We start from the raw sequence: 50,454 nt of genomic DNA, 5'->3' as shown, positions 1-50,454 counted from the left end.
GGACTTCGGCAATGTCAGCCATGCCCATCGGGGCGCCCGGGTGACCGGATTTGGCGCGTTGCACCGCGTCGATACTGAGAAAACGAATGGCATTCGCCAGGGTTTTTCTGGAAGGCATAAAGAACTCCGTTGCTAAATCTTGAGAAAAAAATCGGCCCCGCGCCCGGCCACGATGGCAAGGCCCCGGTAATGGCTGAGCGTGGCGCGTGTGTCGATGTTGTGTGCCACCGACTGCGCAGTGAGCACATCGATCACGGCGCAGCCCGCGTCCCGGGCCGACACCAGGCCCGCGTAAGAATCTTCAAAAGCGATGCAGTCGGACGCAGGCAATTTCAGTTTTTGCGCGCCCAGTAAAAAGGGTTCGGGATGGGGTTTGCCGTGCCGGATATCCTCGCTGGTGACCAGCGCGGTGGGAAACGGCAGCCCGGCATGGCGAATGCGGGCAGAAGCCACTTTCAGCGAGCCCGAGGTGACAATTCCCCAGGGCACTGCCTGCGCATTGAGCTGGTTAAGAAAGTCCACCGCTCCGGTAACGGGGGTCATTCCCACCGCATGGCGGGCTTCGTAGGCTTCCAGCATCAGGAATTCATCGTGTACCGCCGCGTCGCTGGCGTCGGGCATAAAATGGCGTAGCGTGCTGACCGCCGGTTTACCGTGCAGATAATCACAAACCGCCTGCGCATCCAGCCCGTGGTTATTGGCCCATGTGCGCCAGGATTGTTCGACAAAATCCAGCGAGTTAACCAGGGTTCCGTCTAAATCAAATAGCAATCCGCGAAACTGCATAATGTTCACCACCAGGATACAAAAATAGCGTTATTTATTTTGTATCCCAGGCGTGGCCGGATAATAAATATCAATAAAGCAGCATTAATAGTAATTTCGTCATCCAGCGCCATAGCAAAACAATTACATGATAGCGATCACAAATTAATGGCGCGGCGCGTTTTTTCAAGCAAAGGTCACTTTTTTTCTATTCAAACAATCACGAGAACGATAAAGGATATAAACATGAAATGCAGGACAGCCTGCCTGCTCAATAAAATTAACTCGCCTTCGATTAAAGATTTTGGGAGTGGTTATGTCAGAGATAATAACGTATCAGTGTGAACTCAGGGATGGCATTCACGCCCGGCCAGCAGGACATATCGAGCGCCTGTGTAATTCTTTTCAGGCCAACGTGCGCTGGAAAAATAATCGTACCGGGCTGGAAGGCAGCGCAAAAAGCGCGCTTTCGATTGTCGCCACCGATACGTTATTAAATGATGTGTGCGAAATAACCGTTGATGGCGAAGATGCACGTGAGGCGGTCATTCAGCTCACGGCATTATTCAAAAAACTGCCCGCTTTTGAAGCTGCGCCAGAGCCAGAAACCGGCGCGCCCACCGGCTACCTGCCGCGCTCTCTGCGGGAAACAACGCTGAGTTTTATTCAGGGTACACGCATCAGCGGCGGCGTAGCCATCGCCAAACCGGTGGCGATCCACAGCCTGACATTTGAAGAGTTACTGGCACGCAACCCAGGAAAAATCACGGATGCTGCGCAAGAAAAAATTGCCGTTATTGATGGGCTGGAAGTGCTGAAGGGTGAAAAGCAGACGGCGCTGGAATTAAAACAGGGCGTTGAGCACGATATTATCCAGGCGCATCTTTCCATCATTACCGATGCGGCGTATCAAAGCGCAATTATCGGATATATTGAAAAACAGCATAATGCCTGGTCAGCTATTATTCTGGCAGCGATGGATTTCTGCACCGTGCTCAACCGCTCCTCCAGTAAATATATTAAAGAGCGCACGCTTGATGTGCTGGATATTACCAGCCAACTGTTATCCACAATTTATGGTGTGGAGGCGTTAGCGCAGAATAACCTCGACCTGAATGGGCCGTCGATAATTCTGGCCGACAGCCTGACGCCGAGTCAATTCCTCGGTATTAATAAACAGTGGCTGGCGGGCATGGTGCTCTCCTCCACCGGGAAAACCTCCCATACGGCGATCCTCGCCCGTTCTCTGGGCATCCCCACCCTGACGGATATCGATTTTTTAAACCTGGCGCTGGATCCGCAGCAGGAGATGATTATCGACGGCAATCCGGGAATTTTAATCACCGCCCCGGATGAGCAGGTGCTGCGCTATTACCGCAATGAAATCGCAGTGCAGGAAAACATGCGCCAGCAAATGTTGGCTAATGTGAATGAACCCGCCGCCACCTGTGACGGGCACCGCGTTGAGATTGCCGCCAATATCGCCAGCCTGGCGGAAGCCGAAGCGGCGTTTCGCAACGGTGCGGAAGGCATCGGGCTGTTCCGCACCGAGATGTCGTTTATGGACCGGGAAACGCCGCCGGATTATCAGGAGCTGGCGGAGCTGTATACCCGCGTCATGGAATGCGCCGACGGCAAACCGGTTATCTTCCGCACCTTTGATATCGGCGGCGACAAGCCGGTTGACTATCTGAGTATCGGTGAAGAAGAGAACCCGTTTTTGGGCTTTCGCGCGGTGCGTACCTATCCGCACTATCGCGATCTGTTTGCCATGCAGTTAAAAGCGATTCTGACCGCATCCGCCGCCGGGAATGCCAAAATCATGATTCCGATGATTGCTAACGCGGATGAAGTGATCTGGTGTCGCGGGGTGCTGGAAAGCGTTAAACAGGCGATGCGCGCTGATGGGATCGCCTTTGACGACGCTATCGCGCTCGGCGTAATGCTGGAGGTTCCGTCGGTGCTCTTCGCCGTCCCGGAAATCGCCGAACACGCTGACTTTTTCAGCGTCGGCAGCAACGACCTGACCCAGTACTTCTTTGCCGCCGACCGGGGGAATTCTCAGGTTGCGGCGGTGTACGACAACTACGCGCCATCATTTTTACGCGCGATGCGTTTTGCCGCCGATGAGGTGCACCGCGCCGGAAAATGGATCGGTATCTGCGGCGAACTGGGTGCCAGCAAAGACTTTCTGCCGCTGTTTACCGGCATGGGCTTTGACGAACTCAGCATGAGCGGCACCGCTATCCCCGGCGTGAAACATGTGCTGCGGGAACTGGACTTTACCCAATGCCAGCAACTGGCCCAGGACGCGGTGGCGCTGAAAACCTCAGCCCAGGTGAAAGCCGCGCTGCAAACGCCTGACGTGAAGCAGGCAGGCAAGAAACCGATCCTGGCCCCGGAGTTTATTCTCTACGGTCTCGACGCCAGCGATAAAAACGAGGTGATTAAGCGGATGACCGATAATCTCTGGCTACATCACCGGACCGATAATCGCGATCGGCTGTGTGACGATATCTGGGCCAGGGAAGATTCATTTTCTACCGCCGTGGGATATGGCTTCGCCATCCCGCATACCAAATCCGACCATATTGATTATTCCACCATCAGTATGGCGACGCTCGCCAAACCTATTACCTGGGGTGACCAGCAGGTGGAGACGGTATTTATGCTGACGGTGAGTAAATCCGCCGATCCCAATGCGCATATGAAATATTTCTCCACCCTGGCCAGGAAGTTAATGAAAGAGGATTTCCGCAATGAAATAAAAAATGCCGAAAACGTCACGGTACTCTACAACCTGATGACTCAAACATTAAATGTTTAAAAAACGATTATCAGCCAAATAAAATTCAGGAGTTAATTATGAAAATTGTCGGCGTTGCAGCCTGCATTACCGGTGTTGCCCATACGTATATGGCGCAGGAAGCTATCGAGCAGGAATGCAAAAAGCGTGGCTATGAAGTCAAAGTTGAAACCCAGGGCGGTATGGGGATTGAAAACGAATTAAGCGAGGACGAGATCGCTGAAGCCGATGTGGTTATTCTGGCGGTTGCGATTGGTATCGAAGGCGTGGAGCGCTTTGAAGAAATGGAAGACGCCGGTCGGGTGATTTCGTTAAATCCGGCTGAAGTGATCCGCGATCCGGCGGCGATTATTAATAAAGCAGAACAGCTTGCACAATAATTACCGGGAATAAACCGCGTTTATTTCCTGCAAAAAATCGTGCAGCACAACGTTCAATAGATTTCTGTGAACCCGTTATTTTCGCATTCAGGCGCGAGGCCTGCGTACGGCCTCGCCTGCGCGAAAATAACCGGGAACCGAGGAATAAATCATGTCGAATAATATGAAAGCCATAAAAGACGAATTAGTGAAGGCATTCAGTACCGGCGTCTCTTATATGATGCCGGTGGTGGTGGTTGGCGGGATCTGTTTATCGCTGTCACTGGTGGGCGGTGAAGCCGTGCCGGGTAAAGGGATTGTCGTCACCAATCCGTTCTTACTGAATCTCGGCGCCATCGGTAGTGCGGGTTTAGCGATGATGATCCCGGTGCTCGCCGCCTATATCGCCTACTCCATTGCCGGTAAACCGGGCCTGACGCCGGGTCTGATTACCGGGTTTATGGCCAGCACCCCGCTGGGCGACGATCGCGTAGTGACCGGGTTCCTCGGCACCATGCTGCTCGGTATCCTGAGCGGTTATGTCGCCAAATGGATCAAAACCTGGAAAGTCGGCAAATCGCTGATGCCGGTGATGCCGATCCTGATTATCCCTATCGTCTCTACCTGCCTGGTCGGCATGCTGTATTTATACGTGCTGATTGGCCCAATCGGCGTGGCCATGAAATGGCTGGTGGCGATGCTCTCCAATATGCAGGGCGGCAGCGGGCTGGTGCTGGGGCTGATCCTTGGCGCGATGGCGGCCTTTGATATGGGTGGCCCGGTGAATAAAACCGCCACCGCGTTTACCCTGGCGTTAATGGCTGAAGGAATTTATGGCCCGAACGGCGCATACCGTATCGCCTGTGCTATTCCGCCGCTGGGTATTGCGCTCTCTACGTATATTTCGCACCGCAAATGGGCGGAAGACGAAAAAAGAATGGGCTCCTCCGCCGCCTTTATGGGTTTTATCGGCATAACCGAAGGCGCGATCCCGTTTGCCGTTAAGAACCTTAAAACCGTTCTCCCTTCAATCATCATCGGCAGCGCTGTGGGTGCCGGTCTGGCGATGCTGCACGGCGTGGAATGCATGGTTCCCCACGGCGGGCTCATTGTGCTGGCGGGCGTGAATAAAGCCCCAATGTGGTACGTCATCGATATGGCTATCGGCGTAATTGTCACGGCGATTTGCCTGCACGTGCTGCGTCCAAATGTTAACGATGCGGTGAAAAAAGAGGCCGTTAAAAAGCCTGTCACTTCAGATATCAAAAACGTCTAAGGAGTTATCATGAAAAATACAATGAAGCAGTACGTGGATTATATTGTGAAGGGGGGTAAATCCACGATGTTAGGCATTGGCCCGATGTCGCCTGCGCTTATTCAGGCCTGTTTTGAATTAGGCAAAGAAAAAGACCTGCCGCTGATGTTTATTGCCAGCCGCAACCAGGTGGACGCCGACGAATTCGGCGCGGGTTACGTCAATAATTGGGATCAGTTCCGTTTTGCCGCCGATTTGAAAGCCATGGCGGAAAAAGTCGGCTTCGACGGCGATTATTTCCTGTGCCGCGACCACGGCGGCCCGTGGCAGCGTGATAAAGAGCGTAAAGACCACATTCCGGAAGCGCAGGCGATGGAACTGGCGCGCCGCTCTTACCAGGTGGATATGGATGCCGGATTCGACCTGTTGCACATCGACCCGACCAAAGACCCGTACGTTGTCGGCAAAGTGATTGATATCGAACTGGTACTGAGCCGCACCGTCGAGCTGATCCGCTTCTGCGAAGAATACCGTAAGGCCAACAACCTGAAAGAGTTCTTCTATGAGGTGGGTACGGAAGAAACCAACGGCGGCCTGACCGATGTCAGCGCCTACGAAGGGTTTATCGTTGAGCTGAACAAACGCCTGGCTGCCGAAGGCCTGCCGCAGCCGCTGTTTATCGTCGGTCAGACCGGTACCCTGACCCGCCTGACCAAAAACGTCGGCCATTTTAACGACACGCAGTCTGCGGAACTCTCTGCTATCAGTACCCGCCACGGCGTGGGCCTGAAAGAACATAACGGCGATTACCTGCCGGATGAAATTCTGCTGAAGCACCCGGGCCTGGGCATTACCGCCATGAACGTCGCCCCGGCTTACGGCACCATCGAAACCCGCGCCTATCTCAAGCTGGCGGAAGTGGAAAAAGATCTGGCGGCAAAAGGCTTTATTAAATCGGCGTCTAATTTAAAAACCGTTTTAACCCGCGAGTGCGTGCTCAGCCACAAATGGGAAAAATGGATGACCGACGAACATAAAAATAAAACGGAAGAACAAATCTTTAGTGAGCCGGAATTGCTGAAAGAAATCCTCGAACTCAGCGGCCATTATAATTATGAAAAACCCGATGTGGTAAAAGAGATGCAAACGATGTTTGCCAACCTCAAATCCTTCGGTATCGAACCAGAGCGTTATGTGGTCAATAAAATTAAAGACATGATTCAGAATGAAGCCGAGTGCTTTAATATGCCGGGGCTAACCTCGCGGGTGGCTCAGGCGAAATAAACGTATTGTTTTAAAATAAGGAGCGGGCCCCTCCTTATTTATAAATGTGATTAACAGGAACCATTATGAATCAGCTTGAGCAATTAAAGCAGCGGACGGTTATTGTTGCTGACAGCGGGGATATCGATAGCATTACCCGTTATCAACCGCAGGACGCCACGACCAATCCGTCGCTGATCTATAAAGCGGCGCAGCTTCCGCAATATCAAAAGCTGGTGGAAGATGCGGTGGCAACGGTGAAATCACGCGCCAGCGGCAGCGATGTTCCACCCTCCGCTATTGCCGATTATCTGGCAGTCAGCATCGGGGCGCTGATTTTAAAAAGCATCCCCGGGCGCATCTCAACCGAGGTAGACGCCCGCCTCTCTTATGATACCGAGGCCAGCATTAACAAAGCGCGCCAGCTTATCGCGTTATATGAAGAAAAAGGCGTCGGCAAAGATCGCGTGTTGATCAAACTGGCCGCCACCTGGCAGGGCATCCGCGCCGCCGGGGTGCTGGAAAAAGAGGGCATTCACTGTAACCTGACGCTGCTGTTCTCTTTCGCCCAGGCCCGAGCCTGCGCCGATGCCGGGGTGTTTTTGATTTCGCCGTTTGTTGGCCGCATCTACGACTGGTACAAGAAAAACCAGCCGGACACGGTGTTTACCCCGGATAACGATCCCGGCGTAGAGTCAGTACGCAATATCTATCAGTTTTATAAACAGCACGGCTACCAGACGGTAGTGATGGGTGCCAGCTTCCGTACCCCGGAGCAAGTGCTGGCGCTCAATGGATGCGATCGGTTGACCGTGTCACCGTCATTGCTGGCGAAGCTAGGGGAAAGCGACGCGGCTGTACCTGCCCCGCTGGCTTATCACGGCGAGATTCAGCCGAAACCGGCAGCAATGAGCGAAGCGGAGTTTTTCTGGCAGCATAATCAGGATGCAATGGCGGTTGAAAAACTCGCTGAAGGTATCCGGTTATTTGCTGCCGATCAGAATAGCCTTGAGGCGTTGCTGAAACAGGTTTTGTAATAGCCAACGCTCCGGCATGAACAGTCATTATGCCGGAGCGTCTGGTAATAAATTGTGCAAAATAAAATCCAGAATTTCCTCAGATACCCACATCTGAGAATATATCTTCTTTTTATCTGTCATCTCAGCGATAAAATAAACACCCACCCGCCTGTTTTTCCGATGCTCATTATTTAATCCAGTCTGCGGTCTTCTGCTTATAATAATGCTTCCTGTAGCCGTACATCGTGTAACAAAAATAAATCTGCTGCTTTGAATATTCTCTACTACGCTTATAGCTGGCCACGACGCTGTAGAATAAATAACCAATAAGGAATGCCAACATTGAAGGTTTAATCGTAATCGATTGATTTGCAAATAATAATTAATATGGGCACGTGTTGTAGCAGGAAAAGAATATGAGAGTAAAACTGACTGCCGGAAAAATGGCAAAATTTCATCTTACGCTGGCGCTGGTATGGGCAGCATTAACGATACCCACACTGATATGGTGGAAAGACAGTATTCTCTGGGTTTCACTGATGAGTATTTATGCCATTGTGATTGGTCATTTGGCAGCCTATAGCGCAGCGCATGCTGAAAAAGCAGCCAGCAAAGCGCTGAATGAAAGCGGTGAAGCGAATAAAAGGATCGACCAGCAAAATACCGAAATGTCGGGTTAAGCGCAAATAAGCGGGTTGGCTATTTAACAAACTACCGCGTTATTATTAGGCCGCCATGATGTGTGACAGAGGATATCCCGGCCGTATCCGTGGCCGGGGTCAGGTTTCAACACTGCTATTTCTTCGGCCACAAATCCTTGCGCTTATAAGGTTCAATCTCCCCTTCTTTACGCGTTTTCAGCAGCTTCAAAATCCAGGTGTACTGCTCGGGATGCGGGCGAACAAAAATTTCCACTTCCTCGTTCATGCGTCGTGCGATGGTACGATCGTCCGCATCGTTTAAATCATCCATCGGCGGGCGGATATACACGTCGAGACAGTGGGTTTTGGCGTTATAGACCGGGAACAGCGGCACCACGCGCGCGCGGCACACTTTCATCATGCGCCCGATGGCGGGCAACGTCGCTTTATACGTCGCGAAGAAATCGACAAATTCGCTGTGCTCCGCGCCGTGGTCCTGGTCGGGCAGATAATAACCCCAGTATCCTTTACGGATGGAAGTAATAAAGGGCTTGATGCCGTCATTACGGGCATGGATACGGCTACCGTCAAAACGACGGCGCGCGCGGTTCCAGAAGTAATCGATCAGTTGGTTTTTCTGATTGTGGAACATGGCTGACATCTTCTGCCCCTGGGAGGCCAGCAGCATGGCCGGAATATCAACTCCCCAGCCATGCGGCACCAGGAAAATCACGTTTTCATTGTTTTCGCGAAACGTCTCAAGGATTTCCGCACCGTGCCAGTTGACGCGCGACAGCACTTTTTTAGGATCGCGTAACGCCAGTTCGGCCATCATCACCATCGCCTGCGGCGCGGTTTCAAACATCCCATTGACGATGGCTTCACGTTTTTCTTCAGAATATTCAGGGAAGCAATAAAGCAGATTGATGCGTGCGCGACGGCGAGCGCTTTTGCCAAAACGCCCACCAATACGGCCCAGCTTCGCCAGTAAGGGATCGCGAATCGACGGCGGTGTTAGCGCCATCGCGGAAATCGCGGCGACACCCAGCCATGCACCCCAATAGCGGGGAAGCAAAAATTCGTTCTTAAACTCGGGGATAAATTCGTTAACAGATTTTTTTTCCATGCCCTTTTCCGTCTGGCGCCCAACAGAATGGGCAAAATAATCCGTTATTTTAGCGTCTGATGGCGCGTGAGACAAAAGAAAAGCCGACGCCCGTAAGGGATGTCGGCTTTGTCTTAAACGGCGGGATTAATCAAAACGCAGCTGAGGCACCACTTCTTTGACCTGCGCGAGGTAATCCGAACGGTCTTTACCGGTCAGGCCCTCAGAGCGCGGCAGTTTAGCCGTCAACGGGTTCACCGCCTGCTGGTTGATCCACATTTCAAAATGCAGATGCGGACCGGTGGAACGGCCAGTATTGCCCGACAGCGCGATACGATCGCCGCGTTTCACTTTCTGGCCCGGTTTCACCAGCAGCTTTTTGAGGTGCATATAGCGCGTGGTGTAAGTACGACCATGACGCACGGCAACGTAATACCCTGCCGCGCCGCTGCGTTTAGCCACCACGACTTCGCCGTCACCGACTGCCAGTACTGGCGTACCCTGCGGCATCGCAAAGTCGACGCCTTTATGCGGCGCAACGCGGCCGGTAACCGGGTTGAGGCGGCGCGGATTGAAGTTTGAAGAAACGCGGAACTGTTTCACCGTCGGGAAACGCATAAAGCCTTTCGCCAGCCCGGAGCCGTTGCGGTCGTAGAACTTACCGTCTTCCGCGCGCACCGCGTAGTAATCTTTACCGCTGGAGCGCAAACGCACGCCTAATAGCTGGCTCTGCTCGCGTTTGCCGTCGAGCATTTCGCGCGACATCAGCACTGAGAACTCGTCGCCTTTTTTCAGCTTGCGGAAGTCCATCTGCCACTGCATGGCTTTGATCACGGCGCTGATTTCGCTGCTGGTTAAACCGGCGTCTTTGGCGCTGGCGACAAAGCTGCCGCCCACGGTGCCTTTCAGCACATTGTTGACCCAGTCACCTTCGGCGATTTCGCTGCTCATTTTGAACCCGCCGTCGACGCGGTCGTAAGTGCGGGTTTCACGGCGCGACATTTCCCAGGTCAGGCGTTGCAGTTCGCCTTCCGGGGTTAAGGTCCAGGAAATTTGCTGACCGATTTTCAAATTACGCAGGTCTTTATCGACGTTCGCCAGGGTGCTGATATCACCCATTTCAATGCCGTACTGGTTCAGTACGCTGCTGAGCGTATCGCCAGTCGACACCACATATTCGTGTACGCCGGTTTCGCCTGCGGTTTTGTCATCCAGCTCATCTTGCGGGATGGCGTCGTCTTCTTCCGGTGCGGCCTGATCGATAGGCTCACTCGCTTCCGGCAATAATGAACGCACTTCGCTTTTTTCAAGCTCAATGGTTTTAACAATCGGGGCGGCTTCGGGGTGATAGATGTACGGTCGCCAGACGGCGACCGCAAGTGTAAGAAAAGTTAGTGACCCCAACATCACGCGATGGGGGCGTGGCAAGTTGTTAAATGCCAGGGCGACAGAGCGGGCTATCTGTTGCACGTATTCACTTCCTCGTTAATCTCCTTTCAGGCAGCTCGCATACTGGTTTGCCAATTGGGCCAGGAAGCCGCTATAGCTATCCTTGCCCAATTTCACATCGGTTCCCAACGGGTCGAGTGTTCCCATACGAACAGACGTCCCCCTGGCAACGGCTTCGATTACCGCTGGCCTGAATTGTGGCTCAGCAAAAACGCAGGTCGCTTTTTGCTCAACCAACTGTGTTCTGATTTCATGTAAACGCTGCGCACCAGGCTGGATTTCAGGGTTAACGGTAAAGTGACCGAGGGGCGTAAGACCGTAGTGTTTTTCATAGTAGCCGTAGGCGTCATGAAAAACGAAATACCCCTTCCCTTTCAACGGTGCCAGCTCATCGCGAACCTGCTTATCGGTTTGGGCTAATTGTGCCTCAAAGTGCTGCAGATTGGCGTCTAGTTTGGCCTTACTTTGCGGCATAAGTTCCACTAATTTTCCATGGATTGCAACCGCTGAAGCCCGCGCGATCTCAGGTGAGAGCCAGATATGCATGTTGTATTCACCGTGATGGTGATCGTGGTCACTGTTTTCAGCACCGTGATCGTGCCCGTGCGCCTCATCGTGGTCGTGATCTTCACCCTTCATGAGCAGCGGTTTCACGTCAGATAATTCAGCCATAGTGACCTTTTTCTGCTCAGGAAACTGGCTAACCTGTTTTTGCATGAAGGCTTCCATATCGGGGCCAACCCAGACCACTAAGTCCGCGTTTTGTAAGCGTTTTACATCGGACGGGCGCAGTGCGTAATCGTGTTCGGATGCGCCATCAGGAAGTAATACTTCTGTATCAGTTACGCCATCGGCGATAGCTGAGGCAATAAATCCGAGGGGTTTAAGCGAAGCGACCACCGCCGCCTGCGCATTTGCCACAACTCCACCCCATACGGCCGCAGAAAGTGCAGCGCAAAGAAACGTTTTTTTATGTAACATTATTTAACTATCCGTCGTTTATCGGCTCGGGAATGTGATATTATAACATTCGATAACTTCTGCAACGCTTAATTTCTCATGACGAATTTAGTAACACTGGAAAATATCTCCGTCTCGTTTGGGCAGCGCCGCGTGCTGTCTGACGTGTCGCTCGGCCTGAAGCCGGGCCGCATCCTGACGCTGCTCGGCCCGAATGGCGCAGGAAAATCCACGCTGGTACGCGTGGTGCTGGGGCTGGTAGCACCTGACGAAGGCGTCATCAAGCGCGACCGTAACCTGCGCATCGGCTATGTGCCGCAAAAGCTGCACCTTGATGCCACCCTGCCGCTGACGGTAAGCCGCTTTATGCGGCTGCGCCCCGGCGCGCGTAAGCAGGATATTCTACCGGCGCTGAAACGCGTACAGGCCGGGCACCTGATCGACGCGCCGATGCAAAAACTGTCCGGTGGCGAAAACCAGCGTGTCCTGCTGGCGCGCGCGCTGCTCAATCAGCCGCAACTGCTGGTGCTGGATGAACCCACCCAGGGCGTGGACGTTAACGGCCAGGTTGCGCTGTACGATTTAATCGACAAACTGCGCTGCGAACTGGACTGCGCGGTGCTGATGGTCTCCCACGATTTACATCTGGTGATGGCGAAAACCGACGATGTGTTGTGCCTGAATCACCATATCTGCTGCTCCGGCACGCCGGAAGTGGTGTCGATGCACCCGGAGTTTATTTCGATGTTCGGCCCGCGCGGCGCGGAACAACTGGGCATCTATCGCCACCACCATAATCATCGCCACGACCTCCAGGGTCGGATTGTCCTGCGTCGGGGAAACGGTCACTCATGATTGAATTATTATTGCCCGGCTGGTTTGCCGGGATGCTGCTGGCGTGCGCCGCTGGCCCGCTCGGCTCGTTTGTGGTCTGGCGTCGTATGTCTTATTTCGGCGATACCCTCGCCCACGCCTCGCTGTTAGGCGTCGCTTTTGGCCTGCTATTGAACGTCAATCCGTTTTACGCCGTGATTGCCGTAACGCTGCTGCTGGCGGTGGGTCTGGTGATTCTGGAAAAACGTCCGCACCTGGCGATCGATACGTTGCTCGGGATTATGGCCCACAGCGCCCTGTCGCTGGGCCTGGTGGTGGTCAGCCTGATGTCCAATATCCGCGTGGATTTGATGGCCTATCTGTTTGGCGATCTGCTGTCAGTGACTCCGGCGGATATCCTGTCTATCGCTATCGGCGTGGCGATTGTGATTGCGGTGCTGGCGTGGCAGTGGCGTAGCCTGCTGGCGATGACCATCAGCCCGGATCTGGCTTTTGTCGATGGCGTTAAGCTCCAGCGCGTAAAAATGCTGCTCATGCTGGTGACAGCGTTAACGATTGGCGTGGCGATGAAGTTTGTCGGCGCGCTGATTATTACGTCGCTGCTGATTATTCCGGCGGCTACAGCGCGGCGTTTTGCCCGTACCCCGGAGCAGATGGCGGGTATTGCCGTGGTTATCGGCATGATCGCCGTAACTGGCGGGCTGACCTTCTCGGCGTTTTACGACACGCCCGCAGGCCCGTCGGTGGTGTTAGCAGCGGCGCTAATGTTTATTCTCACCATGATGAAGAAAAGCGCGGCGTAATAAAAAGGGCGGAGATTTCCGCCCTTTTTACTTACCTCACGGCATCGCCGGAGGGGTGATCCCGAAATGCTGCCAGGCGCGCACCGTCGCCATACGGCCTCGCGGTGTGCGCTGTAAAAAGCCCTGCTGGATCAGGAACGGCTCCAGCACGTCCTCAATGGTTTCACGCTCTTCGCCGATGGCTGCCGCCAGGTTATCCAGCCCCACCGGCCCGCCGAAAAACTTATCGATAATCGCCAGCAGCAGCTTGCGGTCCATATAGTCAAAGCCTTCGGCATCAACGTTAAGCATATCCAGCGCCTGGGATGCCACATCCTGGGAAATGACCCCGTTGTGACGCACTTCAGCAAAATCCCGCACCCGGCGCAACAGACGGTTGGCGATACGCGGCGTACCGCGCGCGCGTTTAGCCACTTCCAGCGCGCCTTCAGTACTCATATCGAGTCCCATATGCTGAGCGCTGCGATTGACGATGTGCTGCAAATCCGCCACCTGATAAAACTCCAGGCGCTGAACAATGCCAAAACGGTCGCGCAGCGGCGAGGTCAACGACCCGGCGCGCGTGGTCGCGCCAATCAGGGTAAAGGGCGGCAGATCGATTTTGATTGAGCGCGCCGCGGGACCTTCGCCAATCATGATATCCAGCTGGTAATCTTCCATTGCCGGATACAGCACCTCTTCCACTACTGGCGACAGGCGATGGATCTCGTCAATAAACAGCACGTCGTGCGGTTCGAGGTTGGTCAACATGGCGGCGAGATCGCCCGCCCTTTCCAGCACCGGCCCGGAGGTGGTACGCAGATTCACGCCCAGCTCATTGGCGACGATACCGGCCAGGGTGGTTTTACCTAACCCCGGCGGGCCAAAAATCAGCAGATGGTCCAGCGCATCGCCGCGCAGCCTGGCCGCCTGGATGAAGATCTCCATCTGCGAACGTACCTGCGGCTGGCCGATATACTCTTCCAGCAGCTTCGGGCGGATGGCCCGGTCTATGATCTCTTCCTGGGTTATGTTCGCAGCGGAAACCAGGCGGTCTGCTTCTATCATCCGTTACCTCACAATGCCGCGCGTAATGCTTCGCGGATAAGGGTTTCGCTGTCCGCATCAGGACGCGCCAGTTTGCTTACCATACGGCTCGCTTCCTGCGGTTTATAACCCAACGCCACCAGCGCGGCAACGGCTTCGGCTTCGGCGTCATCTTTCGCCGGGCTGGCAGGCGACGTGAGCACCAGATCGGCAGCCGGGGTAAACAGGTCGCCATGCAGGCCTTTAAAGCGATCTTTCATTTCCACCACCAGACGCTCGGCGGTTTTCTTGCCGATACCCGGCAGTTTCACCAGCGCGGCGGGCTCTTCACGTTCGACGGCATTCACAAACTGCTGTGCCGACATGCCGGAGAGGATTGCCAGCGCCAGTTTCGGGCCAACGCCGTTCACCTTGATTAATTCGCGGAACAGCGTGCGCTCCTGCTTATTATTAAAGCCGAACAGCAGCTGCGCGTCTTCACGCACCACAAAATGGGTGAAGACAACCGCTTCCTGGCCCGTTTCCGGGAGCTCATAAAAGCAGGTCATCGGCATATGCACTTCATAACCGACACCGCCCGCCTCCAGTAACACCAGCGGGGGTTGTTTTTCCAGAACGATGCCTCTGAGTCTGCCTATCACAATACGCTCCTGCGGTTAGCGGCTAACAATGTTTCCTGAGATTCACGCGAGGGGCGCGTGAGGAAGATAAGGCTATCATATAAAAAAGGCTGGATAGATATCCAGCCTGATTTATCTTAACCGCCCTCTTGCCAGATTAAGCCGCGACTCGCTCATCTGGGTCGCGTTCTGGCTGATGTGGCAATGGGTGATGGCGATGGCCAGCGCATCCGCCGCATCCGCCTGCGGGTTAGCAGGCAGTTTCAGCAGGGTGCGCACCATATGCTGCACCTGGCTTTTCTCGGCGCTACCGATGCCGACTACCGTCTGTTTAACCTGACGGGCCGCGTATTCAAAGACCGGCAAATCGTGGTTAACCGCCGCGACAATCGCCACGCCGCGCGCCTGGCCGAGCTTCAGCGCTGAGTCGGCGTTTTTCGCCATAAAGACCTGCTCGATAGCGAAATAGTCCGGCTGGAACTGGGTGATGATTTCGCATACCCCCGCGTAGATAAGTTTCAGACGCGAGGGTAAATCGTCCACTTTGGTGCGGATGCAGCCGCTGCCTAAATAGCTTAGCTGCCTGCCGACCTGGCGGATCACCCCATAGCCGGTAACGCGTGACCCCGGATCAATCCCGAGAATAATCGCCATCACGCGCCTCCGGTTATAAACATTTGATACTCTAAATATCTCAGTTCGCAGGACAAAGCCCGTAGGGGTTTGAACAGCACTTGCGCTGACCCCGAAGGGGCGAAGCCGAAGGCTGAGTCACGCGGCCACGCAGCGAATCCCCACGAGCGTAGATTAACTACGCGACTGGGGTGAGCGAGGAGAGCCAACGCACCTGCGGACTGAAAGATGACGGGTATCACAGAGTGGCAGCGACTTCGTCGGAGATCTCACCATTGTGGTAAACCTCCTGCACATCGTCGCAGTCTTCCAGCATGTCGATCAGACGCAGCAGTTTCGGCGCGGTTTCCGCATCCATATCGGCTTTGGTTGACGGGATCATGGAGACTTCGGCGTTGTCGGCTTTGAGGCCAGCAGCTTCCAGCGCATCACGCACCGCGCCCATCTCTTCCCACGCGGTATACACGTCAATCGCGCCGTCGTCGAAGGTCACCACGTCTTCCGCACCCGCTTCCAGCGCCGCTTCCATGATGGCGTCTTCATCGCCCGCTTCGAAAGAGATCACCCCTTTCTTGCTGAACAGATAGGCCACGGAACCATCGGTACCCAGGTTGCCGCCGCATTTACTGAAGGCATGACGCACTTCCGCCACGGTGCGGTTGCGGTTATCGGACAGGCATTCCACCATCACCGCCGTGCCGCCAGGACCGTAACCTTCATAAATGATGGTTTCCATGTTCGCGTCGTCATCGCCGCCCACGCCACGTGCGATGGCACGGTTCAGGGTGTCACGGGTCATGTTGTTCGCCAGCGCTTTATCGATCGCCGCACGCAGACGCGGGTTGGAGCCTGCATCGCCGCCGCCTAAGCGCGCAGCGGTGACCAACTCACGAATAATTTTGGTGAAAATCTTACCGCGTTTGGCATCCTGTGCCGCTTTGCGGTGTTTGGTGTTGGCCCATTTACTGTGACCTGCCATAAATTTTTCCTCAAAGAGCGCGCCTTGTCAGGCCGCGTTAATAATAAATTCTTCAATCGCTTGCCGGTTGCTCCACGATTTGGTGAGCGCGGCGGCTTGCGCCGCATCTACCCAGCGGTAGGTTAAGTGTTCAGTAAACACAATCTCCCGCTCGCCCGGAAGCGCCAGGCAAAACCAGGATTCAGTATTCCGCATGATTCCCGGCGCGTAGCGATGACGTAAATGACTAAAAATTTCAAACTCCACCGTGCGTTGACAGTCCATCAAGGTCAGTTGCTCAGCGGCAACGTCAATCGAGACCTCTTCCTTTACTTCACGCGCGGCGGCTTGCGGCGCGGTTTCCCCTTCTTCTACGCTGCCGGTAACCGACTGCCAAAAATCCGGGTCATCGCGCCGCTGCAACATCAGCACCCGCTTCGTATCTCTCGCAAAAATCACCACCAGGACAGAAACGGGACGCTTATAGGCCATATTAGTTTTTCTCTTCCTTCTTCACGACTGCGATACCCAGCTCTTCCAGCGCCGCCTGGTTGGCGAAGCTTGGCGCTTCAGTCATCAGGCATGCCGCAGCGGTGGTTTTCGGGAAGGCAATCACGTCGCGAATGTTGTCGGTGCCGGTCAGCAGCATGGTCAGACGATCCAGACCAAACGCCAGGCCCGCGTGCGGCGGCGTACCGAATTTCAGGGCGTCGAGCAGGAAGCCGAATTTCTCGCGCTGTTCCTGTTCGTTAATGCCCAGAATGCCGAACACGGTCTGCTGCATTTCGCCGCTGTAAATACGGACGGAACCGCCGCCCACTTCGTAACCGTTAATCACCATATCGTAGGCGTTGGCCACGGCATTTTCCGGCGCGGCTTTCAGCTCGGCGGCGGTCATGTCTTTCGGAGAGGTGAACGGGTGGTGCATCGCGGTCAGGCCGCCTTCGCCGTCTTCTTCAAACATCGGGAAGTCGATCACCCACAGCGGCGCCCAGGCGCTTTCGTCGGTGATTTTCAGATCTTTGCCGAGTTTGAGACGCAGTGCGCCCAGCGCATCGGCAACGATTTTTTTGTTATCCGCGCCGAAGAAAATCATGTCGCCGTCCTGTGCGCCGGTGCGCTCAAGGATCGCGTTAATGATGTCGGCATTGAGGAATTTGGCGATCGGGCTGTTAATGCCGTCGATACCGGCGCTGCGCTGGTTAACTTTGATGTACGCCAGGCCTTTCGCGCCATAGATGGTGACGAATTTGCTGTACTCGTCGATCTGCTTACGGGTCAGCTCAGCGCCGCCCGGTACGCGCAGGGCCGCCACGCGGCCTTTGGCATCGTTCGCCGGGCCAGCAAATACGCTGAATTCCACGTCTTTCACCAGATCGGCGACGTCCACCAGCTCCATCGGGTTACGCAGATCCGGTTTATCGGAACCGTAACGACGCTCGGCTTCGGCAAAGGTCATGACCGGGAATGCGCCCAGATCAACGCCTTTCACGTCGAGCCACAGATCGTGAACCAGTTGTTCCATCACTTCACGCACCTGCGGCGCGGTCATGAACGAGGTTTCCACATCAATCTGGGTAAATTCAGGCTGACGGTCTGCACGCAAATCTTCGTCGCGGAAGCACTTCACAATCTGATAGTAGCGGTCAAAGCCGGACATCATCAGCAACTGTTTGAACAGCTGAGGCGACTGCGGCAGCGCGTAGAATTTGCCTTTATGAACGCGAGACGGCACCAGATAGTCGCGCGCGCCTTCCGGCGTGGCTTTGGTGAGCATCGGGGTTTCGATGTCGAGGAAACCGTGGTCATCCATAAAACGGCGCACGAAGCTGGTAATTTTCGCGCGGGTTTTCAGGCGCTGGGCCATCTCCGGGCGACGCAGATCCAGGTAGCGGTATTTGAGACGCGCTTCTTCGGTGTTGATCTGGTTGGAGTCCAGCGGTAGCGGCTCGGCGCGGTTGATGATGTTCAGTTCGGTCGCGAACACTTCCACTTCGCCGGTCGCCATGTCGCGGTTAATATTTCGTTCTTCGCGCGCGCGCACCAGGCCTTTAATTTGAATGCAGAACTCATTACGCAACTCGGAAGCCAGCTTGAACGCCGCATCGCGGTCGGGATCAAAGAACACCTGAACAATGCCTTCACGGTCACGCATATCGATAAAAATAAGGCTCCCGAGATCGCGACGACGATTAACCCAACCACACAGCGTCACTTCTTGTCCCACATGGGACTTATTGAGCTGCCCGCAATATTCTGTACGCATGAGATATCCCTTAATTTTGCCGCAGGCCGTTTGTCACCTGCCCCGCAGGCACCACTGTCGCAGCTTTACACTGGATGAAAAAAGGCGGCTATTATACTGGAATTTCCGCAGTTCGATAAGCCCGAACCCGCATGGTCGCGCGATTGCTATGCGCCAAATGGCCGATTCTCACAAAAATTAACAAAAATTGAGGCCGGATCGCCTGCCAGGTGCAGGTAAGGTAACGAAAATTTCCCATAATGAAGAGATGACTATGTTGACGTTAAACACCGCCTCCACCGCTTTAGTGATTATCGATTTGCAGGAAGGCATTCTGCCGTTCGCAGGCGGCCCGCACAGTGCCGACGAGGTGGTCGCCCGCAGCGCACGGCTGGCAGAGCACTTTCGCGCCAAAGGCGCGCCGGTGGTGATGGTGCGCGTCGGCTGGTCGGCGGATTTCGCCGAGGCGCTAAAACAGCCGGTAGATGCCGCCGCGCCCGCCCAGGCGCTGCCGCAGGAATGGTGGCACTATCCGCTGGCATTAGGTAAACGTGACAGCGACATCGAAGTCACCAAACGCCAGTGGGGCGCGTTTTACGGTACGGATTTGGAATTACAGCTGCGCCGCCGCGGCATTGACACGATCGTGCTGTGCGGGATTGCCACCAACATCGGCGTGGAGTCCACCGCGCGCAACGCCTGGGAGCTCGGCTTCGCGCTGGTGCTGGCGGAAGACGCCTGTAGCGCCGCCAGCGCCGGGCAGCATCAGAACAGTTTTACCCATATTTTCCCCCGCATCGCCCGCGTGCGTTCGGTGGAGGAGATTATCGCCGCCTTATGATGTATATCGGCCTGCCGCAGTGGTCGCACCCCAAATGGGGGCGGCTCGGTATCAGTACGCTGGAGGATTACGCCCGCCACTTTAACTGCGTGGAGGGCAATACTACGCTGTACGCGCTGCCTAAAGCGGAGATTGTCGACCGCTGGTATGCACAGACCACCGATGATTTCCGCTTCTGTTTTAAATTCCCGGCGACCATTTCCCACCAGGCCGCGCTGCGCCAGTGCGAGGATTTGAAGCAGGAATTTTTCACCCGTTTAGCGCCGCTTGCCGGGCGCATCGGGCAGTACTGGCTACAGCTTCCGGCGGCGTTTGGCCCGCAGGATCTCCCGGCGCTGTGGGCGTTTCTCGACGGGCTGCCCGGTGAATTCACTTACGGCGTGGAAGTGCGCCACCCGGCATTTTTCGCCAAAGGCGACGCGGAGCAGGCGCTGAATCGCGGGCTGCATCAGCGCGGTGTCAACCGGGTCATGCTGGACAGCCGCCCGGTGCATTCGGCGATCCCTGGCACCCAGGAAATCATCGACGCCCAGCGTAAAAAGCCAAAGGTGCCGGTACATGCGCTGGTGACGGCGGTGCACCCGATGGTGCGGTTTATCGGCAGCGACGATATGGCCCGTAACGCCGAGTTTTTTGAGGTATGGCTGGGCAAACTCGCCGACTGGCAGCAAACCACCACGCCGTACCTGTTTTTGCATACCCCGGATATCGCCCAGGCCCCGGAACTGGTGCACACGCTGTGGCCGAAAATGCAACGCGCGTTTAGCGGGCTGGGCAGCGAACCCGCCATCCCCCATCAAAACTCACTCCTTTAGGCGGTGGAGAGTTCCCGTGACTCCAGGCTATGATACGTAAAGCCATTTTTGGTTCTAAAGGGAGTTTGTATGGTCAGCGCGCTGTATGCCGTGTTGGGAGCCTTGTTACTGCTTAAATTTTCTCTGGATGTAGTACGGATGCGCATGCAATACCGCGTTTCCTACGGCGACGGCGGCTTTAGTGAATTGCAAAGTGTGATTCGCATTCACGGCAACGCGGTAGAAAATATCCCCGTGGCGCTGCTCCTGCTGCTGTTTATGGAGATGAACGGCGCGGAGACCTGGATGGTGCACGTCTGCGGTATTTTGATGATTATCGGACGCCTGGTGCACTACTACGGCTATCATCACCGCCTGATTCGCTGGCGGCGGTCCGGGGCAAGCGCCACCTGGGTTTCGATGTTGCTGATGGTGCTGGCCAACGTTTGGTATATGCCGTGGGAGTTGGTTTTCTCGATTCATTAGCGCAAAATACGCGCCTTTCGTTATTCCCGGAATTTTTGTATGTCTGACCGCGACACCCTTTTCTCTGCGCCGGTGGCAAAACTCGGCGACTGGACCTTCGATGAACGCGTGGCTGAAGTCTTCCCCGACATGATCCAGCGTTCGGTCCCTGGCTATTCAAATATTATCTCGATGATCGGTATGCTGGCGGGCCGCTTCGTGAAGCCGAATACCCAGGTTTACGATTTGGGCTGCTCGCTGGGCGCGGCGACGCTGTCGGTGCGCCGCAATATTTCCCACGAGGGCTGCCAGATTATCGCCGTGGACAATTCCGCCGCGATGGTCGAGCGCTGCCGCCGCCATATCGACGCTTTTAAAGCCCGGACGCCGGTGGTGGTGGTCGAGGACGATATCCAGAATATCGCCATCGAAAACGCCTCGATGGTGGTGCTTAACTTCACCCTCCAGTTCCTGAATCCGGTCGATCGCCAGACGCTGCTGAACAAAATCTACCAGGGGCTGATCCCCGGCGGCGCGCTGGTGCTGTCGGAAAAATTCAGCTTTGAAGACAGCGAAGTAGGCGATCTGCTGTTCAACATGCACCACGATTTTAAACGCGCCAACGGCTACAGCGAGCTGGAAATCAGCCAGAAGCGCAGCATGCTGGAAAACGTGATGCTCACCGATTCGGTGGAAACCCACAAAGCGCGCCTGCATCAGGCCGGTTTTGAGCACTGTGAACTGTGGTTCCAGTGCTTTAACTTCGGCTCGCTGGTAGCGCTGAAGGCCGGGGGCAGCCATGATTGATTTCGGTAAATTTTACCAGCGTATCGCCTGTACGCCGCTGGCACCGTGGCTTGAAACGCTGCCGGCGCAAATCGCCCAGTGGCAGCGCGAGTCCCTGCACGGCCAGTTTAAACTCTGGCACAGCAGCGTTGAACACCTGCCCACTCTGACCCCGCATCATCTCGATCTGCTGCACAGCGTAACCGCGCAGGCGGAACAGCCGTTAAGCGACGGGCACCGCCAGCGTATCGAAACCCTGCTGCGCAATCTGATGCCGTGGCGCAAAGGGCCGTTTTCGCTGTACGGCGTGGATATCGACACCGAATGGCGCTCCGACTGGAAGTGGGACCGCGTGTTGCCGCATCTGTCACCGCTGGAAGGCCGCACCATCCTCGACGTCGGCTGCGGCAGCGGCTACCACCTGTGGCGAATGATCGGCGCGGGCGCGCATCTGGCGGTGGGCATCGATCCGATGCAGCTGTTCCTGTGCCAGTTCGAAGCGGTGCGCAAACTGCTGGGCGATGACCAACGCGCGCATCTGCTGCCGCTGGGCATTGAACAGCTTCCGGCGCTAAAAGCCTTTGACACTGTGTTCTCGATGGGCGTGCTGTATCACCGCCGCTCGCCGCTGGATCATCTCTGGCAATTGAAAGATCAGCTGGTCTCTGAAGGCGAACTGGTGCTGGAAACCCTGGTGGTGGAAGGCGATGAAAATACCGTGCTGGTGCCGGGCGATCGCTACGCGCAAATGCGCAACGTTTACTTTATTCCGTCCGCGCTGGCGCTGAAAAACTGGCTGGAGAAATGCGGCTTCGTGGATGTCCGCATTGTCGATAGTTGCGTCACCTCGCTGGAAGAACAGCGCCGTACTGACTGGATGACCACCGATTCGCTGGAAGCGTTCTTATCGCCGGACGACCGCAGTAAAACTGTTGAAGGCTATCCTGCCCCGCTGCGCGCGGTGCTGGTAGCGCGCAAGCCCTAAACCTGAAGCCGCCGGTTATCCCGGCGGCCCCGGTTTTACATCCCTGCGCCGACGCGTTTCAGGCGCGATGCCACTTTCTCCGCCGCCTTTTTCCCCGCCAGGAAGGCGTGATCCGAGTTGTAGTACTCCCACTCGCTGTACCTGCCTGCCAGGATAACGTCATATTTCAGCAGCCACTGGCGCACCGTTTCGACGTTTGCCGCCCGCGCATGGTCGTAAATCACGTAGGCATACGGAATATCCACCAGATTGGCGGTGAGAATTTCATCGTCCGGGTTAATCATTCCCACTTTGATGCACTCTTTGATGCAGCGCTCGATCAGCGCCTGGCCATCCAGCGGCAGCGGTACATCCTGGGAATAGGTAATTTCACAGGTCAGGCCGAAACCGCCCGGCGGATTACAATGCGGGCTGGCGTTACCCTGCACGAAGATGCGGTGAAAAATGGTCTCTTCCGGGTAGTAAACCCAGTGCTTCTCGGTGAGATCGCTACGCCCGACGCCCAGGTTGACGCAGCGCACCGAGGTGTGGCGCAACCCTTTGGCGGCGCTAAGCACTTCCTCCGGCACTTCCCCGCCCAGCATATTAACCAGAACCGGCAGCGGCATGGTGCTGATCAGCTGTTCATAGCGGTAGCGCCGCCCATCGGCCAGCACCGCGATATGCTCGCGCGGCAGCAGCTTGATGATTTTGGCGTTGGTTTCCAGTTTGCCTTTCAGCAACGGCAGGAAACCGGACATCAACGCCTGGAACCCGCCGCGCAACGGGTAGCCAAAGCGGGCGTTGGGGCCAACGGGTTTGGTGCTGGGCGCTAACGCACCATCAATAATCTGCCCGAGATCCGGCAGCGGAACCCGCCCGCCAAGCCACGAGGTCTCCATTTCCGATAGCGGCACTTTCCACAGTTTTTGGTTGTAGGGAACGGCGAAGTATTTGGCGATCCCGGCCCCCCAGGTCTGATAAATAAACTGCTCGAAGTTGGCGGCGCGTTTGTCCCTGGCGGTTAATGTGCAGTCGTCCTGAGGGACCGCGCCGTCACCGCAGCAATCCTCCATTTTTAACGCTGGCGCATTCGCGGGTTGCAGGCGGTTAGCGGCGTTGTATTGCGCCTCCACCGCGCCGAGGATGCACTCTTTAATCACCGGCGCGGGCAAGCCATACAGCGCGCCCTGGAACGGGTAGCGGGTATAGGTGTTCTGGCTGTATATCCAGGCCTCGCGGTTCTGCCAGTGCAGGTTGTCCTTCAGCAGTAATTCATACATTTCCAGCACGTACGGATCGGCGGAAAACATAATGTGGCCCGCGTAATCGAAGGTAAAACCCTTGTCTTCAACCGAGCGGCACCAGCCGCCGACGGCAGGGTTTTTCTCCAGCAGGACCGACTCTTTACCAATGTGCAGCGCGGCGCTCAGGCCGGTCGGCCCCGCGCCGAGGATCAGGCAGCGGGCAAAGTGCGCATCCTGTTTGGTGGTGCCAGCAATGCGACTGACCGCCGGGGTAGAACGCGCTTGTTGGGTTTCGTTAGTCGCCTGGGCAGGGGTTTCGGTTACCCGCAATGCCTCTGCCATCAGTTCGTGCATGGCTTCGACCGTCGAATCCCAGGAGGTGGCGTTAATGATTGATTTCATCCGCTGCGTCTGGTCCTGGCGGTTGCTTTCGCTGAGCGCCAGCGCCTGCTGGCAGCCACGGACGAAGGCCGCATTATCATCGGCCACAAACACGATATCGCCATAGGGCACTTTTACGTCGGTGATGGCGGTACTGACGATGGGCAACGACGCCGCCATATACTCCAGCACCTTGGTCGGGCTGATATAGCGAGTAGACGCGTTGAGCGCGAACGGCATCAGGCAGACATCCCACCCGGCTAAAAACTGCGGCAGCGCCTGATACGGCTGCTGACCGAAATAGTGAATATTGGCGCGTTGCGGCAGGCTGGCCGGGTCGATTTTCACCACTGGCCCCACCATCACGACTTGCCACTGCGGGTTTGCGTCCGCCACGGCGGCAATCAGCTCACAGTCGATACGCTCGTCGATAACGCCGTAATAGCCCAGCCGGGGATGCGGCACCTCATCCTGCAACGGATGCGCGTTTTGCCGATCCAGCGCCTGCTCAAAATGGGCGGCGTCAACGCTGCTCGGGAAGCACCAGACATTATCATGGCGATGCTGTTTAGCCGCGTACAGGCTCGGCCCGCCGGTAAACACCAGATCGGCGCGGGTCAGCAGCGCCGATTCGCGCTGCAATAACTGGCGCGGCGCGTTTTTAAACGCCGACAGCTCATCCATGCAATCGTAGATCATCAGCGCAGGGTGAAAAGGCTCCGCCAGCGGCAGCGCCATCGGGGTATAAAACCAGATAATCGGTTCGGGAAATTCACTGCTGAGGGTCGTCATTAAAGGCTGCAATTGCGCGATTTGTTCATCATGGAAACCCGGCGCATGCACGGGGCTGTGGGGGCGAATGACCGTGACGTTCGGTGCAGGCGTAGAGCGGTGTAACCCGGCCGCCCCCTCTTCAAAAACCGGTTCTTCAATAAATACCACGGGATAAAATTGCGCGAGGCGCGTTAACAGGTGCTGTGGTCGTTGCCAGACAAAATCCCAACGTAAATGACTAAAAACTACCAGCGTCTTTGTATTCACTATTTGCCCCTTACCAGCTTGTCGCAAGCGATGCTGGTCTTGAAAATGTGCAAGAGAACGTTGCGCGCGGCGAAATGCTCGCGCGTAGGGGAAATCAATTTTTCGCAACAGGGGATCGGCACCCTCATGCAGCGGTTCCCACAAACCGCTGCGATGCCAGACCTGCGCATCCTCCCAGTCGGGACGGTCGAGGATCGGATAGACGCATATGCCGCGAATATCCGCGCCCGTCAGCTGCGCATGCGCCACTTCCGTTGCAATGTGATTTATCCAGGCCCCGCGCCCACTGCCAACATGGCTGGTTTCAGCCAACAGCAACGGCCGTCGGTATCGCTGATGTAGTTCTGCAAGCATTTCAAAAAGCGGCTTTCGCCGCGCATCGCCTAAATGCCACGGCAGAGGTTGCCTGTTATCAACCTGCCACTGGTTGTTGTGGTAATAATTCGCGCCAATGATATCGAGATAGCGCGCTGCGCCGCCTAACTCCGGCGCTTCTCTTCCGCACAGCATGTCCCACGCCTGGTACTGGGCATGGGTCTCTGCGACGGCAAGCCGTTGCGACTCGTCATCCAGCGGGTTCGGCAGTGGATGAATAATCGGATCGCAGTGTAAAATTCGCGCCCGGCTGTCGGCCTGCCAGATGGCATCGCAGGCGGCAATGGCCGCGCGCACCAACTGGCGTTTACAGGCGTGGCCGGTTTCCTCGCCAGTCGGTTCCGTTGAGGGGATAAATCCCACCGACAGCGCCCAACTGGTAAACGAGATCTCATTAACGGGTGAATAGACCGGCGCATCCCGATACCAGGGCTTGAGAAACCGCGCCAGCGCGCCGCAAAACTGGGCAAAGCGCGGCACGAAATCGGCATCCAGGATCGATAACTCCGTCGGCCAGCCGTAATGGCAAATGGTCCAGCACACCTGAACACGGTGCTCGCGGGCGGCGATCATGCGTTTCGCCACCGAGGAAAAATCGTAGCCGCCCTGGCGATCTGCTAACCGCCAGCCCACGCTTTCCCTCACCGTGGCAACATCAAAGCGCTTAAGCCTGCCGTAATCCTCCGCCGCCTTCTCCAGATGCCCGGTGGCCTCATTCATCGAAAGCGGCACGCCCAGCCGATTAACATGATCGGCGCCTTCATAACCCGCCTGCCAGAAACTGCTGAACAGCACCATCTCCCTCTCTTAACAGCCAAAAGCCGCTTACGTAAGGAATCGTTGGGAGGGTTATCTCAGGGTATCGGGTCGACATCAGCTATAAAAAGGCATAGCCATCCTGCACCTTGAGATAAGGCTCATTAAATGTAAAACAACAAAGAAAATAACCGGCAGGGCACAGGTGTTTATTAAACGCTATTTCCGCCCGGTGTTTAATTTTGGCCCATGCTTTAACAGAACGCCAATCCTGACAATAAAATAAATGGTGTAAAGATTAATTTTTTGTTTAACGCGCCAGGCTTAAACGAAACAAATAAAAGCGTCAAACATCATTAATTCATACAAATGTTTCATAGCAGATTTTTTTGACATAAATTAAGGTGACTGAGCATAACGAACATCTTCATTATTAATAGCCCATTACGTTCACTTGCGCGAGCCGCGCCCTCTCCGCAGCCCGGAGGCCATTCACACATGGATTTTATTTGAATTATTTATTTACTTTTCAGAAATATTTCTCGGTAGCGTAAAAATAAGTTTTCGCCATACGGTACGGTAAATTTTACGCAAAATGAAATCTTACCATAAAATATATCCCGCTTAAGCGAAGCGCAATAAACCCGCGGGCCAGCTTTAAATAAGAAATAATATTCACGCCTGTCTGGTGCGTTATTTATTATTCAACACATTCATTTCACGCTACATTTATTTAACGCAAAGCCATTTGTTCGTTGTTTGCCGTTTCGCTTCCGGGGATAAAAAAAGCCCCAGCAAAATGCCGGGGCCTGGTACGAGCAAACATCATATTGGGCGACATGATGCGCGGTAAAAAAACGGTTTCATTACGAGGCGGCGGCCAGAGCCGCTTTCATCGCGGCGACGACCTCACCCTCCACGCAATAGCGGGAATATTCATCGGCGTCTGCGTCGGCAGACATCGATACTCCCGGATTGCGATAGCGCATGGCAGACGGGACTTTCTTCCCCGCTGAGCTGTGAAGCTCGCTAACGCCCTGCGCGATAAACGTGTCCAGATTGCTAAGCCTGACGCCAGCACCGGCCATAATGATTGGAGCATCAGAGTGCGCGATTAGTTCCGCAATTTTTGAAATACCTTTTTCTGCACTGGCCTGTTGGCCCGATGTCAGCACCCGCGCCACGCCCAACTCCGCCAGTTTATCCATTGCATTGAACGGGTTAGCGCACATATCAAAGGCGCGATGAAACGTGACCGCCATGCCCTGCGCCGCGTCCATGATTTGCCGCATTCTCGGCATATCCACCTCGCCGTCTTCGGTGAGGATACCCGTCACCAGGCCGGGATAACCTAACTCGCGGATCAGCGCGATGTCCTCCAGCATGATGGCGAACTCGCTGGCGCTGTAGCAGAAGTCGCCGCCGCGTGGACGCACGATCGGATGCACCGGGATAGATACCGTTGCGCGTACGGCCTTCAACGTGCCGGCAGACGGTGTTAAACCGCCTTCAGCGGGCGCGCTGCATAATTCAATTCGATCCGCACCGGCGGATTGCGCCGTTACCGCGCACGCCAGCGAGTAACAGCAAATTTCCAGTAAAGCCATTGAATCCCCTAAGAACTGTTAAAACCGTTGTGTCATCCTTGCCGAATGCTAGTCTGAAGGAACCGATAAATCAGGGCAACGTATCATGGCATTCAATTTCAACCAACAATCGGACCGCCGTCACAGCGATAGCGTCAAATGGAATAAATACGCTGAGAACGTGTTGCCGATGTGGGTGGCGGATATGGACTTTCCCACCGCGCCCTGCGTGATTGAGGCGCTCCAGCAACGGGTGGCCCACGGGATCTTCGGCTATGGAACGGCACCCGATGAACTCTACCGCGTGGCGATCGCCCATCTGAAAGCGCGCTACCAGTGGGACGTCAAACCCGAATGGCTGATACCGCTGCCCGGCGTGGTCAGCGGGTTGAATCTGGCGGTGCGGGCATTCACAGAATCGCACCAACGTTCTCTGGCGCCCTCACCTGTTTATCCACCGTTTTATAAGGCGGCGCAGTTGGCAGGCCGCCAGCAGCAGGCGATCCCACTGGTGCTGGCGCGTAGCCGCTGGGTGATGGACATGGAGGCGGCGCAGGCCAGCGTACAAGGCAATGAAACGTTGCTGATGCTGTGCAACCCGCAGAACCCCGGCGGTACGGTGTACCGTCGCGAAGAGCTGCTGGCGCAACTGGAATTCGCGGAGCGTCACGATTTGATTGTCTGTTCCGACGAGATCCACGGCGAGCTGGTGCTGGAGCCGGGCCTGGAACATATTCCCTTTGCCAGCCTTGATGAACGCGCGGCGCAACGCTCCGTCACCTTTATTTCCCCGTCCAAAACGTGGAATATCGCCGGTCTGGGCGCATCGCTGGCGATTATTCCCAACCCGCAACTGCGCCGCCGTTTCGAGGTGGCGCGCCAGGGGATTGTTCCTGCGGTGGATGTGCTGGCAATCGCCGCCGCGACTGCGGCCTGGCGCGACGGCGAGCCGTGGCGTCTGGCGTTGATTGAACATTTGCGTAAACAGCGCGACCGGCTGTGCGCGGCAGTGAATGCACTACCCGGCCTGAGCGTGATACCGCCCGAAGCGACTTATCTGGCATGGGTCGATGCCAGCGCGTTGGGCCAGGGCAATCCGTGGAACCACTTCCTGCGCCACGGTCTGGCGTTTTCGCCCGGTAAAGATTTTGGCGACGATCGATTTGTGCGTATTAACTTCGGCTGTAGCGACGCTACGCTGGATGAAGCGATAGCGCGGCTTCAGCGCGCCGTCGCCGTAGGATAGTTTATTCCTGCTCGCTGGCGACGATGGCTTCAATCGACCAGGGATGGAACTTGATGGTAACGGAGCCGTCAGTCACCGCGAGCGTCGGATTCGGCAGGCGCTCGCGTTCGCCTTTCGGGGAACTGGTTTTTACCGCGATCCCTTTCTGGCTCAGGCCCTCGTCGCTCAGCAGCGCGACGGCGCGGGCATTGAGCGTTTCCGGCTCGCCCGGCAGCACGATTTCAATATGCTCCCAGCCTTCGTGCGGGTAGCGCTTCTCCCCCGGCCACGGCAGTTCGACCACGCTGAAGGTCCAGTGCGCCACGCTGATGGGCTGGCCGAGTTTAAACAGACAGATGGGCCGACCGTTGATGATATTTTCCGACAGCAGCGTGCCGCACTGCTCAAAACCTTTACGCCAGCGCTCGGCGGTGGCGTTCTGATGGCAGCGCAGGGAAATATGATCCGCATCCAGCGGCGCGATGTCGAGGCCCAGGCGCGCAGCCAGCCTGGTTAGTGCGTCGGTAAAACGCGGCAAATCCGCCACGATATCCTGTAATTCTTCAATTGATTGCCAGTCTTGCATCTCGGTTTCCGGTTTTTGGTACATCGCCGTTAATCTACCCTGAAGCGGCTGCTCCACCAAGTTTTAACCGGCTTATCAGCCGCACCGCGCCATTGCTGACGCTGCAATCCAAATGCAGTATACTTCCGCCTTATTTTTCCATAGACATGACGCGGTTCCGCTGCGGATCGCGTGTTTAACGTAAGGTATTCCGGTGAATATTCAGGCTCTTCTTTCCGATAAAGTCAGTCAGGCAATGATTGCCGCAGGCGCACCTGCCGATTGTGAACCTCAGGTTCGCCAGTCGGCCAAAGCACAGTTCGGCGACTATCAGGCTAATGGCGTGATGTCCGTTGCTAAAAAACTGGGCATGCCGCCGCGACAATTAGCAGAGCTTGTGCTGACCCATCTCGATCTCGCCGGGATTGCTCATAAAGTTGAAATCGCCGGGCCCGGTTTTATCAATATCTTCCTCGACCCGGCGTATCTGTCGGGCCTGGTGGATAGCGCGGTGCTGAGTGAGCGTATCGGCGTGCCGAAAGCGGCGGCGCAAACTATCGTGGTGGACTACTCCGCGCCGAACGTGGCGAAAGAGATGCACGTCGGCCATCTGCGCTCCACCATCATCGGTGATGCGGCGGTACGTACCCTGGAATTCCTCGGGCATAACGTCATTCGCGCTAACCACGTTGGCGACTGGGGCACCCAGTTCGGGATGCTGATTGCCTATCTGGAAAAACAGCAGAACGAAAACGCCGGTGAAATGGCGCTGGCGGATCTGGAAGGGTTCTACCGCGAAGCCAAAAAACACTACGATGAAGACGAAGCTTTTGCCGAACGCGCCCGTAACTACGTGGTGAAACTGCAGGGCGGCGATGAATACTGCCGTGAGATGTGGCGCAAGCTGGTCGATATCACCATGACCCAGAACCAGATCACCTATGAGCGCCTGAACGTGACGTTAACCCGTGACGACGTGATGGGTGAAAGCCTGTACAACCCGATGCTGGCGGGCATCGTTGCCGACCTGAAAGCCAAAGGGCTGGCAGTGGAAAGCGAAGGCGCAACGGTGGTGTTCCTCGACGAGTACAAGAATAAAGAAGGCGAGCCGATGGGCGTGATCATCCAGAAAAAGGATGGCGGCTTCCTGTACACCACTACCGATATTGCCTGCGCTAAATACCGTTATGAAACGCTGCATGCCGACCGCGTGCTGTATTACATCGACTCGCGCCAGCACCAGCATTTGATGCAGGCGTGGACCATCGTGCGCAAAGCGGGCTACGTGCCAGATTCTGTGCCGCTGGAACACCATATGTTCGGCATGATGTTGGGCAAAGACGGTAAACCCTTCAAAACCCGCGCGGGCGGCACCGTTAAGCTGTCCGATCTGTTGGATGAAGCGCTGGAGCGCGCGCGTCGTCTGGTGGCAGAGAAGAACCCGGATATGCCTGCCGATGAGCTGGAAAGCCTGGCGAACGCCGTAGGGATTGGCGCGGTGAAATATGCCGATCTCTCGAAAAACCGCACCACCGATTATATTTTCGACTGGGACAATATGCTGGCGTTTGAAGGCAATACCGCGCCGTATATGCAGTACGCCTATACCCGCGTGCTGTCGATTTTCCGTAAATCGGGCATTGAAGAGAGCATGCTGACCGCGCCGGTGAACATCACCGAAGAGCGTGAAGCGGCGCTGGCGGCGCGTCTGTTGCAGTTTGAAGAGACACTGAACACAGTGGCCCGTGAAGGGACGCCGCACGTGATGTGCGCCTATCTGTACGATGTGGCGGGTTTGTTCTCTGGCTTCTACGAGCACTGCCCTGTCCTGACCGCTGAAACTGAAGGCGTACGTCAGAGCCGCCTGAAACTGGCGCTGCTGACGGCGAAGACGCTGAAGATTGGCCTTGATACCCTGGGTATTCAGACCGTCGAGCGGATGTAATCTAGCCTTCTTAAAAGCGCGTCGAGTACGCGCTTTTTTATTGGGCTGTTGCGGCGGATAAGTCATTTTTATTCGGACACAAGGAAGATGTTCAACCCTTAACCGAACGCGCAATAAAGAACAAATACCGCTTGACCGTTTTAGCCTGACTCCCTATAGTAGCGCCCCGTTGCACCACGCAGTGGGGCAGCAAAAACAATATGGTGAGGTGTCCGAGTGGCTGAAGGAGCACGCCTGGAAAGTGTGTATACGGCAACGTATCGGGGGTTCGAATCCCCCCCTCACCGCCATATTCCTGAAAAAGGCCCGTACGCAGTACGGGCCTTTTTCTTATCCGCTCCGTGCCGGGGGGATGAGAAGCCCCAACCGGGGGTCCACTTCTGCCCCTCTACCGTCGCGCCCCCGACGTTTCCACCGGCACCTCCACACGCTCCATCGCAATCGGGATGCTCTTGTACGCCGGGATACCGCTCTGGGTATCGTGGCTGTCCAGCGGCACCAGCACGTTAGCTTCCGGGTAATAGGCACCGACCGACCCGGGTGCCATATCAATCACCACGATCGTCAGATTATGCATCCGTCGCGCCGTAGGGTTGCCTTCAGGATCGAGGGCCACAATGTTGACCTGATCGCCCACCCTTAGCTGCCGTTTTTCCGCCTCATCAGGATTGATGAACAGCACGTCGCGCCGCCCCGTCACGCCGCGATAGCGATCGTTCAATCCATACAGCGTGGTGTTGTACTGATCATGACTGCGCAGCGTGGTAAGCACCAGATCGTGACATTTCAGCGAACGCGGATCCTCATTAATTCCCTGCATCACCTTGAACTGTGCTTTACCGGATGGCGTGTTCCAGACGCGCTCAGAAGCGGCGTTATAAAGCCGAAAACCGCCCGGCTTTTTCACCCGCTCGTTATAATCGGCAAACGCCGGGAATACCGCCTCGATCTTCTCGCGGATAAAACTGTAATCCCCCACCAGCCGGTCCCAGTTGACCACGCTGTCAGGAAGCGTCGCTTTGGCAATGCCCGCTACCATCGCTGGCTCTGACAACAGATGCGGCGAAGCGGGTTTCAGGGAGCCGCGCGAGGCGTGCACCATCGACATCGAATCCTCTACCGTAATGCTTTGCGCGCCAGAAGCCTGCTCGTCTATCTCTGTGCGGCCCAGCACCGGCAGCAGATAGTTATGCTTGCCCAGCAGCAGATGAGAACGGTTGAGTTTGGTAGCCATATGCACCACCAGATCGAGATTGCGCATTGCCGGGAATGTCACCTGCGGGTCGGATATCGCTTCCGCCAGGTTACCGCCCAGGCAGAGCAGCGCCTTAGCCTTACCGTCGCGCATCGCCTGAATCGCCGCAACCGCGCCGTGACCGTGTTTCTGCGGCGGCTTAAAGCCAAACACGCGTTCGATGCTGTCGAGCAATTCCTGAGACGGGATTTCCGTGATCCCCACGGTGCGGTCGCCCTGGACATTGGAGTGCCCGCGCAGCGGACAGATGCCCGCGCCTTTTTTGCCGATATTGCCGCGCAGCAGCAGCAGATTGGCGATTTGCTGGACGTTCTGGGTGCCGTACTGATGCTGGGTGATCCCCATGCCGTAACAGACAATAGTGCGTTGAGCGCTGGCGTAGAGGCGAGCCACGTGCTGAATCTCCTTACGCTCCATGCCGGAAACCTTGAGAATATGATCCCATTCGGTGGCATCGAGGTCAGCTTTCAGTGCCTCAAAACCCTCGGTGTGCTCGCGGATAAAAGTTTCATCCAGTACGCCCGGCTGGCCGTTATTCAGGCGCTCTTCATGCATCGACAGCAAAATCTTCATCACGCCTTTCAGCATCGCCGCATCGCCGCCTACGCGCACTTTATAATAGGTCGAAGCCAGCTCGGTAGAGCTTAATGAAAGCATCTCAATGGGGCTTTGCGGTGACGTGAAGCGCTCAAGACCGCGTTCGCGCAACGGGTTGATGGCGACAATCGTCGCACCGCGTTTTGAGACTTCGCGCAGCGTGCCGAGCATACGCGGATGGTTAGTACCCGGGTTGTGGCCGATACAAAGTACTAAATCGCAGTGGTTAAAATCCTCCAGCTCAACGGTGCCTTTGCCGACGCCAATAGATTCCGGCAGGCCGACGCTGGTCGGTTCGTGGCACATGTTCGAGCAGTCCGGGAAGTTGTTGGTGCCGTATTCGCGGGCGAACAGTTGCCACAGGAAAGCCGCTTCATTGGAAGCGCGCCCGGAAGTATAAAACTCCACGCTGTCGGGGTCTTCGTAGCGGCGTAAATGCTCGCCGATTTCCCGGAAAGCGGTTTGCCACTCGATAGGCTGATAGGTATCGGTTGCCGGATCGTATTTCATCGGGTGCGTCAGCCGCCCTTCACCTTCCAGCTCAAACGCGTTACGTTCCCACAGCTCACTCACGGTATGTGCGGCAAAAAATTCCGGCGTAGTGCGTTTACTGGTCGCCTCCCAGGAAACGGCTTTGGCACCGTTTTCACAAAACTCAAACGAGGAGGCATGTTGCGGATCGGGCCAGGCGCAACCCGGGCAGTCAAACCCCTGCGGCTGGTTAACTTTGAACAGGGCAATCACGTCCTGCTTCATCGACATTTGGCCGCGTATGGCGTCAGCAACCGCCTTTAACGCGCCCCACCCGCCTGCGGACCCTCCATAAGGCGCGATGCCGATAGTACGATTTTGCTCTTTCATAGTGCTCCACACTCTCTGGCAGATAATTTGGTTTATAAGCCTGGTACAAAAAAACGCGATAAGCGAAGCAGCAAATGGCTTTGCAGGGCTGCCAGAACGATAAAACGCCGATGCCGCAGCGTGGCTACCATGTAAGCTGAAAAGTATGTTGTAACTAATTAACGCCCGGTGTCCTGTTTTCTGCGCAAATAAAAAAGCCCGCAACCGACTGCGAGCTTTGTGTTATTTCACTAAGGATCAGTGCGTTTCATTCTGCGGCGTAAATTTTAGCTCAATCAGTGCGATGGCCTTTTGCACCGCGCGCACCGTCACAGGGTCAGCAGCGGCACTCGCTCCCACATTGATCGATTTCAGTTGGCTGGCCATTTTTTCACGCACTTCGACCGGCGCGATAACATCAATCACGTCGAGGATCTGTTTGATGACCAACTGGCAGGCGACAATATCAGAGACCAGTTCGTCTTCCGGGGTTAATGATTGCGACATGTTCTTCTCCTTAGTTAAGCAGCGCAGCGTAACGGCAAACGCATCAAAACGCGAGCCTGGCGTGTTACGGGATAGATATGAAAGGACGCAGAGAGGATAGCGAAGAAAGATCGGGGGATAAACAAAGAAAGTGAAAAGACGTTTCACTACAGGTATGGTTAATCAATCACTCGCGTGAATACCCGAAGCAGGGCGAAAAAAAACCTGCCGAAGCAGGTTTTGATGCAGAACTTAGAACATTGCGCCCGGCGGGACGTCTTTGAAAGTGCTGCAGTAGTTTTTGAACATGCTTTTCAGGATAGCGCGCAGTTTCATGATGTGCTCCATTGTTATTCGTTTGTTATGTGCAGGTGATCTCGCAATGACGCAATCATATGACCATGGTCACAAAAATCAACTTTTTTGTGATGAGCATCACACTAAAAACCGATCGCCAAAACACGCTTTTTGCATTTAGCCGTTAAAAATCATTACATTACGATAACAAAATAAACAGTAAATTTTATAGAATTTTTTTAATCAGGTAAGGAAATAATGGCTCACGTCTCCTCGTCGCAACGCGGCCTTTCTCCCACGGCGCTGCTGGTTGCAGGCGCTTTTTTTATGGAGTTTCTCGACGGTACGGTGATTGCGACCGCCTTGCCGGAAATGGCACGCACCTTTGGCGTTGAGGCGGTGGATCTCAATATCGGTATCAGCGCCTATTTATTGACGCTCGCGGTGTTTATCCCCGCCAGCGGCTGGATTGCTGACCGGTTCGGGTCGCGTTCGGTCTTCACCCTGGCGCTGGCGATATTTACCTTATCATCGGTCCTCTGTGGGATGGCGCAAAGCCTGGAAGCCTTCGTGGCGATGCGGGTGATTCAGGGGATAGGCGGCGCGCTAATGGTGCCAGTGGGCAGGCTGGCGGTGTTGCGTATCACGCCCAAAAATCAGTTAATCAAAGCGATTGCCACCCTGACGTGGCCCGCGCTGGTTGCGCCAATTATTGGGCCGCCGCTTGGCGGGTTTATCACCAGCTATGCCGACTGGCGCTGGATTTTCTATATCAATCTGCCGCTGGGGTTGGTGGCCATGGCGCTTGCATGGCGACTAATTCCAGCGCTTACGGATAGTGAACGGCGGCCATTTGACGGTGTGGGCTTTATCAGCACCGGCGTGGCGATGATAAGCCTGGTGTATGGGATGGAAATGCTCGGTACGCAGCAGCCGGACGTGGGGTTAGCTCTTGTGTTAATGGCGTTCGGCATCGCGGCGCTGGGCTATTCCCTGCATCATTTTCGCCGTAGCGCGTGGCCGATGATCCGCATGGATTCGCTTAAGATAAAGACCTTCGCTGTCACGATGTATGGCGGCTCGCTGTTTCGCGCCTCCATCAGCGCGGTGCCGTTTATGCTGCCGCTGATGTTCCAGGTCGGGTTTGGAATGGACGCGTTTCATTCCGGGCTGCTGGTACTGGCGGTTTTTGTCGGGAATCTCACCATCAAACCCGCCACCACGCCGCTGATACGCTGGCTGGGGTTTAAGAAGCTGCTGCTGATTAACGGCCTGCTGAATGTGCTCTCTTTACTGGCCTGCGCGCTCTTCACGCCGCATACCCCGGTCTGGCTGATCCTACTTATTTTGTATCTCGGTGGTGTGTTCCGTTCGATTCAGTTCACCGGCGTCAGCACCCTCGCCTTCGCGGATGTCCCGCCCAAAGAGATGAGCTATGCCAATACGTTGTTCAGTACCGCATCGCAGTTGGCGGTGGGATTAGGGATCACCCTCGGGGCAATCAGCATTCGGCTGGGAGATAAACTGGCGCAATGGCTGGATATGACGGCAACAGCGGGGATCGGCTTTCGGCTGGCGTTTGTGTTTATCGCCCTGATCTGCCTGGCAGGCATGGTGGATACGCTGCGGTTATCGGCGAAGGCCGGTAGCCAGGTCTCATCGAGGACGTAAATAAACGGCGTCGCAGGACGACGCCGTATGGCGATTAGCCCAGGATCTCGCGCACGAAAGCAACGATTTCTTTATCCTGGCCGTTTTGGAACAGGCACTGTTGGAAGCGTTCGCCGGAAACGGCGGTTTTCACCAGTTCCGGGTCAATGGCGCGCAGCGTATCGAGGTAATTCTCTTTTACTACTGCCGCTTTAACCTGGTTCAGAATGCCGGCGTTGCGAACCTGCGGCTCTTTACGCTCCGGCGGATACCCTTCACCTTTGCGGCCGGTAAAGGCTTTTTCGAAAATGAAGCGCACGTTCAGTTCTGCGCCCCAGCCGAAACCTTTCGCGAACGGCAGCGCCAGCGCGTTACCGTTATTGATCTGGGAGAACAGGAATGCGTCCGCCGGATCGATGCAGTAGCCGCATACCACGCCCGGATGAATGTTCAACGACATCAGCGCGCCCTGGCCGGTGCCGCAACCGGTCACCACGAAATCCACCGCTTTGGCGTTCAGCAGGATGCTGGCCATAATGCCCAGGTGGATATAAGTCAGATGGTGATCGTTTTCGCCGTTCATCCCTACGTTATAGACCGAATACCCTTTCTCATCGGCCACCGCGTTCAGTTCATTGAGAATGATGGGGTTCTTCGCCGCCTGGCTGTTTTCCATCATCAGTGCAATTTTCATCGGTTTTCTCCAGCTCATGTCTTAAGTTGCTTATGATAGCGGCACATAAGCATCTGGCAAACACACTTTCAGAATAAATGAAAAAATGTTTTATAAATTTATACTGCGTTCACATTTTCATCTGTTCAGGCTATGCCATAAGCACAGATACGCACGGCAACGGGCGCTATTTAACCCATTGAATGATGACCACTGTGCGATGATGGCGGTATGTTACTCTGATGGGAATCGCCATGTTTCGACCGCTAGCGGCACTACTTTTTGTGAGCCTCGCAGGCTGCACTATCACCAAAAATCCTGAGGTAACCGGCGGCAATCAAATGATGGGGTTGGTACAACTGGGTTTTGACGTCCCTGCGCTGCAACGGGCTAAAATCGATGATTATCTGGCGCTGTCTACCGCCACCAAACAGTGTCAGAACTGGGGCTACGATCGCGCGGTACGCTATGGCGAGCCCATTTACACCTGTAGCGTAATCAGCGGCACTCAGTGTTTGAACGAAAGCGTTACGCTGAATTATCAGTGCCAGGGCGTGGCGTTGCCTGCCTCCCAGCCAATTTATTAATATTTAAAAAGCAGTCGCTATCGCGGCTGCTTTTTTCTTTTCCTTACGGGTTTATTATTTCCCGATAATTTCACTTAGTGTTCGGGTTTTATTTATTGGTACGGCTATTTTGCTTAATGATTTTAATTACCATTTGCATTTTTACTTATTAATTTCTTTTACGTTACTTTTTGCAAATGAATTAATAACAAATTATAGTAGCCAAAAATGACGCCCTGCCCTTTGATTCGGAGCAAGTATGCTTAAACCTGAAATGTTTGAAAAATTAAATGAGCAAATGAATCTGGAATTATTTTCATCCCTGCTCTATCAACAAATGAGCGCTTGGTGCAGCTACCACAGCTTTGAAGGCGCAGCGGCATTTTTACGTCGTCACGCCCAGGAAGAGATGGGCCATATGCAGCGCCTGTTTGATTACCTGACCGATACCGGCAGCCTGCCGCAAATCAAGCCGATCGCCAGCCCGTTCGCGGAATATGCCTCTCTCGACGAGTTATTTAACGCCACTTATGAACATGAGCAGTTAATTACCCGTCAGATTAATGAACTGGCGCACACGGCCATGACAAGCCAGGATTATCCGACCTTTAATTTCCTGCAATGGTATGTCGCCGAACAGCATGAAGAAGAAAAACTGTTTAAATCGGTGATTGATAAATTGCGTCTGGTGGGTAAAAGCAACGAAGGTCTCTATTTCATTGATAAAGAACTTGCCACGCTGGATGCGCAGGCATAAATAATTAAGCGGGCCTTTGCGCCCGCTTTTTTAATGATTGCAGATTTTACTTTTATGGGTCACGAACCCTTCCTCTGCCGGAATAAACTTTCCGCGCGCCGCCAGAAAATCCACTAATTGCGTTGCCGTCATGCCTTCCGCAGAACAGGTATAAAAGCGCGCCGCTTGCCCGAACTTCTCTTCAATCGCCGCGACCAGGCGCGCCGTTGTCCAGGACTGGCCGTCCGCCAGCATCATATTCAATACTTCATGACCGTGTATGGATGTCATCATTTTCTCTCCGATAAAAAAAGCATGATACGTATCTGCCGTTGAGCGGATCTTGTTGCGCCGCAAGAAACGATATTATCGATGCATCTTTGTATCGTAAAGTTAGCGTTACGATACCCGTAAGCCAGATTTGACGAGACTCTTTATTTCACTTACCCTGCGCCGCACAATTTGGTATGGAATTCATTTCTCTTAGAGGGAAGCGTGAAGAATCGCACTCTTGGCAGTACTTTCATCGTCGCGGGCACCACCATTGGCGCCGGAATGCTGGCGATGCCCCTGGCCGCGGCGGGCGTGGGTTTTGGTGTAACGTTTATCTTACTGGTCGGTTTGTGGGCGCTGATGTGCTACACCGCGCTGTTGTTAGTGGAAGTGTATCAACACGTGCCAGCCGACACTGGCCTCGGCTCGCTGGCGCGCCGCTATCTTGGCAAATATGGGCAGTGGCTGACCGGCTTCAGTATGCTGTTTTTGATGTATGCGCTGACCGCCGCCTATATTAGCGGCGCGGGTGAACTGCTGGCGTCCAGCCTGTCGCAGTGGCTGTCGACGACCATTACGCCCACCAACGGCGTACTGATGTTCACCCTGGTGGCGGGCGGCATTGTCTGCATCGGCACGCATATGGTGGATATGTTTAACCGCCTGCTGTTCAGCGCCAAAATCATTCTGCTGGTGGTGATGCTGGCGCTGATGATGCCGCATATTCATCAGGCCAACCTGCTGACTCTGCCGCTGGAGAAAGGCCTGGCGCTGTCGGCGATCCCGGTGATTTTTACCTCGTTTGGCTTTCACGGCAGCGTGCCGAGCGTTGTCAGCTACTTAAATGGCGATTTGCGCAAGCTGCGGCTGGTGTTTATCACCGGCAGCGCCATCCCGCTGGTTGCCTATATCTTCTGGCAACTGGCGACGCTGGGCGCAATTGACTCCGCTACTTTCAGCGGGCTTATCGCCAGCCACAGCGGGTTAAACGGTCTGTTACAGGCGGTGCGTGAAGTGGTCGCCAGCCCGCACGTAGAGTTGGCAGTGCATCTGTTTGCTGACCTGGCGCTGGCGACGTCGTTTCTGGGCGTGTCGTTAGGGCTGTTCGATTATCTGAGCGACCTGTTCCAGCGCAGCCGCAAAGCCTCCGGACGCGTCCAGAGCGGGTTGATCACCTTCGCGCCACCGCTGGTGTTCGCGCTGTTTTATCCGCAAGGGTTTGTCATGGCGCTCGGCTATGCCGGGGTGGCGCTGGCGATCCTGGCGCTGATTATACCGTCGCTGCTGGTGTGGAAAAGCCGTCAACAGCACAGCGGGGCAGGATATCGGGTGATGGGCGGCAAGCCGCTGCTGGCGCTGATTTTCGCCTGCGGCATCGGGATTATTGTTATTCAGGCTTTGATCGCCGCCGGAATGTTGCCGGAAGCGGGATAAAAAAAGGGCGGAAACCGAGGGTTCCGCCCCTTTTTGTTACACGATTACGCGCCCATCGGCGGGGTAAATGCGGTCAGCTCAAGCGCTGGCCCGGTGTATTTCTCCGCCATGACCAGCGCGGTGTTGCCTGCGCAGCCGTTCGCCAGACGCGAGGTCGGGATGTCTTTGGTGAGCACGTTGGCCCCGCCATTTTTACAAATCCCGGTGCCTGCATAATCCAGATCCGGCCATGCGCCTTCATGGATACACACCACGCCCTGTTTAATGCCATTGGTGACTTTCGCGCCGGTCAACACCTGACCGCGAGAGTTCCAGACGCGCACCAAATCACCATCCGCAATGCCACGTTTTTTGGCATCTTCTGGATGGATGTAGATCGGCTCGCGGTTCGCTACCGCATATTCTTTACGCAGCGAGGCGTAGTTGAGCTGGCTGTGCAAACGGTGCGCCGGGTGCGCGGTCAGCAGTTGCAGTTCGCCCTCTTTTGCATTGCCTGCCCACTCGTCCGGCTCCAGCCAGGTCGGATGCGCCGGGCAATCCTTGTAGTTAAAGCCTTCGATGGTTTTTGAGTAGATCTCGATTTTGCCGCTCGGCGTGCCCAGCGGGTTCATCACCGGATCTTTACGGAAATCCGCATAGCGTACAAAGGCTTCTTCTTTCGGGTTTTTGCGCATTTCGATCAGCTTGTTGGCTTCCCAGAATGCGGTGAACTGCGGCATGTTGACGCGCTGCTGACGCGCGCCTTTCTGCGCGACGTCGTAGAATTCACGCAGCCAGTCCATTTCGCTTTTGCCTTCGGTGTAGGCCGCTTTACCGCCAGGCTTCAGCAGCTCCGCCATATCCGCGAACACATCAAAGTCATTACGCGCTTCGAACTGCGGTTCGATAACCTGCTTCATCGGCACCAGGTGCTGGTTACTGTAGTCGCCGGTCATGGTCAGGTCGTTACGTTCGAACGAAGTGGTGATCGGCAGAACGATATCGGCATGCTTGGCCGCCGCCGTCCAGTAGCACTCGGAAATGACGATCATTTCCGGTTTCTGCCAGGCTTTCACCAGGCGGTTGGTGTCCTGGTGATGGGTAAAGTTACCGCCGCCGGCCCACCAAATCATGCGCAGATCCGGGAAGGTTTGCTCTTTACCGTTATGCTGGTATTTGCCGCCGGGGTTTTCCAGCGCTTCAACGATACGCGCTACCGGGAAAGCCTCAACGGCATCGGAGGTCGCCCAGTCGTTGCCTGCGGAAGATCCGCCCGCGATCTTCGCGGAAATCGCTGACAGCACGCCGCCGCTGCGGGTCGGGTTGCCGCCGTTGGAGTAGTGGTAAGAGAAGCCGAAACCGCCGCCTTCGGTACCGATCTGGCCTAGCATCGCCGCCAGCGTTACCAGCATCCAGTGGCGCTGTTCGCCGTACTGCTGGCGCTGAATGCCCCAGCCGCCCATCAGCATGGTTCTGTTTTTGGCGAAAATTTCCGCCAGGATTTCCATTTGCTTCGCCGGAACGCCGCAAATCTTCTCGGCCCATGCCGGGGTTTTCGGCGTGTTGTCGTTTTTACCGGTCAGATAGGCTTCGAACTCGCTGTAGCCGGTGGTGTATTTTTCCAGGAAGGCTTTGTCGTGCAGGCCTTTTTCCACCAGCACGTTCGCGATACCGAGCATCATCGCCACGTCGGTACCCATGTTCGGCGCAATCCACTGGGCTTTGTCACCGAAGAACTCGATGGTTTCGGAACGAATCGGGTCGATGGCGATAACGGTTTTACCGGACGCTTTCAGCTTGTTGAAGTACTCCAGGCCCTGTTCGTCGGTACTGGTCCAGGCGATTTTCAGGGTGTTGAGCGGGTTAAGGCCCCACAGCACCACCACCTGGCTGTGCTCCAGCACTACCGGCCAGACGGTCTGCTGTTCGTACACTTCTACGGAACCTACCACGTGTGGCATGATCACCTGCGCCGCGCCGGTTGAGTAGTCGCCGGTATGGCCGGTATAACCGCCTGCCATGCTCATATAGCGTTGCAGCAGGGTCTGTGCTTTATGCAGCACGCCGCTTGAACGCCAGCCGTAGGAGCCGGCAAACACGGAAGACGGGCCGTGCTCGGTGCGAATGCGCGCATGCTGTTCGTGGATCAGTTTCAGCGCATCTTCCCAGGAAACGCGCACAAATTCATCTTTCCCGCGCTTGCCGTCCGGTTTGCCCGGCGCGTTCAGGAAGCCTTTACGCACCATCGGGTACTTAACGCGGCACGGGGTATGCGCCTGGTCCGGCGCGGTGGTTTGCAGCGAGTTAGGGATAGTTTTCGCCAGCGCGCCGCGTGAAGAAACAATTTTGCCATCTTTAACTTCGATGTACATCGCGCCCCAGCGCCCGGCGGTCAGGATCGCGTTGCCCGGTGCTTCCGCTGCCCATGACTGCATCGGGATGGCGGAAGTGATCATCATCGCGCCAGCGGAACCGCCAGCATATTTAATAAAATTGCGTCGTGTAAGATTCATAGGTTCTCCTTTATTAATCCTTTTTCTGTTATTCCCTGGTGGCGATATCTTTGGCGTGATACTGGAACCAGCGGGTCAGGATGTCTAAATCCTCGGCACTGATATCCGTTCTCGCACCCATCCCTTTTGCTACGGAAGGCCAGGCGTTGAGGGTGTAATGCTCGGATGAAATCGGGGCGTGGCAACCGGAGCAGTACGCCTGGTCGAGGGTTTTGGCGTAACTCCAAATTTCGTCAGGTTTGCCGAGCGCCGGTTCGGTAAGCGGCGCGCGCAGCGACACGTTGCGCCAGGCGTTCCCATAAGGATCTTTCTCCCAGTCGCTGGAAACCTTGAGGGCTTTCTGGCCTTCTTCGGTCAGCGACGCCAGCACCAGGCGTTGGCCCGCCGCCAGGTAAATCACCTGTTCAGCCCCCTGCATCTGGCTACCGGTAATTTCCACTTCACGCGCATCGCCGGATTTACCGACCACGACCAGTTTGGTGGCAGGATAAACGGTGCCCAGATTGCCCAGCGGCGCAGGCGCAACCGGGTAAACCTCTTTGGCATCAGCAGGCGTCTGGCGTGCGTGCTCCATCAGCGCATCGTGCGCTTTGGTGTCGATGGTGATTTCAGGCGGGAAGTGAGCGACGCCTTTATGACAGTCGATACAGGTTTGTTTTTCCTTGATGCCCAGCGCATGCATTTTCTGCGCGTCGGCACTCTGCTTTTGCAGGTCCATGGCGTCGAACTGGTGGCAGGATCGGCAGGTCGCCGAGTCGTTGGCTTTCAGCTGATCCCAGACGGTTTGCGCCATCGCCAGCCGGTGCTCTTCGAATTTTTCCGGGGTATCAATTTTGCCGGTCACGAACTCATGATAAATATCTTTGCTCGCGCGGATTTTGGTAATCAGGTAGTCCATACCGGACTGCGGAATGTGGCAATCGTGGCACTCGGCGCGAATGCCCTTCTGGTTCATAAAGTGCACTGAACCCTGGTACTCTTCATAAGGTGCTTGCATGGTATGGCAGGAGAGGCAAAACGACGTTTCTGACGTTTTATGCATCACCCACATTGAAGAAACCGCTAACGCTCCACCCAGTAAAAGACCAACAAACAACAGCCCAATAATCCATTTCCATTTCTTACTCATTACCTTGCCTTCAATTAATCCATCAATGGTGTGTATAGTTCTGAGGCAGGTATTTTGCAGGATGCGGGAAATAGAAGAATTGATGTAACACAAAAGTGGTATTAACCAGAAAGGGTTAAACGTGCTTTTGATCGACTTTTTGCAAAATTGCGGTTAAGAATTATGCTAACTGCTTGTTGTGCCTGAAGTTATCAGCGCATCGTTATATATTAAAATATACAGCGAATAATAAAATTACGCTGCGTGATTAATTAAAAAAATAAACCGGCTTTTCAGCCGGTTTATTTATCGCTTAATGTAAGCAGCAATTTTTATATTTTTTGCCGCTGCCGCAGGGACAGGGATCGTTACGTCCGACTTTCACATCGGCAATATAAGGCGTCGGCGCGTCGGGGTCGGGGTCGGGATGCTGATTTTCCGACCAAAATTCATATAAACTTAGCGCCGCCAGGCGAATATCATCAATGCTGCGCTGATACTCCTCCGGGGCCATTTTTTCCAGCAGGCCGAGATTATCTTCACGCCCGTGAAGCGCGATAGAGTCCAGCGACAGGCGGTGGGATGCCGGCAGCGCTGACCAGTCTGACAGCTCTGCGCCGCGCAGATAGCCGTAACACCAGTCCTCTACCACAATATACGTTTCGCCCTCGACGTCCTGTTCGCCAAACAGCGGTTCGAACTGATCGGGATAGCTGCTCAGGCGATCTTCCACATCTTCCAGATGCTGGAATACCAGGGTCATAAAGCGCTCCATTTCACGCTCGTTCTGCCATTTCGGTACGTTATCCGCCCCGCCCCACAGCGCTACCAGCCATTCGCTGGGTTCAGGCATCGACGGCCCGGATAAGAGTGCGGTCAACATGCCGTCCAGCTCGGAGACATCCACCACCGACCTTTCGCTGGCATACTTCGCTAATATCTCATCAAGCCATTCCAGCTCTTTTTCATTCAGTGGTCCCTGGTTCATACGGTCGCCTCCTTTGGCGTGCGTTACCTCAGTTCCAGGCAATTATAACGCGATTTCGCCGTGGATCGGGAACGCATTACCCCTGGCGTTGCGCCAGCAAAGCGATATCCGCTGGCGTGGTGCGGCAACATCCGCCGATCAGGCGCGCGCCAGCCTTTAACCATTCATCCAGATAATGATTCAGGGTGCGACCACTGCGCTCACCGTGGAGCCAGCATTTGGCGACAGCGTCGTACTGCTCGCCGGAATTGGGATACGCCACCAACGGCAGCGTAGTGAGGCTGTGCAAATGATTCAGCGCCGCCGTGGTGCGCTCCAGCGCGATGCAGTTTACGCCGATGGCGAGGACCTGATCGTGCCCGTCGAGTAGCGCCGCCACCTGGTTTAATGGCGTGCCGTCGCTTAAATGGTCGCTGTCGCGCAGGGTAAAAGAAAACCAGCCGGTGATGTCCGGGAAATCACTTAGCAGAGCCAGCAGCGCGCGCGTCTCGGTAAAGGATGGCAGCGTCTCACAGGCCAGCAGGTCGATGCCCGCGTCGACCAGCGCAGCGATGCGTGGCCGATGAAAAGCGCAAAACGCCTCCTGGCTGAGGGTATAGTCGCCGCGATACTCTGAGCCGTCCGCCAGATATGCACCGTAGGGCCCGACCGAACCGGCAACCAGCAGCGCGCGGCTGTTGGGCTGCTCCGCCAGCCGGTCCGCCCTCGCCCGCTGCGCCAGCGCCACGCTCTGTTTAATCAGCGCGATCGCCTGTGCCTCATCAATCCCTTTTGCGGCAAACCCGGCCGGTGTGGCCTGGTAGCTGGCAGTAATGGCGCACTGAGCCCCGGCCCGGAAGTAATCGAGATGCACCTGATAAATCAGCTCGGGGTTTTCCATTAATACCTTTGCGGACCAGAGATTATCCGCCAGGTCACAGCCACGCGCTTCCAGTTCGGTGGCCAGCGCGCCATCCAGCACAATGAACGGCGACTGCGCCAGTAATGGCAACAGCGGATTAGTCAGCGGCATTCCAGTTCTCCTGCATCGCGTGGCGGTCAACGGGGCTTATCGCGCGCCGTCGCCAAAATAAACGGCCCGCTCACCACCAGCCGGAGCCTGGCGCGGGAGCGGTTCACCACGAGTATAGGTTGAGGATTCACGATAACAGTAAGAAAAGGTCGCCAGGCCATCATAATTTCCTCCGCTTTTTGATGAACATAGCGTTTCGGCAGCGCTTTCACCGTCAGCAGAAAGTCGCAATCGTGATTCACCGAATTGGTGCAAAGGGTGCGCAATGTGGCGCATTTTCGCGCAGGTGTATTTGTCCCCTGCCCTGGCAGGGGCATATTTATGGGCTTTGTGTCTCTGGTACGGCCTTTGCAATGCCCTCATCAGGTTTTTCCATTCTGGCGAGGTAAGGTATGGCAAGCGTAACCGAACAACCAACAACATTAAAACGCACTCTGGGCAGCTTCCGTTTGTGGGGAATTGCCGTCGGGCTGGTGATCTCCGGTGAGTATTTCGGCTGGAGTTACGGCTGGTCCCAGGCAGGAACCATGGGGTTTCTGATCGTGGCGCTGGCTATCGCCGCGATGTATTGCGCGTTTATTTTTAGTTTTACCGAATTGACCACCGCCATCCCCCATGCGGGTGGGCCGTTTGCCTATGCGTATCGCGCCTTCGGGCCAACCGGCGGGTTTATCGCCGGGTTCGCCACACTGATCGAGTTTGTGTTTGCGCCGCCCGCTATCGCGATGGCGATTGGTGCCTATCTGAACGTGCAATTCCCGGCGCTGGATCCCAAATGGGTGGCTGTTGGGGCATACCTGATCTTTATGACGCTAAACATTCTCGGCGTCGGTATTGCCGCGACCTTCGAGTTGATCGTCACGCTGCTGGCGATATTTGAACTGCTGGTATTTATGGGCGTGGTCGCACCGGGCTTCTCCTGGGATAACTTCACCGCCAACGGCTGGGCGGGTGCACAGAGCTTCAGCAATCTGGCGCTGCCGGGAATGTTCGCCGCGATCCCGTTCGCGATTTGGTTTTTCCTGGCGATTGAGGGGGCGTCGATGGCCGCGGAAGAAGCTCGCGATCCGCAACGCACCATTCCCCGCGCGCTGGGCGGCGGCATTCTGACTTTAACGGTGCTGGCGGTAGGCGTGATGGTGTTCGCGGGCGGTGTGGGCGACTGGCGTACGCTGTCGAATATCAACGATCCCCTACCTCAGGCGATGAAAATGGTGGTGGGCAGCAGCAGCGGCTGGCTGCATATGCTGGTCTGGCTGGGGCTGTTCGGGCTGGTAGCGTCGTTCCACGGCATTATTATGGGCTATTCCCGGCAGATCTTTTCCCTGGCGCGCGCCGGGTTCCTGCCCGCCTCGCTGGCGAAAGTGAATCGCCGCACCCGCACCCCGCATCTGGCGATCCTTGCGGGCGGCGTGGTGGGTATCGCCGCTATCTTCTCTGATTCGCTGATCACCATTAGCGGGATGCCGTTGACAGCGTGCATCGTCACCATGTCGGTATTTGGCGCTATTGTTATGTATATCGTCTCCATGTTGGCGCTGTTTAAGCTGCGCCGCAGCGAGCCGAATCTGATCCGTCCGTTTAAAGCGCCGTTGTTTCCGGTCGCGCCTGCGTTTGCCCTTGTGATGGCGGTGCTGTGTCTGGCGGCGATGATTTACTACAACACGGTGCTGGCGCTGATTTTCGCCGCCATGATGCTGGGCGGCTATGTGTGGTTCCGCATTTCGGCCCCGGCGCGCCAACGTGCGGCACTCGACCCGCAATTGCGGGCGCTGTCGTAAGGAGAAACGCATGTATCGCACCACTCTGGCGCACCGGGTTTACCGGTTCGCCAGCCTGAAAGACGTGATGGCGAAAGCGACCCCTGCTCGCTCCGGCGACAGCCTGGCGGGCGTGGCGGCAGAGAGCGCCGAAGAACGTATGGCGGCAAAGATGGCGCTAGCTGATGTTCCGTTACGCGACCTGCTGGCTAATCCCCTCATTCCTTATGAGTCTGATGAAGTGACGCGGCTGATCGTCGATACCCACGATGCCGGCGCGTTTGCCCCCATCCGCCATTTAACGGTGGGCGATTTCCGCGACTGGCTGTTGGGCGATGCGGCAGACAGCGCCACGCTGAGCCGCATTGCGCGCGGCATCACGCCGGAGATGGCGGCAGCGGTGAGCAAACTGATGCGCAACCAGGACTTGATTCTGGTTGCCAGCAAATGCCGGGTGGTCACGCGCTTTCGCAATACCCTCGGCCTGCCGGGGCACTTAAGCGTGCGGCTACAGCCTAATCATCCTACCGATGATCTAAAGGGCATCGCTGCCAGTCTGCTCGACGGGTTGTTATACGGCGCGGGTGATGCGGTGGTGGGCATTAATCCAGCCAGCGACAGCCTGCCGGTGCTCGATCGGCTGAATCATATGCTGGACGACATCATTCAGCGTTTTGCCATTCCCACCCAGTCGTGCGTGTTAACCCACGTCACCAATACTCTCCAACTTATCGAGCGCGGCTCGCCGGTAGATCTGGTATTCCAGTCGGTGGCCGGTACCGAGGCAGCAAATCGCGGATTTGGGATTTCACTCTCTTTACTGGCAGAAGCGCGTGACGCGGCGCTGTCACTGAAACGCGGTACGCTCGGCAATAACGTGATGTATTTCGAAACGGGCCAGGGGAGCTGCCTGTCGGCTAACGCGCATCACGGCGTCGACCAGCAAACCTGCGAAGCGCGCGCCTATGCGGTGGCGCGCCATTTCGATCCGCTGCTGGTGAATACCGTGGTCGGATTTATCGGCCCGGAATATCTGTACGACGGTAAACAAATTATCCGTGCCGGGCTGGAGGACCATTTCTGCGGCAAGCTGATGGGGCTGCCGCTGGGCTGCGACGTTTGCTATACCAATCACGCCGAAGCGGATCAGGATGATATGGATACCTTACTGACGCTGCTGTGCAACGCCGGGCTGACCTTTCTGATCGGCGTGCCGGGTGCGGACGACATCATGCTGAATTACCAAAGCACGTCCTTTCACGATGCGCTGTACGCACGGCGGCTGTTAGGGTTAAAACACGCCCCGGAATTCGCGCAATGGCTAAGCCAGATGCAGATTATTGATAGCCAGGGGCAGTTACGTTTAACCGGTGCGAACCATCCGCTGCTCACCGCCATACCGTAAGGAGGATCTATGCACGCCCCCGATGCCTGGAAAGCATTGAATCAGTTTACCGATGCTCGGATTGCGCTTGGGCGCAGCGGTGCGAGCCTGCCCACCGCCGAAGTGCTGAAATTTGGCCTGGCCCACGCCCAGGCGCGGGACGCCATCCATCAACCGTTCGACAGTGAGACGCTCGCCGCGCAGCTCGCCGCCGTGGATCTGGAAACGGTGACGGTCCACAGCCAGGCAACCGACCGCCATATTTACCTTAACCGGCCCGATCTGGGGCGGCGTCTTGATGAGCCGAGCCGTGAAATGTTGGTGAGCCGACGTCAGGCCCCTCACGATGTGCTGCTGGTTATTGGCGATGGGCTTTCCTCTCACGCCGTCCATCGCCAGGCGGTGCCGTTGATTAACGCACTGCTGCCTTTTTTGACGAAGCTCGGTTTATCCACCGGCCCGGTGGTGCTGGCCCACCAGTCTCGGGTGGCGCTCGGTGATGACATTGGCGAATGCCTGAACAGCAAGGCGGTGGCGATCCTGATTGGTGAAAGGCCGGGGCTGTCATCACCCGATAGCCTGGGCGTTTATCTAACGTGGAAACCCGCGCGCGCGCGCATTGAATCGGAGCGTAACTGCATTTCGAATATCCGCCCGGAGGGGCTGGGCTATGAGGCGGCGGCGTTTAAACTGGCCTGGCTGCTGGAGCAGGCGTTTCTGCGACGGCTGACGGGAGTGGGATTGAAGGATGAAAGTGATAACCCGGCGCTCTGGGACAAGGTCAGGCCGGGGTTATTGAAATAAACAGGATGCATTTGCGCTGGATGTCAGGCGACGTCAAATTTCAGGCAATAAAAAACCACCCGAAGGTGGTTTACACGACACTGCTTATCATTGATTTTATTCTTTATTTCCCGTGGTGCCCGGGGCGGGACTTGAACCCGCACAGCGCGAACGCCGAGGGATTTTAAATCCCTTGTGTCTACCGATTTCACCACCCGGGCTCGGGAAAATTGGAGGCGCGTTCCGGAGTCGAACCGGACTAGACGGATTTGCAATCCGCTACATAACCGCTTTGCTAACGCGCCAAATACTGCTGCCTTTTCAGGCTCATACCCGCTAAATTGCCGGTATGAAAATTTGGAGCGGGAAACGAGACTCGAACTCGCGACCCCGACCTTGGCAAGGTCG

45 protein-coding genes and 3 tRNA genes are annotated in these 50,454 nt (G+C 55.7%); 23 read left to right on the top strand and 25 right to left on the bottom strand.

Translation table 11 applies throughout. The annotated features are described in order from the left end of the window. Positions 1–118: hypothetical protein (locus RT120_RS19920; protein ID WP_312985368.1), on the bottom strand; the 118-nt coding region annotated here is incomplete at its 3' end. 14 nt (positions 119–132) lie between these two features. Then, entirely contained in the window at positions 133–786 is a 654-nt protein-coding gene (locus tag RT120_RS19915) for an HAD-IA family hydrolase (protein ID WP_312985364.1), read from the bottom strand. A 295-nt stretch (positions 787–1,081) separates the two neighbouring features. Here RT120_RS19915 and ptsP point away from each other — a divergent pair, with 295 nt between their 5' ends. The 6 genes from ptsP to RT120_RS19885 all read left to right on the top strand — a co-directional run bounded on the left by ptsP (position 1,082) and on the right by RT120_RS19885 (position 8,147). Next, positions 1,082–3,592: a phosphoenolpyruvate--protein phosphotransferase gene (gene ptsP, locus RT120_RS19910; protein ID WP_312985362.1), complete on the top strand. Its 2,511-nt coding sequence runs from the start codon at positions 1,082–1,084 to the stop codon at positions 3,590–3,592. 38 nt (positions 3,593–3,630) lie between these two features. Beyond that, a complete protein-coding gene (locus RT120_RS19905; protein WP_312985361.1) occupies positions 3,631–3,951 on the top strand; it encodes a fructose PTS transporter subunit IIB in 321 nt (106 codons plus the stop codon). Positions 3,952–4,102: 151 nt separating this feature from the next. Further along, a complete protein-coding gene (locus RT120_RS19900) occupies positions 4,103–5,206 on the top strand; it encodes a PTS fructose transporter subunit IIC (protein ID WP_312985360.1) in 1,104 nt (367 codons plus the stop codon). A 9-nt stretch (positions 5,207–5,215) separates the two neighbouring features. Then, positions 5,216–6,469 carry a class II D-tagatose-bisphosphate aldolase non-catalytic subunit gene (locus tag RT120_RS19895; protein WP_312985358.1) on the top strand — a complete coding sequence of 418 codons (1,254 nt, stop codon included), beginning with the start codon at positions 5,216–5,218 and terminating at the stop codon, positions 6,467–6,469. A gap of 65 nt (positions 6,470–6,534) precedes the next feature. Further along, complete coding sequence (gene tal / locus RT120_RS19890; protein ID WP_312985356.1) at positions 6,535–7,485, top strand: transaldolase; 951 nt, start codon at positions 6,535–6,537, stop codon at positions 7,483–7,485. Positions 7,486–7,883: 398 nt separating this feature from the next. Further along, positions 7,884–8,147, top strand: coding sequence for a monooxygenase (locus RT120_RS19885; protein WP_312985354.1), 264 nt, complete (start codon positions 7,884–7,886; stop codon positions 8,145–8,147). 115 nt (positions 8,148–8,262) lie between these two features. On the opposite strand, the gene lpxM is transcribed toward RT120_RS19885, so the two are convergent. The 3 genes from lpxM to znuA all read right to left on the bottom strand — a co-directional run bounded on the left by lpxM (position 8,263) and on the right by znuA (position 11,643). After that, positions 8,263–9,234 (bottom strand): lauroyl-Kdo(2)-lipid IV(A) myristoyltransferase, encoded by a 972-nt coding sequence (lpxM, locus tag RT120_RS19880; protein ID WP_312985352.1) that lies wholly within the window; start codon positions 9,232–9,234, stop codon positions 8,263–8,265. Positions 9,235–9,360: 126 nt separating this feature from the next. Further along, positions 9,361–10,683, bottom strand: coding sequence for a murein DD-endopeptidase MepM (gene mepM / locus RT120_RS19875; RefSeq protein WP_312985350.1), 1,323 nt, complete (start codon positions 10,681–10,683; stop codon positions 9,361–9,363). A gap of 15 nt (positions 10,684–10,698) precedes the next feature. Continuing rightward, positions 10,699–11,643, bottom strand: a complete 945-nt coding sequence (gene znuA / locus RT120_RS19870; protein ID WP_312985348.1) for a zinc ABC transporter substrate-binding protein ZnuA — start codon at positions 11,641–11,643, stop codon at positions 10,699–10,701. A 78-nt stretch (positions 11,644–11,721) separates the two neighbouring features. On the opposite strand from znuA, the gene znuC reads away from it, so the two are divergent. Beyond that, positions 11,722–12,477 (top strand): zinc ABC transporter ATP-binding protein ZnuC, encoded by a 756-nt coding sequence (znuC, locus tag RT120_RS19865; protein WP_312985346.1) that lies wholly within the window; start codon positions 11,722–11,724, stop codon positions 12,475–12,477. Further along, positions 12,474–13,259: a zinc ABC transporter permease subunit ZnuB gene (gene znuB / locus RT120_RS19860; protein ID WP_312985344.1), complete on the top strand. Its 786-nt coding sequence runs from the start codon at positions 12,474–12,476 to the stop codon at positions 13,257–13,259. Before znuC ends, znuB begins: the two co-directional genes overlap by 4 nt. 36 nt (positions 13,260–13,295) lie before the next feature. On the opposite strand, the gene ruvB is transcribed toward znuB, so the two are convergent. The 6 genes from ruvB to aspS all read right to left on the bottom strand — a co-directional run bounded on the left by ruvB (position 13,296) and on the right by aspS (position 18,762). Beyond that, positions 13,296–14,306 (bottom strand): Holliday junction branch migration DNA helicase RuvB, encoded by a 1,011-nt coding sequence (gene ruvB, locus RT120_RS19855; protein ID WP_312985342.1) that lies wholly within the window; start codon positions 14,304–14,306, stop codon positions 13,296–13,298. A gap of 8 nt (positions 14,307–14,314) precedes the next feature. Beyond that, positions 14,315–14,926 carry a Holliday junction branch migration protein RuvA gene (gene ruvA, locus RT120_RS19850; RefSeq protein ID WP_125291908.1) on the bottom strand — a complete coding sequence of 204 codons (612 nt, stop codon included), beginning with the start codon at positions 14,924–14,926 and terminating at the stop codon, positions 14,315–14,317. A gap of 111 nt (positions 14,927–15,037) precedes the next feature. Further along, a complete protein-coding gene (gene ruvC / locus RT120_RS19845; RefSeq protein ID WP_312985340.1) occupies positions 15,038–15,559 on the bottom strand; it encodes a crossover junction endodeoxyribonuclease RuvC in 522 nt (173 codons plus the stop codon). Between the two features lie 217 nt (positions 15,560–15,776). After that, positions 15,777–16,517 carry a YebC/PmpR family DNA-binding transcriptional regulator gene (locus tag RT120_RS19840; protein ID WP_312985338.1) on the bottom strand — a complete coding sequence of 247 codons (741 nt, stop codon included), beginning with the start codon at positions 16,515–16,517 and terminating at the stop codon, positions 15,777–15,779. A gap of 27 nt (positions 16,518–16,544) precedes the next feature. Further along, complete coding sequence (nudB, locus tag RT120_RS19835) at positions 16,545–16,988, bottom strand: dihydroneopterin triphosphate diphosphatase (protein WP_312985336.1); 444 nt, start codon at positions 16,986–16,988, stop codon at positions 16,545–16,547. A 1-nt stretch (position 16,989) separates the two neighbouring features. Then, complete coding sequence (aspS, locus tag RT120_RS19830; protein WP_312985334.1) at positions 16,990–18,762, bottom strand: aspartate--tRNA ligase; 1,773 nt, start codon at positions 18,760–18,762, stop codon at positions 16,990–16,992. Between the two features lie 253 nt (positions 18,763–19,015). On the opposite strand from aspS, the gene RT120_RS19825 reads away from it, so the two are divergent. From RT120_RS19825 to cmoB, 5 genes are all read left to right on the top strand, one after another. After that, positions 19,016–19,582 carry a hydrolase gene (locus tag RT120_RS19825; RefSeq protein ID WP_312985332.1) on the top strand — a complete coding sequence of 189 codons (567 nt, stop codon included), beginning with the start codon at positions 19,016–19,018 and terminating at the stop codon, positions 19,580–19,582. Next, complete coding sequence (locus tag RT120_RS19820; RefSeq protein WP_312985330.1) at positions 19,579–20,397, top strand: DUF72 domain-containing protein; 819 nt, start codon at positions 19,579–19,581, stop codon at positions 20,395–20,397. The genes RT120_RS19825 and RT120_RS19820 overlap by 4 nt, the downstream gene beginning before the upstream one ends. Before the next feature lie 69 nt (positions 20,398–20,466). Beyond that, a complete protein-coding gene (locus RT120_RS19815; protein WP_312985328.1) occupies positions 20,467–20,862 on the top strand; it encodes an MAPEG family protein in 396 nt (131 codons plus the stop codon). Positions 20,863–20,901: 39 nt separating this feature from the next. Beyond that, entirely contained in the window at positions 20,902–21,648 is a 747-nt protein-coding gene (cmoA, locus tag RT120_RS19810; RefSeq protein WP_312985326.1) for a carboxy-S-adenosyl-L-methionine synthase CmoA, read from the top strand. After that, positions 21,641–22,612 carry a tRNA 5-methoxyuridine(34)/uridine 5-oxyacetic acid(34) synthase CmoB gene (gene cmoB / locus RT120_RS19805; protein ID WP_312985324.1) on the top strand — a complete coding sequence of 324 codons (972 nt, stop codon included), beginning with the start codon at positions 21,641–21,643 and terminating at the stop codon, positions 22,610–22,612. Before cmoA ends, cmoB begins: the two co-directional genes overlap by 8 nt. A 35-nt stretch (positions 22,613–22,647) precedes the next feature. On the opposite strand, the gene RT120_RS19800 is transcribed toward cmoB, so the two are convergent. Together RT120_RS19800 and cutC are read right to left on the bottom strand one after the other, a co-directional pair. Beyond that, a complete protein-coding gene (locus tag RT120_RS19800) occupies positions 22,648–26,433 on the bottom strand; it encodes an FAD-dependent oxidoreductase (RefSeq protein ID WP_312985322.1) in 3,786 nt (1,261 codons plus the stop codon). 824 nt (positions 26,434–27,257) lie between these two features. Further along, positions 27,258–27,998, bottom strand: a complete 741-nt coding sequence (gene cutC, locus RT120_RS19795) for a copper homeostasis protein CutC (protein ID WP_312985320.1) — start codon at positions 27,996–27,998, stop codon at positions 27,258–27,260. Between the two features lie 85 nt (positions 27,999–28,083). On the opposite strand from cutC, the gene RT120_RS19790 reads away from it, so the two are divergent. Continuing rightward, positions 28,084–29,223 carry a PatB family C-S lyase gene (locus RT120_RS19790; RefSeq protein ID WP_312985318.1) on the top strand — a complete coding sequence of 380 codons (1,140 nt, stop codon included), beginning with the start codon at positions 28,084–28,086 and terminating at the stop codon, positions 29,221–29,223. Position 29,224: 1 nt separating this feature from the next. Here the strand turns inward: RT120_RS19790 and RT120_RS19785 are convergent, their stop codons facing one another. Then, a complete protein-coding gene (locus RT120_RS19785; RefSeq protein WP_312985316.1) occupies positions 29,225–29,788 on the bottom strand; it encodes a VOC family protein in 564 nt (187 codons plus the stop codon). A gap of 193 nt (positions 29,789–29,981) precedes the next feature. On the opposite strand from RT120_RS19785, the gene argS reads away from it, so the two are divergent. Further along, positions 29,982–31,712 (top strand): arginine--tRNA ligase, encoded by a 1,731-nt coding sequence (gene argS, locus RT120_RS19780; protein ID WP_312985314.1) that lies wholly within the window; start codon positions 29,982–29,984, stop codon positions 31,710–31,712. Between the two features lie 202 nt (positions 31,713–31,914). Further along, positions 31,915–32,002: transfer RNA gene (locus RT120_RS19775), tRNA-Ser, on the top strand. Between the two features lie 98 nt (positions 32,003–32,100). Here the strand turns inward: RT120_RS19775 and RT120_RS19770 are convergent. The 3 genes from RT120_RS19770 to azuC form a co-directional block, all read right to left on the bottom strand. Further along, complete coding sequence (locus tag RT120_RS19770) at positions 32,101–34,425, bottom strand: FdhF/YdeP family oxidoreductase (protein ID WP_312985312.1); 2,325 nt, start codon at positions 34,423–34,425, stop codon at positions 32,101–32,103. Positions 34,426–34,662: 237 nt separating this feature from the next. Continuing rightward, positions 34,663–34,911, bottom strand: a complete 249-nt coding sequence (locus RT120_RS19765; protein ID WP_312985310.1) for a DUF2766 family protein — start codon at positions 34,909–34,911, stop codon at positions 34,663–34,665. Positions 34,912–35,142: 231 nt separating this feature from the next. Next, the gene (azuC, locus tag RT120_RS19760) at positions 35,143–35,226 is read right to left on the bottom strand and encodes a stress response protein AzuC (protein WP_085949471.1); all 84 of its coding nucleotides are present in this window, start codon (positions 35,224–35,226) and stop codon (positions 35,143–35,145) included. Between the two features lie 219 nt (positions 35,227–35,445). On the opposite strand from azuC, the gene RT120_RS19755 reads away from it, so the two are divergent. Then, complete coding sequence (locus RT120_RS19755) at positions 35,446–36,858, top strand: MFS transporter (protein ID WP_312985308.1); 1,413 nt, start codon at positions 35,446–35,448, stop codon at positions 36,856–36,858. Positions 36,859–36,892: 34 nt separating this feature from the next. Here the strand turns inward: RT120_RS19755 and RT120_RS19750 are convergent, their stop codons facing one another. Then, entirely contained in the window at positions 36,893–37,531 is a 639-nt protein-coding gene (locus tag RT120_RS19750) for an RpiB/LacA/LacB family sugar-phosphate isomerase (protein WP_312985306.1), read from the bottom strand. Between the two features lie 233 nt (positions 37,532–37,764). On the opposite strand from RT120_RS19750, the gene yecR reads away from it, so the two are divergent. Both yecR and ftnA read left to right on the top strand, forming a co-directional pair. Continuing rightward, positions 37,765–38,097 (top strand): YecR family lipoprotein, encoded by a 333-nt coding sequence (gene yecR / locus RT120_RS19745; protein ID WP_312985303.1) that lies wholly within the window; start codon positions 37,765–37,767, stop codon positions 38,095–38,097. Between the two features lie 238 nt (positions 38,098–38,335). Continuing rightward, the gene (ftnA, locus tag RT120_RS19740; protein ID WP_312985301.1) at positions 38,336–38,833 is read left to right on the top strand and encodes a non-heme ferritin; all 498 of its coding nucleotides are present in this window, start codon (positions 38,336–38,338) and stop codon (positions 38,831–38,833) included. Positions 38,834–38,863: 30 nt separating this feature from the next. Here the strand turns inward: ftnA and RT120_RS19735 are convergent, their stop codons facing one another. Continuing rightward, a complete protein-coding gene (locus RT120_RS19735) occupies positions 38,864–39,103 on the bottom strand; it encodes a YecH family metal-binding protein (RefSeq protein WP_312985366.1) in 240 nt (79 codons plus the stop codon). 204 nt (positions 39,104–39,307) lie between these two features. Between RT120_RS19735 and tyrP the strand changes: the two genes are divergently transcribed. Continuing rightward, positions 39,308–40,519 carry a tyrosine transporter TyrP gene (tyrP, locus tag RT120_RS19730; RefSeq protein WP_312985298.1) on the top strand — a complete coding sequence of 404 codons (1,212 nt, stop codon included), beginning with the start codon at positions 39,308–39,310 and terminating at the stop codon, positions 40,517–40,519. Positions 40,520–40,563: 44 nt separating this feature from the next. Here the strand turns inward: tyrP and RT120_RS19725 are convergent, their stop codons facing one another. From RT120_RS19725 to mmuM, 4 genes are all read right to left on the bottom strand, one after another. Next, positions 40,564–43,011 (bottom strand): molybdopterin guanine dinucleotide-containing S/N-oxide reductase, encoded by a 2,448-nt coding sequence (locus tag RT120_RS19725; protein WP_312985296.1) that lies wholly within the window; start codon positions 43,009–43,011, stop codon positions 40,564–40,566. A 28-nt stretch (positions 43,012–43,039) separates the two neighbouring features. After that, positions 43,040–44,140: a NapC/NirT family cytochrome c gene (locus RT120_RS19720; protein WP_312985294.1), complete on the bottom strand. Its 1,101-nt coding sequence runs from the start codon at positions 44,138–44,140 to the stop codon at positions 43,040–43,042. Positions 44,141–44,432: 292 nt separating this feature from the next. Next, entirely contained in the window at positions 44,433–45,107 is a 675-nt protein-coding gene (locus RT120_RS19715) for a YecA family protein (protein ID WP_312985292.1), read from the bottom strand. Positions 45,108–45,183: 76 nt separating this feature from the next. Further along, positions 45,184–46,119 carry a homocysteine S-methyltransferase gene (mmuM, locus tag RT120_RS19710; RefSeq protein ID WP_312985290.1) on the bottom strand — a complete coding sequence of 312 codons (936 nt, stop codon included), beginning with the start codon at positions 46,117–46,119 and terminating at the stop codon, positions 45,184–45,186. A 392-nt stretch (positions 46,120–46,511) separates the two neighbouring features. On the opposite strand from mmuM, the gene eat reads away from it, so the two are divergent. From eat to eutC, 3 genes are read left to right on the top strand one after another with little or no spacing between them, the layout of a single operon-like run. After that, entirely contained in the window at positions 46,512–47,900 is a 1,389-nt protein-coding gene (eat, locus tag RT120_RS19705; RefSeq protein ID WP_312985288.1) for an ethanolamine permease, read from the top strand. A 10-nt stretch (positions 47,901–47,910) separates the two neighbouring features. Continuing rightward, positions 47,911–49,284, top strand: coding sequence for an ethanolamine ammonia-lyase subunit EutB (locus tag RT120_RS19700; protein WP_312985286.1), 1,374 nt, complete (start codon positions 47,911–47,913; stop codon positions 49,282–49,284). A 9-nt stretch (positions 49,285–49,293) separates the two neighbouring features. After that, positions 49,294–50,067: an ethanolamine ammonia-lyase subunit EutC gene (gene eutC / locus RT120_RS19695; protein ID WP_312985284.1), complete on the top strand. Its 774-nt coding sequence runs from the start codon at positions 49,294–49,296 to the stop codon at positions 50,065–50,067. 113 nt (positions 50,068–50,180) lie between these two features. On the opposite strand, the gene RT120_RS19690 is transcribed toward eutC, so the two are convergent. Continuing rightward, positions 50,181–50,267: transfer RNA gene (locus RT120_RS19690), tRNA-Leu, on the bottom strand. Between the two features lie 10 nt (positions 50,268–50,277). Further along, positions 50,278–50,351, bottom strand: a tRNA-Cys gene (locus RT120_RS19685). Between the last annotated feature and the right edge of the window lie 103 nt (positions 50,352–50,454).

Source organism: Atlantibacter sp., from assembly GCF_032062175.1.
Taxonomy (GTDB): Bacteria; Pseudomonadota; Gammaproteobacteria; order Enterobacterales; family Enterobacteriaceae; genus Atlantibacter.
This window is presented reverse-complemented; position numbering and strand designations above follow the sequence as displayed.

What these genes read in the sequence shown, in the direction of transcription:
- RT120_RS19720 (WP_312985294.1), bottom strand. Translation starts at nt 44,140, where the DNA reads ATGAGTAAGAAATGGAAATGGATTATTGGGCTGTTGTTTGTTGGTCTT.
- znuB (WP_312985344.1), top strand. Translation starts at nt 12,474, where the DNA reads ATGATTGAATTATTATTGCCCGGCTGGTTTGCCGGGATGCTGCTGGCG.
- RT120_RS19840 (WP_312985338.1), bottom strand. Translation starts at nt 16,517, where the DNA reads ATGGCAGGTCACAGTAAATGGGCCAACACCAAACACCGCAAAGCGGCA.
- znuA (WP_312985348.1), bottom strand. Translation starts at nt 11,643, where the DNA reads ATGTTACATAAAAAAACGTTTCTTTGCGCTGCACTTTCTGCGGCCGTA.
- RT120_RS19800 (WP_312985322.1), bottom strand. Translation starts at nt 26,433, where the DNA reads ATGGTGCTGTTCAGCAGTTTCTGGCAGGCGGGTTATGAAGGCGCCGAT.
- RT120_RS19755 (WP_312985308.1), top strand. Translation starts at nt 35,446, where the DNA reads ATGGCTCACGTCTCCTCGTCGCAACGCGGCCTTTCTCCCACGGCGCTG.
- RT120_RS19715 (WP_312985292.1), bottom strand. Translation starts at nt 45,107, where the DNA reads ATGAACCAGGGACCACTGAATGAAAAAGAGCTGGAATGGCTTGATGAG.
- ftnA (WP_312985301.1), top strand. Translation starts at nt 38,336, where the DNA reads ATGCTTAAACCTGAAATGTTTGAAAAATTAAATGAGCAAATGAATCTG.
- RT120_RS19895 (WP_312985358.1), top strand. Translation starts at nt 5,216, where the DNA reads ATGAAAAATACAATGAAGCAGTACGTGGATTATATTGTGAAGGGGGGT.
- RT120_RS19770 (WP_312985312.1), bottom strand. Translation starts at nt 34,425, where the DNA reads ATGAAAGAGCAAAATCGTACTATCGGCATCGCGCCTTATGGAGGGTCC.
- ruvC (WP_312985340.1), bottom strand. Translation starts at nt 15,559, where the DNA reads ATGGCGATTATTCTCGGGATTGATCCGGGGTCACGCGTTACCGGCTAT.
- RT120_RS19725 (WP_312985296.1), bottom strand. Translation starts at nt 43,011, where the DNA reads ATGAATCTTACACGACGCAATTTTATTAAATATGCTGGCGGTTCCGCT.
- RT120_RS19820 (WP_312985330.1), top strand. Translation starts at nt 19,579, where the DNA reads ATGATGTATATCGGCCTGCCGCAGTGGTCGCACCCCAAATGGGGGCGG.
- yecR (WP_312985303.1), top strand. Translation starts at nt 37,765, where the DNA reads ATGTTTCGACCGCTAGCGGCACTACTTTTTGTGAGCCTCGCAGGCTGC.
- RT120_RS19915 (WP_312985364.1), bottom strand. Translation starts at nt 786, where the DNA reads ATGCAGTTTCGCGGATTGCTATTTGATTTAGACGGAACCCTGGTTAAC.
- RT120_RS19905 (WP_312985361.1), top strand. Translation starts at nt 3,631, where the DNA reads ATGAAAATTGTCGGCGTTGCAGCCTGCATTACCGGTGTTGCCCATACG.
- azuC (WP_085949471.1), bottom strand. Translation starts at nt 35,226, where the DNA reads ATGAAACTGCGCGCTATCCTGAAAAGCATGTTCAAAAACTACTGCAGC.
- RT120_RS19785 (WP_312985316.1), bottom strand. Translation starts at nt 29,788, where the DNA reads ATGCAAGACTGGCAATCAATTGAAGAATTACAGGATATCGTGGCGGAT.
- mmuM (WP_312985290.1), bottom strand. Translation starts at nt 46,119, where the DNA reads ATGCCGCTGACTAATCCGCTGTTGCCATTACTGGCGCAGTCGCCGTTC.
- cmoA (WP_312985326.1), top strand. Translation starts at nt 20,902, where the DNA reads ATGTCTGACCGCGACACCCTTTTCTCTGCGCCGGTGGCAAAACTCGGC.
- cutC (WP_312985320.1), bottom strand. Translation starts at nt 27,998, where the DNA reads ATGGCTTTACTGGAAATTTGCTGTTACTCGCTGGCGTGCGCGGTAACG.
- znuC (WP_312985346.1), top strand. Translation starts at nt 11,722, where the DNA reads ATGACGAATTTAGTAACACTGGAAAATATCTCCGTCTCGTTTGGGCAG.
- eutC (WP_312985284.1), top strand. Translation starts at nt 49,294, where the DNA reads ATGCACGCCCCCGATGCCTGGAAAGCATTGAATCAGTTTACCGATGCT.
- eat (WP_312985288.1), top strand. Translation starts at nt 46,512, where the DNA reads ATGGCAAGCGTAACCGAACAACCAACAACATTAAAACGCACTCTGGGC.
- lpxM (WP_312985352.1), bottom strand. Translation starts at nt 9,234, where the DNA reads ATGGAAAAAAAATCTGTTAACGAATTTATCCCCGAGTTTAAGAACGAA.
- RT120_RS19790 (WP_312985318.1), top strand. Translation starts at nt 28,084, where the DNA reads ATGGCATTCAATTTCAACCAACAATCGGACCGCCGTCACAGCGATAGC.
- RT120_RS19735 (WP_312985366.1), bottom strand. Translation starts at nt 39,103, where the DNA reads ATGACATCCATACACGGTCATGAAGTATTGAATATGATGCTGGCGGAC.
- RT120_RS19815 (WP_312985328.1), top strand. Translation starts at nt 20,467, where the DNA reads ATGGTCAGCGCGCTGTATGCCGTGTTGGGAGCCTTGTTACTGCTTAAA.
- RT120_RS19900 (WP_312985360.1), top strand. Translation starts at nt 4,103, where the DNA reads ATGTCGAATAATATGAAAGCCATAAAAGACGAATTAGTGAAGGCATTC.
- RT120_RS19700 (WP_312985286.1), top strand. Translation starts at nt 47,911, where the DNA reads ATGTATCGCACCACTCTGGCGCACCGGGTTTACCGGTTCGCCAGCCTG.
- RT120_RS19885 (WP_312985354.1), top strand. Translation starts at nt 7,884, where the DNA reads ATGAGAGTAAAACTGACTGCCGGAAAAATGGCAAAATTTCATCTTACG.
- cmoB (WP_312985324.1), top strand. Translation starts at nt 21,641, where the DNA reads ATGATTGATTTCGGTAAATTTTACCAGCGTATCGCCTGTACGCCGCTG.
- RT120_RS19825 (WP_312985332.1), top strand. Translation starts at nt 19,016, where the DNA reads ATGTTGACGTTAAACACCGCCTCCACCGCTTTAGTGATTATCGATTTG.
- RT120_RS19765 (WP_312985310.1), bottom strand. Translation starts at nt 34,911, where the DNA reads ATGTCGCAATCATTAACCCCGGAAGACGAACTGGTCTCTGATATTGTC.
- aspS (WP_312985334.1), bottom strand. Translation starts at nt 18,762, where the DNA reads ATGCGTACAGAATATTGCGGGCAGCTCAATAAGTCCCATGTGGGACAA.
- ptsP (WP_312985362.1), top strand. Translation starts at nt 1,082, where the DNA reads ATGTCAGAGATAATAACGTATCAGTGTGAACTCAGGGATGGCATTCAC.
- RT120_RS19750 (WP_312985306.1), bottom strand. Translation starts at nt 37,531, where the DNA reads ATGAAAATTGCACTGATGATGGAAAACAGCCAGGCGGCGAAGAACCCC.
- tal (WP_312985356.1), top strand. Translation starts at nt 6,535, where the DNA reads ATGAATCAGCTTGAGCAATTAAAGCAGCGGACGGTTATTGTTGCTGAC.
- ruvB (WP_312985342.1), bottom strand. Translation starts at nt 14,306, where the DNA reads ATGATAGAAGCAGACCGCCTGGTTTCCGCTGCGAACATAACCCAGGAA.
- nudB (WP_312985336.1), bottom strand. Translation starts at nt 16,988, where the DNA reads ATGGCCTATAAGCGTCCCGTTTCTGTCCTGGTGGTGATTTTTGCGAGA.